The sequence below is a fragment of the Phenylobacterium sp. genome (assembly GCF_004799395.1).
Lineage (GTDB): Bacteria > Pseudomonadota > Alphaproteobacteria > Caulobacterales > Caulobacteraceae > Phenylobacterium.
In genome coordinates this window covers 1-54881 of record NZ_SSMZ01000020.1, presented here as the reverse complement: position 1 = coordinate 54881, position 54881 = coordinate 1, and the positions used below count along the sequence as shown (strand labels likewise).

At 68.2% G+C, this 54881-nt stretch carries 46 protein-coding genes, 1 rRNA gene and 1 riboswitch; of the genes, 23 read left to right on the top strand and 24 right to left on the bottom strand.

Annotated elements, in window-relative coordinates:
- Positions 1-810, bottom strand: a 16S ribosomal RNA gene (locus tag E8A12_RS01735); the annotation flags it as partial.
- A gap of 670 nt (positions 811-1480) precedes the next feature.
- Between E8A12_RS01735 and E8A12_RS01730 the strand changes: the two genes are divergently transcribed.
- Positions 1481-1927, top strand: a complete 447-nt coding sequence (locus E8A12_RS01730) for an Rrf2 family transcriptional regulator (protein ID WP_293366029.1) — start codon at positions 1481-1483, stop codon at positions 1925-1927.
- Here E8A12_RS01730 and E8A12_RS01725 read toward each other — a convergent pair.
- From E8A12_RS01725 to E8A12_RS01715, 3 genes are all read right to left on the bottom strand, one after another.
- Positions 1909-2337 (bottom strand): CBS domain-containing protein, encoded by a 429-nt coding sequence (locus E8A12_RS01725; RefSeq protein WP_293366028.1) that lies wholly within the window; start codon positions 2335-2337, stop codon positions 1909-1911. The genes E8A12_RS01730 and E8A12_RS01725 overlap by 19 nt on opposite strands.
- Before the next feature lie 93 nt (positions 2338-2430).
- Positions 2431-3987 carry an alkaline phosphatase family protein gene (locus E8A12_RS01720; protein WP_293366027.1) on the bottom strand — a complete coding sequence of 519 codons (1557 nt, stop codon included), beginning with the start codon at positions 3985-3987 and terminating at the stop codon, positions 2431-2433.
- 98 nt (positions 3988-4085) lie between these two features.
- Positions 4086-4799, bottom strand: coding sequence for a rhomboid family intramembrane serine protease (locus E8A12_RS01715; RefSeq protein WP_293366026.1), 714 nt, complete (start codon positions 4797-4799; stop codon positions 4086-4088).
- 119 nt (positions 4800-4918) lie between these two features.
- Here E8A12_RS01715 and E8A12_RS01710 point away from each other — a divergent pair, with 119 nt between their 5' ends.
- The 3 genes from E8A12_RS01710 to E8A12_RS01700 all read left to right on the top strand — a co-directional run bounded on the left by E8A12_RS01710 (position 4919) and on the right by E8A12_RS01700 (position 11194).
- Positions 4919-7882, top strand: a complete 2964-nt coding sequence (locus E8A12_RS01710) for an insulinase family protein (RefSeq protein ID WP_293366025.1) — start codon at positions 4919-4921, stop codon at positions 7880-7882.
- 77 nt (positions 7883-7959) lie between these two features.
- Complete coding sequence (locus tag E8A12_RS01705; RefSeq protein ID WP_293366024.1) at positions 7960-9021, top strand: 2OG-Fe(II) oxygenase; 1062 nt, start codon at positions 7960-7962, stop codon at positions 9019-9021.
- 55 nt (positions 9022-9076) lie between these two features.
- Entirely contained in the window at positions 9077-11194 is a 2118-nt protein-coding gene (locus E8A12_RS01700) for an HAD-IIIC family phosphatase (RefSeq protein ID WP_293366023.1), read from the top strand.
- A gap of 44 nt (positions 11195-11238) precedes the next feature.
- On the opposite strand, the gene E8A12_RS01695 is transcribed toward E8A12_RS01700, so the two are convergent.
- The 3 genes from E8A12_RS01695 to E8A12_RS01685 all read right to left on the bottom strand — a co-directional run bounded on the left by E8A12_RS01695 (position 11239) and on the right by E8A12_RS01685 (position 14327).
- Positions 11239-12897 carry a choline dehydrogenase gene (locus E8A12_RS01695; protein ID WP_293366022.1) on the bottom strand — a complete coding sequence of 553 codons (1659 nt, stop codon included), beginning with the start codon at positions 12895-12897 and terminating at the stop codon, positions 11239-11241.
- Between the two features lie 95 nt (positions 12898-12992).
- Entirely contained in the window at positions 12993-13775 is a 783-nt protein-coding gene (locus E8A12_RS01690; RefSeq protein ID WP_293366021.1) for an enoyl-CoA hydratase-related protein, read from the bottom strand.
- 24 nt (positions 13776-13799) lie between these two features.
- Positions 13800-14327: a gamma carbonic anhydrase family protein gene (locus E8A12_RS01685; RefSeq protein WP_293366020.1), complete on the bottom strand. Its 528-nt coding sequence runs from the start codon at positions 14325-14327 to the stop codon at positions 13800-13802.
- Between the two features lie 315 nt (positions 14328-14642).
- On the opposite strand from E8A12_RS01685, the gene E8A12_RS01680 reads away from it, so the two are divergent.
- The 4 genes from E8A12_RS01680 (at position 14643) to E8A12_RS01665 (ending at position 18003) form a co-directional block, all read left to right on the top strand.
- On the top strand, positions 14643-15407 hold the full coding sequence (locus tag E8A12_RS01680; RefSeq protein ID WP_293366019.1) for a PhoH family protein: 765 nt from the start codon (positions 14643-14645) through the stop codon (positions 15405-15407).
- A 139-nt stretch (positions 15408-15546) separates the two neighbouring features.
- A complete protein-coding gene (locus E8A12_RS01675) occupies positions 15547-15978 on the top strand; it encodes a hypothetical protein (RefSeq protein ID WP_293366018.1) in 432 nt (143 codons plus the stop codon).
- Between the two features lie 82 nt (positions 15979-16060).
- The gene (locus E8A12_RS01670; RefSeq protein WP_293366017.1) at positions 16061-16516 is read left to right on the top strand and encodes a MarR family transcriptional regulator; all 456 of its coding nucleotides are present in this window, start codon (positions 16061-16063) and stop codon (positions 16514-16516) included.
- Positions 16513-18003 (top strand): MFS transporter, encoded by a 1491-nt coding sequence (locus tag E8A12_RS01665; RefSeq protein ID WP_293366016.1) that lies wholly within the window; start codon positions 16513-16515, stop codon positions 18001-18003. The genes E8A12_RS01670 and E8A12_RS01665 overlap by 4 nt, the downstream gene beginning before the upstream one ends.
- Here the strand turns inward: E8A12_RS01665 and E8A12_RS01660 are convergent.
- Positions 18000-18239 carry a DUF2188 domain-containing protein gene (locus E8A12_RS01660; protein WP_293366015.1) on the bottom strand — a complete coding sequence of 80 codons (240 nt, stop codon included), beginning with the start codon at positions 18237-18239 and terminating at the stop codon, positions 18000-18002. The genes E8A12_RS01665 and E8A12_RS01660 overlap by 4 nt on opposite strands.
- 43 nt (positions 18240-18282) lie before the next feature.
- Positions 18283-20148 carry an alkyl sulfatase dimerization domain-containing protein gene (locus E8A12_RS01655; RefSeq protein WP_293366014.1) on the bottom strand — a complete coding sequence of 622 codons (1866 nt, stop codon included), beginning with the start codon at positions 20146-20148 and terminating at the stop codon, positions 18283-18285.
- 121 nt (positions 20149-20269) lie between these two features.
- Between E8A12_RS01655 and E8A12_RS01650 the strand changes: the two genes are divergently transcribed.
- On the top strand, positions 20270-22948 hold the full coding sequence (locus E8A12_RS01650) for a M1 family metallopeptidase (protein ID WP_293366013.1): 2679 nt from the start codon (positions 20270-20272) through the stop codon (positions 22946-22948).
- Here the strand turns inward: E8A12_RS01650 and E8A12_RS01645 are convergent, their stop codons facing one another.
- The 5 genes from E8A12_RS01645 to E8A12_RS01625 form a co-directional block, all read right to left on the bottom strand.
- Entirely contained in the window at positions 22949-23989 is a 1041-nt protein-coding gene (locus tag E8A12_RS01645; RefSeq protein ID WP_293366030.1) for a sulfate/molybdate ABC transporter ATP-binding protein, read from the bottom strand.
- A gap of 25 nt (positions 23990-24014) precedes the next feature.
- Entirely contained in the window at positions 24015-24884 is an 870-nt protein-coding gene (cysW, locus tag E8A12_RS01640; RefSeq protein ID WP_293366012.1) for a sulfate ABC transporter permease subunit CysW, read from the bottom strand.
- A complete protein-coding gene (cysT, locus tag E8A12_RS01635) occupies positions 24881-25699 on the bottom strand; it encodes a sulfate ABC transporter permease subunit CysT (RefSeq protein WP_363211356.1) in 819 nt (272 codons plus the stop codon). Before cysT ends, cysW begins: the two co-directional genes overlap by 4 nt.
- A gap of 47 nt (positions 25700-25746) precedes the next feature.
- The gene (locus tag E8A12_RS01630) at positions 25747-26736 is read right to left on the bottom strand and encodes a sulfate ABC transporter substrate-binding protein (RefSeq protein WP_293366010.1); all 990 of its coding nucleotides are present in this window, start codon (positions 26734-26736) and stop codon (positions 25747-25749) included.
- A gap of 307 nt (positions 26737-27043) precedes the next feature.
- The gene (locus tag E8A12_RS01625; RefSeq protein ID WP_293366009.1) at positions 27044-28048 is read right to left on the bottom strand and encodes a nitronate monooxygenase family protein; all 1005 of its coding nucleotides are present in this window, start codon (positions 28046-28048) and stop codon (positions 27044-27046) included.
- 117 nt (positions 28049-28165) lie between these two features.
- Between E8A12_RS01625 and E8A12_RS01620 the strand changes: the two genes are divergently transcribed.
- The 3 genes from E8A12_RS01620 to E8A12_RS01610 all read left to right on the top strand — a co-directional run bounded on the left by E8A12_RS01620 (position 28166) and on the right by E8A12_RS01610 (position 33119).
- On the top strand, positions 28166-29581 hold the full coding sequence (locus tag E8A12_RS01620) for a methylmalonyl-CoA mutase family protein (protein ID WP_293366008.1): 1416 nt from the start codon (positions 28166-28168) through the stop codon (positions 29579-29581).
- On the top strand, positions 29578-31734 hold the full coding sequence (scpA, locus tag E8A12_RS01615; protein WP_293366007.1) for a methylmalonyl-CoA mutase: 2157 nt from the start codon (positions 29578-29580) through the stop codon (positions 31732-31734). The genes E8A12_RS01620 and scpA overlap by 4 nt, the downstream gene beginning before the upstream one ends.
- A gap of 92 nt (positions 31735-31826) precedes the next feature.
- Positions 31827-33119 carry an MFS transporter gene (locus tag E8A12_RS01610; RefSeq protein ID WP_293366006.1) on the top strand — a complete coding sequence of 431 codons (1293 nt, stop codon included), beginning with the start codon at positions 31827-31829 and terminating at the stop codon, positions 33117-33119.
- Between the two features lie 72 nt (positions 33120-33191).
- Here E8A12_RS01610 and E8A12_RS01605 read toward each other — a convergent pair whose 3' ends face one another.
- The 3 genes from E8A12_RS01605 to E8A12_RS01595 form a co-directional block, all read right to left on the bottom strand.
- Positions 33192-35231, bottom strand: a complete 2040-nt coding sequence (locus tag E8A12_RS01605) for a redoxin domain-containing protein (protein WP_293366005.1) — start codon at positions 35229-35231, stop codon at positions 33192-33194.
- 169 nt (positions 35232-35400) lie between these two features.
- The gene (locus E8A12_RS01600; protein WP_293366004.1) at positions 35401-36210 is read right to left on the bottom strand and encodes a transglutaminase family protein; all 810 of its coding nucleotides are present in this window, start codon (positions 36208-36210) and stop codon (positions 35401-35403) included.
- 17 nt (positions 36211-36227) lie between these two features.
- Positions 36228-37148 carry a transglutaminase family protein gene (locus E8A12_RS01595; RefSeq protein WP_293366003.1) on the bottom strand — a complete coding sequence of 307 codons (921 nt, stop codon included), beginning with the start codon at positions 37146-37148 and terminating at the stop codon, positions 36228-36230.
- Between E8A12_RS01595 and E8A12_RS01590 the strand changes: the two genes are divergently transcribed.
- The 3 genes from E8A12_RS01590 to E8A12_RS01580 all read left to right on the top strand — a co-directional run bounded on the left by E8A12_RS01590 (position 37142) and on the right by E8A12_RS01580 (position 39219).
- Positions 37142-37951 (top strand): N-formylglutamate amidohydrolase, encoded by an 810-nt coding sequence (locus E8A12_RS01590; protein ID WP_293366002.1) that lies wholly within the window; start codon positions 37142-37144, stop codon positions 37949-37951. The two genes, E8A12_RS01595 and E8A12_RS01590, sit on opposite strands and share 7 nt — an antisense overlap.
- Positions 37952-38019: 68 nt before the next feature.
- The gene (locus E8A12_RS01585; protein WP_293366001.1) at positions 38020-38448 is read left to right on the top strand and encodes a VOC family protein; all 429 of its coding nucleotides are present in this window, start codon (positions 38020-38022) and stop codon (positions 38446-38448) included.
- Between the two features lie 78 nt (positions 38449-38526).
- Complete coding sequence (locus tag E8A12_RS01580; protein ID WP_293366000.1) at positions 38527-39219, top strand: superoxide dismutase; 693 nt, start codon at positions 38527-38529, stop codon at positions 39217-39219.
- On the opposite strand, the gene E8A12_RS01575 is transcribed toward E8A12_RS01580, so the two are convergent.
- From E8A12_RS01575 to E8A12_RS01550, 6 genes are all read right to left on the bottom strand, one after another.
- On the bottom strand, positions 39216-40001 hold the full coding sequence (locus E8A12_RS01575) for an ABC transporter ATP-binding protein (RefSeq protein ID WP_293365999.1): 786 nt from the start codon (positions 39999-40001) through the stop codon (positions 39216-39218). The genes E8A12_RS01580 and E8A12_RS01575 overlap by 4 nt on opposite strands.
- The gene (locus E8A12_RS01570; protein WP_293365998.1) at positions 39998-40990 is read right to left on the bottom strand and encodes an iron ABC transporter permease; all 993 of its coding nucleotides are present in this window, start codon (positions 40988-40990) and stop codon (positions 39998-40000) included. Before E8A12_RS01570 ends, E8A12_RS01575 begins: the two co-directional genes overlap by 4 nt.
- Positions 40987-41853: an ABC transporter substrate-binding protein gene (locus tag E8A12_RS01565; RefSeq protein ID WP_293365997.1), complete on the bottom strand. Its 867-nt coding sequence runs from the start codon at positions 41851-41853 to the stop codon at positions 40987-40989. The genes E8A12_RS01570 and E8A12_RS01565 overlap by 4 nt, the downstream gene beginning before the upstream one ends.
- Positions 41854-41855: 2 nt before the next feature.
- On the bottom strand, positions 41856-43856 hold the full coding sequence (locus tag E8A12_RS01560) for a TonB-dependent receptor (RefSeq protein ID WP_293365996.1): 2001 nt from the start codon (positions 43854-43856) through the stop codon (positions 41856-41858).
- A gap of 186 nt (positions 43857-44042) precedes the next feature.
- Positions 44043-44282: riboswitch (cobalamin riboswitch) on the bottom strand.
- A gap of 92 nt (positions 44283-44374) precedes the next feature.
- Positions 44375-45328 carry a sugar phosphate isomerase/epimerase gene (locus E8A12_RS01555; RefSeq protein ID WP_293365995.1) on the bottom strand — a complete coding sequence of 318 codons (954 nt, stop codon included), beginning with the start codon at positions 45326-45328 and terminating at the stop codon, positions 44375-44377.
- 139 nt (positions 45329-45467) lie between these two features.
- Positions 45468-47576, bottom strand: a complete 2109-nt coding sequence (locus E8A12_RS01550) for an ATP-binding protein (protein WP_293365994.1) — start codon at positions 47574-47576, stop codon at positions 45468-45470.
- A 243-nt stretch (positions 47577-47819) separates the two neighbouring features.
- Here E8A12_RS01550 and E8A12_RS01545 point away from each other — a divergent pair, with 243 nt between their 5' ends.
- From E8A12_RS01545 to E8A12_RS01510, 8 genes are all read left to right on the top strand, one after another.
- The gene (locus tag E8A12_RS01545) at positions 47820-49376 is read left to right on the top strand and encodes an amidase (protein ID WP_293365993.1); all 1557 of its coding nucleotides are present in this window, start codon (positions 47820-47822) and stop codon (positions 49374-49376) included.
- Positions 49377-49589: 213 nt separating this feature from the next.
- Complete coding sequence (locus E8A12_RS01540) at positions 49590-49724, top strand: hypothetical protein (protein ID WP_293365992.1); 135 nt, start codon at positions 49590-49592, stop codon at positions 49722-49724.
- Positions 49712-49912 (top strand): hypothetical protein, encoded by a 201-nt coding sequence (locus E8A12_RS01535; RefSeq protein ID WP_293365991.1) that lies wholly within the window; start codon positions 49712-49714, stop codon positions 49910-49912. Before E8A12_RS01540 ends, E8A12_RS01535 begins: the two co-directional genes overlap by 13 nt.
- 431 nt (positions 49913-50343) lie before the next feature.
- Complete coding sequence (locus E8A12_RS01530; protein WP_293365990.1) at positions 50344-50709, top strand: GntR family transcriptional regulator; 366 nt, start codon at positions 50344-50346, stop codon at positions 50707-50709.
- Positions 50710-50713: 4 nt separating this feature from the next.
- A complete protein-coding gene (locus E8A12_RS01525) occupies positions 50714-51574 on the top strand; it encodes an ABC transporter ATP-binding protein (RefSeq protein WP_293365989.1) in 861 nt (286 codons plus the stop codon).
- Entirely contained in the window at positions 51574-52485 is a 912-nt protein-coding gene (locus tag E8A12_RS01520; protein ID WP_293365988.1) for a hypothetical protein, read from the top strand. The genes E8A12_RS01525 and E8A12_RS01520 overlap by 1 nt, the downstream gene beginning before the upstream one ends.
- Before the next feature lie 40 nt (positions 52486-52525).
- A complete protein-coding gene (locus tag E8A12_RS01515) occupies positions 52526-53281 on the top strand; it encodes a hypothetical protein (protein ID WP_293365987.1) in 756 nt (251 codons plus the stop codon).
- Complete coding sequence (locus E8A12_RS01510) at positions 53278-54300, top strand: hypothetical protein (protein WP_293365986.1); 1023 nt, start codon at positions 53278-53280, stop codon at positions 54298-54300. The genes E8A12_RS01515 and E8A12_RS01510 overlap by 4 nt, the downstream gene beginning before the upstream one ends.
- Here the strand turns inward: E8A12_RS01510 and E8A12_RS01505 are convergent, their stop codons facing one another.
- Positions 54301-54777 carry an FKBP-type peptidyl-prolyl cis-trans isomerase gene (locus E8A12_RS01505; protein WP_293365985.1) on the bottom strand — a complete coding sequence of 159 codons (477 nt, stop codon included), beginning with the start codon at positions 54775-54777 and terminating at the stop codon, positions 54301-54303.
- Positions 54778-54881: the final 104 nt, after the last annotated feature.

The window sequence follows — 54881 nt, the reverse complement described above, 5'->3', positions numbered from 1 at the left end:
ATGCGTTAGCTGCGTCACCGACATGCATGCATGCCGACAACTAGCACTCATCGTTTACAGCGTGGACTACCAGGGTATCTAATCCTGTTTGCTCCCCACGCTTTCGCGCCTCAGCGTCAGTATCGGGCCAGTGAGTCGCCTTCGCCACTGGTGTTCTTCCGAATATCTACGAATTTCACCTCTACACTCGGAGTTCCACTCACCTCTCCCGAACTCAAGATATCCAGTATTAAAGGCTGTTCCAGGGTTGAGCCCTGGGCTTTCACCTCTAACTTAAATATCCGCCTACGCGCCCTTTACGCCCAGTAATTCCGAGCAACGCTAGCCCCCTTCGTATTACCGCGGCTGCTGGCACGAAGTTAGCCGGGGCTTCTTCTCCGGGTACCGTCATTATCTTCCCCGGTGAAAGAATTTTACAATCCTAAGACCTTCATCATTCACGCGGCATGGCTGCGTCAGGCTTTCGCCCATTGCGCAAGATTCCCTACTGCTGCCTCCCGTAGGAGTTTGGGCCGTGTCTCAGTCCCAATGTGGCTGATCATCCTCTCAGACCAGCTATGGATCGTAGCCTTGGTAGGCCTTTACCCTACCAACTAGCTAATCCAACGCGGGCTACTCCAATGGCGATAAATCTTTCCCCCGAAGGGCACATACGGTATTAGCTGAAGTTTCCCTCAGTTGTTCCGTACCAAAGGGCATATTCCCACGCGTTACTCACCCGTCCGCCGCTCACCCGAAGGTGCGCTCGACTTGCATGTATTAGGCCTGCCGCCAGCGTTCGCTCTGAGCCAGGATCAAACTCTCAGGTTGAGTTGAGCACTGACCTAGCGTCCTCAGTATCCGAAGATACTGACTGGCATAGTCATCTTTAGTTCTTGACGAGTTCCCATTCACATCGATGCCCCGAGGCCGAAGCCCAAGGGAATTGATATTCATGGTGTGTCTTCAAGAGACCGCAGATTTCGTCAGTGTCGAGGTTACCTGGTTAGGGTAACCGCCAGGACACCGCCGCCTGCGTTTCTCTTTCCAATTCAACGATGTCAAAGACCCGACTGGCTTTCGCCCGCCCCACTGTTTAGCGCCGGTGGCCGGCGGAGGCGGCTATCTAGTGGCCGACCTCTTTGGTGTCAATCAGTCCTTTCGGACTTTTCCGCAAACCTCTGAAAGTCCCGAAGGTCTCCCAGAAAAAAGCGCAAAAACCACACCGGGCCGCCGAGGGGCAACCCTCATACAGTCGGTAGCGATTCGATTGAGGCTCGGGAAAATACCCATCTAGAGGGGAATTGCAAGGGGAATTTCTCCCCCTTCGAACCACTCCGGTTAGGCCCCGCCCGAGCGGGAGGCGGTATCTAGGGGTCGCCCCCCTGACTGTCAATCGCCGTCTTTGAGCGGAATGAATTTCATGGGTCCGTCACACGGCCCCGCCCCTTGCCGCCCCGTGCGCGGGGCCTATGAAGGACGCCGAACGGAGCCATCGGGAATGTTGTCGCAAAAGGCGAAGTACGCGCTGCGGGCGCTCGTGGAGCTGGCCCGCGCCGACGGCGCGCAACTGACCGCGGGCGAGCTGGCGCTACGAGCCGACGCTCCGCGCAAATTCCTGGAGGCGATTCTTCTGGAGCTGTCGCGCCAGCACCTGGTCACCAGCCGGCGCGGCAAGTTCGGCGGCTACCTCCTGGCGCGCGCACCGGCGGAGATCAGCTTCGCCGAGGTGATCCGCGTGGTGGACGGCCCCTTGGCGCTGGCCCCCTGCGTGAGCCCGCGACTCGGCCTGCGTAAGTGCGACGATTGCCCGGACCTGGCGGCCTGCGCGCTGCGCGAGGCGCTGGCGCGGGCCCGCGACGCCACCGCCGAGGTCCTTGAGGCCTATAGTCTGGAGGCCGCCGTGGCCGCCAGCAGCGGTCCGATCGTTCAGCTGGCGGCGATATAGGCCTTTAGCCCGTCGGCCTCGGCCTCGACCTCGCTGATCTTCGACTTTACCAGGTCGCCGATCGAGACGATGCCGACGAGCCGCTCCTTTTCGCAGACCGGCAGGTGCCGGATCCGCCGGTCGGTCATGCGGCCGAGCAGCGAATCGACCGTCTCGCCCGGCTGGGCGAAGAGGACGTCCTTCGTCATGACGCCGGAGACCGGCCGTCCAAGCGCAGCCGCGCCGCCGTTGGCAAGTGCGCGCACCACGTCACGCTCCGAGACGATGCCGACGACCTGTTCGGCGTCGAGCACCACCAGCGCGCCGACCTTTCTGGAATTCAGCAGCGCCGCCACCGCCGCGATGGTCTCTGTGGGGGCGATGGTGAAGACGCTATCGCCCTTCGAGCGCAGGATTTGGGAGACAAGCATCGGACGTTCCTCGCTTTCTCTTCTTGTTGTTGAGAACAGCGTCGCGCCGAATAGCGTTCCACACAATGCACGCCCGCGTGAGGCCTCGGCGGTCTAGGCCTTGGGCGTGCAGTCCACCGCCGGCGCCGGCGCCGGTGGTGCAAGGTTCGTGTTCAGCGAGGGCGAGGTCCGGAAATCGAACATGTCCTCCAGCGTCCATGCATGGGCGTCGCGCGCCGTAAGGTGCTGGGTCGCGCCGTCGGACCCGGTCAGGAATCGCTTCTCGATCAAGGCCAGCATCGAGGTGTGATCGGCGATCCGGTGCGACACATAAGCCTTCTTGGCGAAGGGCGAGATCACCATCAGCGGCGCGCGGAACCCAAGCTGGTCGAAGTTGGGACAGGCGGCCGGATAGGGCTTGGCCGGATCGTACTGCGGGCAGATCCCCAGAATCTCGTCATAGGTCGTGCCGATCTTGCGTTCCCGCGCGCAGACCACGCCGCCACCCTTTTTCGCGGCCGCCGGCACGAGCGGGCCGTCGGCGCAGTCGCCCGGGTTCAGCCCGTCCGGGGTGCGCTTGCCGCCCTGCGGCGCCGGCGGCGGCTTGACGTGGTCATAGAAGCCGCCGGCCTCGTCGTAGGTGATCAGCACCGCGCTATCCTTCCAGTAGGGCCCGCGGCGCAGGTCATTGAGCAGCTCCGACACCCAGGCCTGGCCGCGCTGGATGTCGCTGGAGGGATGCTCGTCGCTGTTGGAATTGTGCTGGAAGTAGCCCTTGCGCGCGTTGACCCAGACCACCGACGGCAGGTCCTTGGCGCCCGGGGCGCCCTTCAGCCGATCCAGGAGATCGGCGTGCGTGATGAAGTGCGGGTCGCCGAGACGCAGGTAGGCCAGCCCCTCCGGCACATCCTGGAAGGACTCGGCCCAGTCCACGTGGGCGGCGCTCAGCAGGTCGTAGATCGTGCCCTGCGGCGGCCGGTAGCCACCGGCCGGCGGGGAGACCTCCTCGTCGGTGATGTGGCCGAAGAAACTGCCGGTCAGGTGGAAGGCGTGGTTCGGGTCGCTGGCGCCGAGGAGGGAGCCGAAATAGCGGTCGCTGATCGCGAACTTCTCCGCCACGTCATAGTAAAAGGGAATGTCGGCCTGGGTGTAGAACGCCATGGCGCGGCCGCCGTCGGCGGGGCCCGTCCGGTGGGTGTCCGGCGCCATGATGTCGTTCTGCATCACGAAGCCGTCGTTCCTGGGGTCGGTGAGCGACCGCTCCGGATGGGCGAAGTTGGCGTCGCGGTGGCTGCCCTGCCACTCGTGGTCCAGATCGGGCGCGATGCAGCGGTTGGCCGCGTGGAAAGCGTGGACCTTCCGCCCGTCGGCATGGGCGTTCCAGTCGTCGCAGGTCAGCGCCCCATCCGCCGACTGCCGGCACTTCAACCCGTCGACGCAGGCATGGTCCGTGGCCGCGCACGGCCGGCCCTGGCGATAGGGCGAGCCCGGCGCATAGGGCAGCACCCCGAAATAGTGATCGAAGGAGCGGTTCTCCTGGAAGATGACAATGATGTGCTTGAGGTTGGAAAGGCCGCTATCCGGCTTTCCCGCAGCAGCGGCCGGGCCGGCGACGGCGAGCCACGCCATGGCCATCGACGCCGCCAATGCCGAAGCCAGAAACCGCTTCATCGTCCCTCCCCTGGCCCGGACCGGCCTGCCCGTGACGGAGCGGGACAGAGCCCGCAGGCCGGGTCAAGGGGATGCACCGGAAATGCGAACCCTTGACGTCAGGCCTTCGGCGCCAGCCGTGCGAACGGGCCGATCAGCAGCACGCCTACAGCGAAGCCGGCGATGTGGGCCTCCCAGGCGACGCCCGCATTGCCTGCCCCCGGCAGGAACCAGCCGCCGACCAGGGCGATGATCAGGTTGATCGCCAGCCACGCGCCGCCCATGGCCAGCACTGGCTTGGAGAACATCGGCCCGACGCGGCCCTCCCCGCCGATCAGCCGCGCCGCGGCGCCCATCAGGCCCGAGACCGCGCCCGAGGCGCCCACGATCAGCACATGGCCGCCTGGGTGCAGCGCCGCATAGCCCAGATTGGCCAGCACCCCGGTCAGCACATAGAAGCCGAAGAACAGCAGCGCCCCCTCCAGCTTCGGCCCGAACAGCCGCGCCAGCGGAGCTGAGAAGGCCAGCGCGAAGGCGCCGTTCATCATCGCGTGCGCCCAGCCGCCATGCAGGAAGATCGAGGTGATCACCGTCTCCCAGCGTCCCGGCGCCAGATTGACCGGCGCGAAGGCGTAGGCCGCCAGGATGGCGTCGACCGGGAAAAGGGTCTGCACCGCATAGCCACCGACGATCAGGACCACGACCGCCACGGCCTGCCAGGGTGCGTTGAACACCGGCTCGCGTCCGCGTTCTTCCTGCGCTGGCTGCGGTTCAGGTCCCGGCGGCCATTGCGGAGGTTGCGGCGGCGTCTCTTCGAAACGTGATTCAGTCATCGGCCTCATTTAGGCGGTTTGTCGCAGTTGCGACACTGCCCCCTTCTTGCCTTGCCGCCGCCACTTCGCTTGGCGATGGTGCAGCCTCTGCCATTTCCGGACGCCTTCAGGACATTTCTATGATCCGTTCCCTGCGCGCGGGCGCCGCCCTCGCCGCCATTCTGTCCCTCACCGCGCCCAGCTTCGCCCAGGCGATAGGCCTGCCGCATCTGCCGAAGATCAGCCTGCCCGGCTCCAGCGGCGGCCCTGCGATGGAAAAGCTGCCGCCGGGCGAGTGGCCGCAAGCCCACTCCGACGTGCGCCCCGACCCTGACATCCGCTTCGGTTCGCTGCCCAACGGCATGCGCTATGCAATCAAGCGCCAGGCCATCCCGCCCGGCCAGGCGGCGTTGCGGCTGCGCTTCGACGCGGGCTCCCTGATGGAGACCGACTCCCAGCAGGGCCTGGCCCACTTCCTCGAACACATGGCCTTCAACGGCTCGAAGAACGTGCCCGAAGGCGAGATGGTCAAGATCCTCGAACGGCACGGCCTGGCCTTCGGCGCCGACACCAACGCCCAGACTGAGTTCGACCAGACCGTCTACAAGCTCGACCTGCCCAAGACCGACGACGACACGGTCGACACCTCGCTGATGTTGTTGCGCGAGGCCGCCTCGAACCTGACCATCGCTCCCGACTCCCTCAACCGCGAACGCGGCGTCGTCCTGTCTGAGGAGCGCGCCAGCGACAGCCCCGCCTATCAGGTGTTCAAGCAGCGCCTCGGCTTCCTGCTGCCCGGCGAGCGCATGCCGACGCGTCTGCCGATCGGCAAGGTCGATGTCATTCAGCAGGCGCCGGCCAGCCTGATCGCCGACTTCTATCACCACTACTACCGCCCGGAACGCGCCGTGCTGGTCGCCGTGGGCGACTTCGATCCCGCGGCCATGGAGGCCAAGATCAAAGCCCGGTTCGGCGATTGGAAGGCCGTGGGCCCCGCCGGCCTCGAGCCCGACCTCGGAAAGGTGATCGATCGCAAGACCGAGGCCAAGGTGATCGTCCAGCCGGGCTCACCGCTCAGCCTCCAGGTGGCCTGGGTGCGCGCGCCAGACCTGCGCGCCGATCGTCTGGCCAAGCGCCGCAGCGACCTGATTGAGCAACTCGGCTTCTCGGTGCTGAACCGCCGGCTGTCGGCGCTGGCGCGTTCGCCGCAGCCGCCGTTCCTGGGCGCCGTGGCATTCAAGGCCGACCAGGGCCACTCGGCCGAGGTCACAATGCTGAACCTGGTGTCGTCACCCGACGGTTGGCGCACGGCGCTTGCGGCCGTCGACCAGGAGGAACGCCGCGCCGTGCGTTTTGGCGTGCGCCAGGACGAGCTCGACCGCGAGATCGCCGAGGAGCGCGCCAGCGCCCAGGCGGCGCTGTCCGGCGTGGCCACTCGCCGCCCCTCGCAGATCGCCGACGAGATCGTGGGTTCGCTGTCCGACCAGGAAGTGGTCACCAGCCCGGCCGACGACCTGGCGTTCCTCGAAGCCACCGTGAAGGGGCTGAAGGCCGACACCGTCTCCGAGGCGCTGAAAAGCGCCTTCGCCGGCCAGGGTCCCCTGGTGTTCATGGCCTCGCCCAAGTCCATTCCGGGCGGGGAGCCCGCCATCCTGGCGGAATACGCCTCGGCCCAGAAGATGGCCGTGGCCGCGCCGAGCGCGCCGCACGAGGCGACCTGGCCCTACGCCAGCTTTGGCGAACCCGGCAAGGTCGCCGAGACCAAGGATGTCACCGACCTCGACACCGTCTTCGTCCGTTTCGAGAACGGCGTGCGCCTGACCGTGAAACCGACCAAGTTCCGCGACGACGAGGTGCTGGTCCGCGTCAACGTCGGCGACGGCCTGCAGGACCTGCCCAAGGACCGCCAGAGCCTCGCCTGGTTCGGCAACGCCTTCATCGAGGGCGGCCTGAAGCAGATCGACAGCGAGGACACCGAACGCGTCCTGGCCTCCAAGGTCTACGCCGCCCGCTTCGGCGTCGGCGAGGACGCCTTCGTGCTGTCCGGCTCGACGCGGACCGACGACTTGGCCACCCAGATGCAGTTGCTCACCGCCTACGTGGCCGATCCCGGCTGGCGCAGCGAGGCGTTCAAGCGTCAGCAGACCGCCGGCAAGACCGTCCATGACCAGATGGAGGGCACCGACGGCGGAGTGATGGGCCGCGAGCTCTCCGGCCTGCTTCACGCCGGCGACCGCCGCTTCACCTTCCCCAGCCGCGACGACATCGCCAAGGCCCAGCTTGCTGACCTGCAGGCCCAGATCGCCCCGCACATGGCCAACGATCCCATCGAGGTGGTGATCGTCGGCGACGTGACGGTGGACAAGGCCATCGAGGCGGTCGCCCGCACCTTCGGCTCCCTCCCCGCACGCCGCGCGGCCGAGCCGGTGCCCGCCGCCCAGAAGGCGGTCGGCTTCCCGGCCGCCACGGCCAAGCCGGTGCTGCTCACCCACAAGGGCCGCGCCGACCAGTCGATCGGCTACGTAGCCTGGCCCACCAACGACCTCTGGGCCAACCCGCAACAGGCGCTGGAAAACGATGTGCTGGGCGAGGTCATGGACCTGCGGCTGATCGACGAACTGCGCGAGGCGCAAGGCGTCACCTATTCGCCCTCGGTCAGCTACACCCACAGCCTGACCTGGACCGGCTGGGGCTATCTGGCCGCCAGCGTCGAGGTGCCCCCTTCCAAGCTCGACGGCTTCTTCCGCGACGTCGGGAAGATCGCCGACGACCTGCGCACCAAGGACGTCACGCCTGACGAACTGGAACGCGCCAAGAAGCCGCGGATCGACAAGATCGAAAAGTCGCAGGTCACCAACCAGTACTGGCTTTCGGAGCTTTCCGGCGCCCAGGCCGATCCGCGGCGGCTCGACTTCATCCGCCACATCATCCCCGGCACCGAGAAGATCACCGCCGCCGACGTGAAGCACGCCGCCCAGCTGGTGCTGAGGGACGACAAGGCCTACCGGCTTGAGGTCGAACCCGAGGGCAAGGACAAGGTCGCCCAAACCCAGGCAGGCCCGTACCGCTCGGTTCAACCCTCAATGCCGGTCTCGCTCCCGTGACGATTCGCAGGGAATGAGAAATTCGTAAGCCCTGATTCACCCTGACGCTGGATGCTCCGGGGATGGGAGCCAGCGCCTTGCCGTTTTCGATTGGAGACCGTGCGCCCGTCGTGCTGGGCGCCGCGGCGTCAGGCCGCTTCTTCTCTTTGGACGCCCAGGCGGGCCGTCCGGTGGTCGTCGTCGCCCTTGGCGTCCTGCAGCCTGAGGCCGCCGCGCGCCTGCTGGACCACCTGCGCGCCTCTGCAACGCTCTTCCAGGCCGCCGGTGTCGACGTGGTCCCGCTGGCGCCGGCATCCCCCGACTTCACCGGCCGCTTCGCGGCCGATCCCCAGGTCCGCGACGACCTCCTCTATGTGACCAACGGCGCCGGCGTCGAGTTGGCCGACGTCGGAGGGGCCGCCGCCGGCGTGCTCATCGATCGCAGCGGCCGGGTGGTGGATATCGTCGCGCTCAGTGAGACCAGTGACATCGCCGCCTGGCTGGGCGCCGTCGCCCGGCGCATCCACGCCGAGCCCTCGCAGATCCGCGCCTCGACCGCCCCGGTGCTGATCATCCCCAACATCGCGCCGCCGGAGCTTTGCCGCGCGCTGATCGACCACTTCGAGGCCTCACCGCACGAAGCCGGCGTTATGGCTTCCTTCAAGGACGGCGCCGCCTACGCCAAGCTCGACGAGGACAAGAAGAAGCGCCGCGACACCGAGCTGGCGCCCGGCACGGCCCTGTACGGCGAAGTGATCGAGCTCCTGGCCAAGCGGGTGATCCCGGAGATCAAGCGCGCCTTCCAGACCGACATGGCCTTCGCCGATCGCGTCCTGATCGCCCGCTATGACGACACCGGCGGCTATTTCAAGCGCCACCGTGACAACGCCGCCCCGCACACCGCCTTCCGGGAGTTCGCCCTCTCGCTCAACCTGAACACCGATGAGTACGAGGGTGGCGAGATCCTGTTCCCGGAATTTGACGACCACCGCTACAACCCGCCGGCCGGCGGAGCCGTGGTCTTTTCAGCCTCGCTGCTGCACGAGGCCGCGCCGGTGACCAGGGGCAGCCGCTATGTCCTGCTCTCCTTCCTGGGCAGCGCCGCGGCGCAGGCCAAGCTCGACGCCTGGATCGAGAGCCAGAAAGCTATCGCGTCTTAACCATCAAGCAGGTCTCGGGCCCTAGCGTCACCGCACGTTCCCGGAGCCCCGCCCGATGCTGATTCGCCGGTCGACCTACGTCCACCTGACTCCACTCGGCGAAGACCGCGTGCTGATCGTCCACGCCATGAGCCACCTGCGCCTGGTGGTGGACGCCGAGGTGGCGGGCATCGTCGCCTGGTTCGAGACCCCCCGGGACATGCCCGGCGACTTGGCGGAACTGCGGGCCACACTGACCATCGATGTCGACACCCTGGCCGGTTGCCTGGCCAGCCTGATGGAGCGCGGCGTGCTCACCGACCAGGACGCCGCCGGCGAAGCCGCCGCGGTGGCCGAAAAGCTCACCGAACTGCACGGCCGCGATCCGGGCGAGGCGCTGGACCAGCTGCGCCGCCGTGCCGGCGAAGGCGCCAATCCCTACTGGTCGGTGACCGCCGCCCTCGGCGCCGGCGACCTCGGCGGCGCCAAGACCCATCGCTGGGACGTGCTGCTGTTCGGCGACTGCGACCTGCAGATGGAGGCCGACTTCCTGCGCCGCGAGGCCGCCACCCGTGACGTCGACCTGCGGGTCGCCGCGAGCTTCCCGGACGATCTTCGCCTCGCCGCCGAGCGGCCGCACCAGGCCATTTTCATCGGCGCCCTGCGCTCGCGGCATCTGGTGGCCAAAGGTTCGGTGGCCGACCACGGCGGTGATCCGGCCGCGCTATATCTCGCCGAGGCCCGCCAGGTGATCGAGGGCCTGCGCGCGGTCAGCGACGCGCCCATCCTGATCGACGGCCTGCCCGAACCCACCGTCCAGCCCCTTGGCCTCGCCGACCGCGGTCCCGGCGGCCACCGCGCGCGCTTCCGCGCCATCAACCAGGGTCTGGAGGCGCTGGCCGACCAATATGGCGGGGTCTACGTCGTCGACGTGGCCGCCGCGCTGGCTGCGGAGGGCACCGGTCGCCTGTTGGACGACGGCCTCGTCGGCTTCACCCACTTCGGCTCGCCGGGCTGGATGCTGCAACGGCCGTCGGTCGAGCTGCAGGCCGTCCACGGCATCTTCCCCGACACCGCCCGGCTGGAGGCCCTGGTCGGCCCCGACCTCTATCGCCGCGAGGCCCTCGTCGCGCGCGCTCACATGGACCTCCTGGCCGTGGTCATGGGCCTGGGCCGCAAGAAGTGTGTGATCCTCGACCTCGACGGCACGCTCTGGCCGGGGGTCCTGGCCGAGACCGGCGCGCCGTTCGCCTGGACGCCGGAGATCAGCGGCCACAACTCCTACATCGGCCTCTATTTCGGCTTCCACGAGGCCCTGAAGGCCCTGAAACGCCGCGGCATTCTTCTGGCCTGCGTCAGCAAGAACGACGAGGCCCTGGTCCGCGAACTCTGGAAATACCCCGACCACTATCCGCTGGATCGCCTGCTCACCCCCGACGACTTCGTCACCTGGCGGGTGAATTGGGAGGACAAACCCTCCAACATCGCCTCGATCGCCGAGGAACTGGGCTTCGCGCTCGACGCCTTCGTGTTCATCGACGACCACCCCGTGGAGCGTGAGCGCGTGCGCCTGGCCCTGCCGCAGGTCGACGTTCTGGGCGAGGACCCCTTCGCGCTGCGCCGCATCCTGCTCGCCGACCCGCGCTTCCAGGTTCTGAAGCTGACCGAGGAGAGCGCCGCGCGCACGGACCTGGTGAAAGCCCAACTGGGCCGCGATCGCCAGCGCGCCGACGCCAGCGACGGCGAGGGCTTCTTGACCTCGCTGGGCGTGGTCACGACCTTCGAGCGCCCCGCGGATGGGGCCACCCTGACCCGCGTCGCCGAGCTCTTCCAGCGCACGACCCAGTTCAACACCACCGGGCGCACGTTTTCGGAAGCGGAACTGGCCCGCCACACCGAAGCCGGAAACGTCTTCATCGCCCACTGCGAAGACAAGTTCGGCGACTACGGCCTGGTGGCCGCCGCTGTCGTCGAGGGCTCGGAGATCGCCGCCTTCGCCATGAGCTGCCGAGTGATCGGCCTGAAGGTCGAGCACCAATTCCTGGGCTTCATCCTCGACGCCCTGGCCGACCGCTGCTCAGAGGTCCTGGGCCAGATCCTCGAGACCCCGCGCAACGGCCCCGTCCGCCACCTCTACGCCGACAACGGCTTCAGCCAGGACGGCCAGACCTGGCGCAAGGCGCTCGCCCACTAGCACCCCCGACCGTCCCGGCGTTCGCCGGGACAATCGGGCTGAGGTTACGCTGCAGCCTTCCCGTCCCCATAGACCGGCGCGTCTTGCGCCGGCAGGAAGGCCCGCCCCCGGATCGCGTCGGCGATCTTCTCGGCGATCATGATGGTCGGCGCATTGGTATTGCCGCCAACCAGGGTCGGCATGACCGAGGCGTCCACCACGCGAAGCCCTGAGATCCCCTGCACGCGGCAATCGGCGTCGACCACCGCCATCGGATCGCCCGCGGCGCCCATTCGGCAGGTGCCGACCGGATGATAAATCGTCTCGCCCGTCTTCTTGATCCAGGCGTCGATTTCCGCGTCGGTCTGCACCGCCGAGCCCGGCGCATATTCCTCGGTGATGTAGGGCGCCAGCGCCGATTGCGCCGCCACCTTGCGCATCATCTTCACCCCTTCGCGGAGCGCGCGGCGGTCTTCCTCGGCGGCCAGGTAGTTGGCGAAGATCGCCGGATCGGCCAGCGGGTCCGCCGACTTCAGGCCGATCCGTCCACGGCTCTCCGGCCGCAACTGGCAGACGTGGAAGGTGAAGCCATCCTTCGGCACCGAGACCTTGCCGTGGTCCTGCATGATCGCCAGCACCGTGTGGACCTGCAGGTCCGGCCGGTCGAGATCGGGGCGCGAGCGCAGGAAGGCGCCGCTCTCGAGCCCCTGCGTCCGCCCGAGCCCCTTGCCGAACAGCATGTAGTTCAGGCCGATGCCCAGGGTCTTCAGGAGGCCCTTGCGCATGGAATAGAGCGTGATCGGTTTGGGGCAGATCCAGCTAAGGCAGACGTCCAGGTGGTCCTGCAGATTGGCGCCGACGCCCTTCAGCGCCTTCACCACCTTGATCCCGTGCGAAGCCAGTTCCTCCGGATCGCCGATGCCTGAGAGCTGCAGGATATGCGGCGACTGCACCGCGCCAGCGCACAGCAGCACCTCGGCGTCGGCCCCGACGATCCGCCTGGCCTTGGTCTTCTCGTCATAGATCTCGACGCCGGTGGCCCGGCCGTCCTCGACGATGATGCGCGTCGTGCGTACCCCGGTCAGGCAGGTGAGGTTCGGCCGGTCCAGCACCGGGTGCAGGTAGCCCCGCGCCGCGCTCCATCGCACGCCGTCGCTGATGGTCAGCTGATAGGGCCCGAAACCCTCCTGCTGGAAGCCGTTGAAATCGTGAGTCAGCGGATGGCCCGCCTCGCCTCCCGCCTGGATCGTGGCCTGGTAGACCGGATTGACCGACGGCGCCCTGGTCACCTTCAGCGGGCCCTCGCCGCCATGCCAGGCGTCGGCGCCGCCCTCAAGCGCCTCGGACTTCTTGAAATAGGGCAGCACGTCGGCATAGCCCCACCCTGAAAGGCCCATCTGTCGCCACTGGTCGTAGTCGCGGGCGTGGCCGCGGATATAGATCATGCCGTTGATCGAGGACGAGCCGCCCCAGCCCTTGCCCCGCGGCCACCAGAGCTTGCGGTCGTTGAGGTTCGGCTCCGGCTCCGTCCAGAAGCCCCAGTTCGCAGGCCCCACCTTGCCGATCAGGCCGCCGACGCCGGCCGGCATCTTGATCATCAGCGACTTGTCCTGGCCGCCTGCCTCCAGCAACAGGACCGTCTTGTCCGCGTCCTCGGTCAGCCGGTTGGCCAATACGCAGCCCGCCGAGCCGGCGCCGATGATGATGTAGTCGTAGCGATCCATAGACTTCCCGCGCGCGTCCCTGAGTTTTGGTTCGTTGGCGGCGAACCTGACGCAGGCGTCATCTTGTGGCAAGGGCGACGGAAGACGCGGAGCGCCTAGCGCCCTTTCCACGCGGGCGCGCGCTTTTGCGAGAACGCCAGCGGCCCCTCCACGAAGTCCTCGCTCCCGACCAGCGCCTTGATGGCCGGATAGTCGCGCTGCCCCTTCATGGCCGCCTCCAGGCTGGGCTCGTCGAGGCCCTGGTACACCGCCTCCTTCGACGCCCGGATCGACATCGGCGACAGCTCCATGATCTGTCCAGCCCAGCGGCGCGCCGCAGCCATCAGCTCGCCCGGCGCGACCACCTCGTTGACGAAGCCCAGGTCGCGGCCTTCCGAGGCCAGCACACGGCGTCCGGTCAGAATCATGCCCATGGCCTGTTTGGTCCCGATGGCGCGCGGCAGCCGGTGCAGGCCGCCGGCCAGGGCCGCCAGCCCCACCCGAGGCTCCGGCAGGGCGAAGGCGGCGGTATCTGCGGCCACGATGATGTCGCAGGCCAGCGCGATCTCGAAGCCGCCGCCCATCGCCACCCCGTTCACCGCCGCGATCAGCGGCTTTGTCAGGTCGAAGCGCGTGGTCAGGCCGGCGAACCCCGACGGCGGGTTGCCCATCCGGCCGCCGCCGGCCTGATGCTTCAGGTCGTTGCCGGCCGAAAACGCCCGCTCGCCGGCCCCCGTGACGATAGCCACCCATTGCTCGGGGTCGGCGGCGAAGGCGTCGAACACCTCCGCAAGCTCGAAGTGCGCCGGCGAATGCAGCGCGTTCATCACCTCCGGGCGGTTGAGGGTGACGATCGTCAGCGGGCCTTCCCGCTCCACCTGCACGAATTCATAGGCCATGGCGTCCTCCTGCTTCTTGTTGCCTCACATCTCCCTAAGCTCTCGTCGGTAGCGCTTCCAGTTCTCCACGTAGTGGGCCGAGCCGGCGGCCAGCATCATCGCCTGCTGCGGACTGATTTCACGCGCCACCTTGCCGGGTGCGCCCATGACGAGCGAGTTGTCAGGAATCTCCTTGCCCTCGGTGATCAGGCAGTTGGCCCCGATCAGGCAGTTCTTCCCGATCCTGGCGCCGTTCAGGATGATCGACCCGATCCCCACCAGCGAATTGTCGCCGATCGTGCAGCCGTGCAGCATCACCATGTGCCCGACCGTCACATTGGCCCCGATGATCAGGGGCGAGCCGGTGTCGGTGTGCAGCACCGAGCCATCCTGCACATTGGAACCCTCGCCGACGGTGATCGGGTCGTTGTCACCACGCAGAGTTGCGTTCCACCAGACGGAGGCGTTCTTCTTGAGAATCACTCGGCCCATAACGGATGCGCTGGGCGCAATCCAGTATTCGTCATCGTTCGGTAATTCAGGTGTCACATTGCCCAAGTTGTAGACACTCATCAGCACACCCCGTTTCTTGCGACAATCCGCCTGTTTAAGACTCTGGAAACCAAGCTACCCTCATTCTAGTTGGGCGATTCGAGGGGGCGATAGCCCTCACGGAGCTCGCTGCGGGCCGAACCATCGGTCCCGTGTCTCGCGCTGGACGGAGTTGATGGCGCTGAGTGTGTTGTCTCCTCGGATCTTCGGATCCGGACCGGCATCCTGGGAAGAGCCCCCGGGCCTCGCACGCCGCCTGCTTCGATTCATCCCCGACCATCCAAGGGCGCTCCATTGCGGAGACGCCCTTTTTTCTTGCCCCGACGGAGGCTTTTGATGAGCAAGCGAGCCCTGAAGCGACAGCTGCGCGAAGGCGCGTTCGACGCCGGCCAATTCGAGGGCGACGATAAAATCCGCAGGCTCCCGGTCGACAGGGGTTGGTCTCCGCTGGCGCATCACAACGACGACCGAGAACAGAGCTACGTCAAGACCATCAAGGCCAAGTCCCCCGGCCAGCAGGAACTTATCGACGCCATCGACGCCAAGAACCTGGTGATGGCGCTTGGCCCGGCTGGCACCGGCAAGACCTACCTCGCCATCGCCAAGGCCGTCGAGGCCCTGGAGGCCGGCTCGGTCGGCCGCATCGTGCTGTCGCGCCCCGCCGTCGAAGCCGGCGAGAGCATCGGCTTCCTGCCCGGCGACGCCGAGGACAAGCTCGCCCCCTATCTGCGCCCGCTCTACGACGCGCTCTCCGACCGCCTGTCGATGAAGCGGGTCCGCGCCCTGATGGCCGAGGGCGCCATCGAGATCGCCCCGGTCGGCTTCATGCGCGGCCGCACGCTGAACAACGCCTTCGTGGTGATCGACGAGGCGCAGAACTGCACCTACACCCAGCTGAAGATGCTGCTGACCCGCCTGGGCTGGCACTCGACCATGGTGGTCACCGGCGACCCCGACCAGTCGGACCTGCTGCCGGAGTTCTCGGGTCTCAGGACCGTCGCCGAGAAGCTCTCCACCCTCCCCAACATCGCCGTTGTCCGCCTTGCCGATCGCGACATCGTCCGCCACCCGCTGGTGGCTGAAATGCTGGGGGTTCTGTAGGCGCCCGACGCACGAGATGGCGGGCGGTCGTTTCAGCGACCGTCCGTTCTCCGTCTCCCCGCGGCAGACAGGCGTGAACGCGAGTTAATTTGCCTGGAACCGGCGCCGGGGCGGATAGTCCCTCCAACGAGGGAGCCCCATGCAGCAGGTAAAAGCCCGCGCCGCCGTCGCACCGAACAGGATCATCGTGCGCATCGCTTGGGATGCGACCGCGCTCCTGTCGGTGATCCTACTGCTCGCGGCCCTGCCCAGCCACGTCGCCGCGGCCGCCAAGGACAGCGATGTCATGGGACGCTGGATCACCGACAAGAACCAGCCTGACATGGACTACCAGGTCTCCGCCGGACCGTTGGGCAAGCTGGTGGTCACTGTGCCCCCCAAGGCTGTCGGACGCGCCAAGGGCGAGACCGTAACCCTCGACCGCGTCGGCCCTGACGCGTTCGCCACGCCGAAGGGCGGCAAGATCCACGCGAGCTTCAAGGTCACTGGTCCGCGCCGCGCCGAATTCAAGATGATGATTAACCGGCCTGACGCGTTCAACCTCACCGACCAGCTTCTCGAGCGCCCCTAAGCGGGCCGATATGCTGCGCTTGATCGCCTCGGCGCAACTCCGTATAGATAGTTCGACGACCTAACTATATGGTGCAGCTAGCATGCCCGGCGCCGCGGCCGACCTTCCCGAAACCGATGACGTGCTCGGCCTCGCCGAACTGCTCCGCGGCCCGCTGCTGCGGGTCTCGCGCAAGCTGCGCCAGGCCGGGCTGAAATCGGGACTCTCGTCACAGGAGACCCTGATCCTCGGCTATCTGAAGAAGAATCCGGGCGCCGGCGTCTCCGAGCTCGCCGACTTCGAGCAGATCTCGCGCCCCACCATGTCCAGCCACATCAAGCGCCTGGAAGGCGCCGGCTGGATCGCCCGCGCGGGCCACGCCGACGACGGACGCCGTCAGGGGCTCACGGTGACGCCCGCGGGCCTGCGGCAGCACGCCGCCGCACAGCGCCACCGCAACGACTGGCTGGCCGCGCGCCTTTCCAGCCTGACGCCGGAGGAGCGCGCCCGCCTCGCCAAGGCCGCCGGCCCGCTCCTCAAGCTCACGAGCGAAGCGTGAGCACCCGCGCCGAAGAGGTCCTGGTCGACGACGTCCTCGACGAAGGCGGCGCCGACGCGGCGGCCGTCCTCAACGAGGGCCGCGACGCGACCCTGCGCGGCTGGGTGATCCCGGCGATCATCGGGATGGCCCTGATGATGCAGACGCTGAACGCCACCTCGATCAACAACGCCCTGCCCTCGATGGCCAAGGCCATGCATGTCGAGCCGCTCAGCCTGAACCTGGCGATCACCATGTACCTGCTGGCCTCGGCGGTGTTCCTGCCGATCTCCGGCTGGATGGCCGACCGGTTCGGGGCCAAGAAGATCTTCATGGTGGCGATGGTCTCCTACGCGCTGACCTCCGCGGCCTGCGGCTTCGCCAACAACCTGCCGGAACTGATCCTTGCCCGCCTCGCCCAAGGCTGCGCCGGCGCCATGATGGGGCCTGTCGGTCGTCTGGTGCTGCTGCGCACCACGCCCAAGAACGAACTCGTGGGAGCCATGTCCGTCGTCACCATGCCAGCGCTCCTGGGGCCCGTCGTCGGACCTGTGCTGGGCGGCGCGATCGTCACCTTCGCGAGCTGGCGTTATATTTTCTACCTGAACCTGCCGATCGCCTTGGCCGGCGTCGTCCTGGTCTACGTATTTATCCCGAACGTGAAGGAACAGAAGGTCTCGCCCATCGACTGGCCGGGCATCTTCCTCACCGGCTTCGGTCTGGCGGGCCTGATCTTCGGCTTCGAGAACCTCGGTCGCAGCGGCATGCCGCCCCTTGGCGTCGCGGGCCTGTTCGCCGGCGGCTTCGCCTGTCTGGGGCTCTATTGGGCGCACGCGCGCAACAACCCGCACGCCATCATTGACCTCGCCATCTTCCGGATCGCGACCTTCCGGGCGTCGGTGCTGGGCGGCGCCTTCTTCCGCCTGGTCCCGGGCGCCACGCCGTTCCTGCTGGCCATGCTGCTGCAGGTGGGCTTCGGCATGAGCGCCTTCGCCGCGGGCCTGATGACCTTCATCTCCGCCGTCGGGGCCTTGGTGATGAAGACCACCGCCCCGCCGATCCTGCGCCGTTTCGGCTTTCGCTCGGTGCTGATCGTCAACGGGTTCATCTGCGCGGCGACCTACATGATCTACGCTTTCTTCCGCATCGACACGCCGCACTGGATCATCATGGTGACGCTGGCCGTTGGCGGCTTCTTCCGCTCGCTGCAGTTCACCAGTCTGAACGGCATGGCCTACGCCGACCTGGAGCAGGCCCAGATGAGCCGCGGCACCACCACGGCCTCGATGGCCCAGCAATTCATGCAGTCGGTCAGCGTCGGCGTGGCCGCGACCCTGGTGCATTTCCTGATGGTCCGGCGCGGCGACACCCACCTGACCGGCGCCTCGGTCGCCCCGGCCTTCGCCATCATCGGCGCGGTCACCCTGGTGTCGCTCTACTGGTTCTACCGCCTGCCGGCCAACGCCGGCGACGAGATGAACAACCGCGGTCTCGCGAAGGCCGCCTAGCCCTCGACGTCCGTCCAGGGCCTGTCCTGGCCGTCGGACATCTCCTCACGCCACTGGCCGCCCGCGTCCTCGTAGACGATGCCGTGCGTGTCGCCGGCGACCCGCTGTTCGCCCGCCGCGCGCCGCGCCGCCTTCCGCGCCGCGTCGTGACTCGGAAAGGTCTCCGAATAGGCGCCATCGACCTGATAGGCCCAGCCGCCGTCGTGCTGCACGATGTGATAGGTGACGTGGCTCATCTCAGATCTCCAGCGAAGCTCCGCGCCCTACATGGCCCGTCCGTCATGGCGCGACAATCTCGAACCAGAAATCGAAGCGGTCCAGCAGCGGCAGGAGCTGGCCCAGGACCGTCGCGCCGTCGCCCGAGACCTTGCCGTCCGCCAGCGCGGCCTCCAGCGTCGTCTCGCCGATCACCAGGGCGATCAGAACGGGGCGGGTCAGCGACACTCCCGGACCGCCCTCGCCCGCCTCATGATGCAGCACCGCGTTCGAGAGGCTGACCGCGAAGTTCTCTCCCGTGTCGGTGAAGACCACCGTCAGAGCAAGATCGCCCGCCTCACCGGCGCTGACCCCGTTCAGTCGCACCGACAGGCTTTCCAAGAGGTCGTCGGCCGGCAGCGAGCGCAGTTGCCCGGCCGCCCCTTGCCGCGGCGTCTCCGACTTCGGCCGCGGGTTGCGCAGCTCCTGAGCCCCGGTCAGGTAGAAGGCCCGCCAGGGCCCGCTCTCGGCCTGATAGCCCATCTGCTCCAGCGCATCGGCCTGCAGCGCGCGGGCCTCCGCATTGGCTGGATCGGCGAACACAAGGTGGTTCACCAGCTCGGCCACCCAGCGGTACTCGCCGCGCCCATAGGCCGCCTGCGCCTTGGCCAGCAGCGCCTCCGCGCCGCCCGCGAGTTCGACGTAACGGGCGCCCGCCTCTGTCGGCGGCAGCCTGTGCAGATTGGCGGGATTGCCGTCAAACCAGCCCAGGTAGCGCTGGTAGACCGCCTTGGCGTTGTGATTGAGCGTCCCGTAGTAGCCGCGCGTGTGCCACTCCGCCGCCAGGGACGGCGGTAGGGCGAGTCCTTCGGCGATCTCCGTCGGCGTCAGGCCATGGTTGGCCATCCGCAGCACCTGATCGTGGATGTATTTGTAGAGGTCGCGCTGCTGGCGCAGGAACCGCGCCGCCTCGCCGGAACCCCAGCGGGGCCAGTGGTGGCTGGCGAACAGCACCTCGGTGTCGCCGGCGAACATCTCGACGGCCTCGTTGATGTAGTGGCTCCAAGCCCGCGCGTCGCGCACCTGCGCCCCGCGTGGCGTGTAGATGTTGTGCAGATGGCAGGTGCAGTTCTCCGCCATGCAAAGCGCGCCGAACTGGGGAAAGAAGAAGTTCATCTCCGCCGGCGCCTCGGTGTCCGGCGTCACCTGGAAGACGATCTCCACACCGTCGATGGTCAGCCGCTCGCCGGTTCGGCTGATGCTCACCGTTGGCGGGACCAGGCTCACTTGGCCCATGGACACGGTCTTGCCGAGGCCGGAGTCCACGTGGCCCTTGGCGTCCTTCATCAGGGTCGCGCCGTACATGTAGGTCGCGCGCCGGCCCATGGCGTTGCCGGCCATGACGTTCTCGCTGACCGCCGCCTTCAGGAAACCCTCCGGCGCCACGATCTGCATGCCCCCGGCGATATCCTCGTCGCTGAGCACGCCGCGGACGCCGCCGTAATGGTCGACGTGGCTGTGGGTGTAGATCACGCCAGTCACCGGCTTGTCGCCGCGGTGTTCGCGCATCAGCTTCAGCGCCGCCGCCGCCGGCTGGGCCGAGGTCAGCGGGTCGATGATGACGTACCCCCGCTCGCCCTCGATGAAGGTGATGTTGGAAATGTCGAAGCCGCGCACCTGATAGACGCCGCGGCCGACTTCGAAGAGCCCATGCAGGGCGTTGAGCTTCGCCTGCCGCCAGAGGCTCGGATTGACGGTGTCCGGCCGATCGCCGTTCAGGAAAGCAAAGGGCGCCATGCTCCAGGCGCCGGGGACGTCGGCGTTCGGAATGGTGCCGATGAAGCCCCGCTCGGCCTTCTCGAAGTCCGACCCGTCATCCGCCGGCAGGCTGGCCGCCAGCGCGGCGTGCGCCGCCATGGTGGCCGCCGTGGCGTCCTTGCGTTGGTCCATCTTGCGTGGTCCTCCCCGGCCCAGCCTTAGCATGCAAAGCCGGTTGCAAAAGCGCCTAGGCGAAGCGTCCCGCCCTGCCTAAGGTCGGCGCAAATTTTCGCCCTCATCGAGGACGTAGCTCATGAAATTCATCCTCGCTCTCGCCGCCGCGCTGATGGCCGCCAGCGCCCCGGCCTGGGCTGCGCCGACCCACGCGAGGCCTGCGACCGCCGCCAAGCCGAAGGCCTTCGCGCCGCATGTCGCCCTCCCGAAGGACGTGGCGCCTACGCGCTTCGACATCAGGATCACGCCCGACGCTGCGAACCTGCAGTTCTCCGGCCATGAAACCGTGGCGCTGACGGTCAGATCACCAACCGACCGCATCCAGCTCAACGCCGCCGACATCGCATTCAAGAAGGTGACCCTGTTTGATCTTCCAAGCCCCGCCGCCGCGGGTTCGGTCGCCTCGCAGCCGATGCACGCCCGGACACCAAGAACGAGCCTGGACAAGGAACAGCAGACTGCGACCTTCATTTTTGACCATCCGCTGGCTCCCGGTCGCTACACCTTGGCGCTCGATTACACCGGGGTGATCTATGAGCAGGCGTCGGGCCTCTTCGCCCTCGACTACACCGGCGAGGCCGGGAAGAAGCAGCGCGCCCTCTTCACCCAGTTCGAAAACTCCGACGCCCGGCGCTTCATCCCTTCTTGGGACGAGCCGGGCGTAAAGGCGGTCTATGCGCTCTCGGTCGTGGCTCCGGCGGCGCAGATGGCGGTCTCGAACATGCCCGAGATCGACTCCAAGCCATTGGCTGGCGGCCTCAGCGTCACCCGCTTCGCCGACACGCCGAAGATGAGCTCCTACTTGCTGTTCTTCGCGCTGGGCGACTTCGAACGCATCCACAAGCAGGTCGGCAAGACCGATGTCGGCGTGATCGTGCGCAAGGGCAAGGCCGCCCAGGCCCAGTTCGCCCTCGACGCCGCCGCCGAGATCCTGCCGTTCTACAACGACTATTTCGGCACGCCCTACCCGCTGCCCAAGCTCGATTTCATCGCCGGCCCCGGCCAGAGCCAGTTCTTCGCGGCCATGGAGAACTGGGGCGCGATCTACTACTTCGACTACGCGCTCTTGATCGATCCGAAGCTATCCACCGAGGCCGACAGGCAGAACGTCTACGTCGATATCGCCCACGAGATGGCCCACCAGTGGTTCGGCGACCTGGTGACCATGGCCTGGTGGGACGACCTCTGGCTGAACGAGGGCTTCGCCTCCTGGATGGAGAACAAGACCACCGACCACTTCCACCCGGAGTGGAAGATCTGGCTGCAGACCAAGGCCGGCGAACAGGGCGCCATGCGCACCGATGCGCGCAATGGCTCGCACCCGGTGATCACTCCGATCCACGACGTCTTCGCCGCCGCCAACGCCTTCGACAGCATCACCTATGAAAAGGGCCACTCGGTCATCCACATGCTGGAAGACTATGTCGGCCCCGACGTCTTCCGCGCGGGCGTCCGCAACTACATCGCCCGCCACGCCTATGCGAACACGGTCACCGATGACCTCTGGACCGAGATCGACAAGGTCTCGCCCAAGAAGATCACCGCCATCGCCCACGACTTCACCCTGCAGGCCGGCGTGCCGCTGATCACCATCGACCGTGGCGCCGATGGGGTGCGGCTCAGCCAAAGCCGGTTTGGCGTCGACGCAGTCTCCAAGACGCCGCGCAGCTGGCGCGCGCCGGTGACCGTCGGCGGCCTTGGCCAACCCTGGCGCACGGTGGTCAGCGCGACATCCTCGGCCATCAAGGCCGCGCCGGCGGCGGCCACTCCCCTCGTGAACGCCGGTCAGATCGGCTATTTCCGCAGCCGCTATTCGCCGCAGCTGGAGACCCGCATCGTCGCGGCCTTCCCGACGCTGGCGGCGGAGGACCAGTTGGGCCTCGTCTACGACAGCCGCGCGCTCGGCGAGGCCGGCTATGCGCCGCTCACCGACTTCCTGGTGGTCGCCAGGCAGGCGCAGGACGCCCAGGAGCCGGTCGTGCTGCAGGCGTTGATCAATCAGCTCGACGCGGTGGACGACAACTACAAGGGCCTGCCTGCGCAGGCCGCCTTCCGCGCCTTCGCCCGCGCCCGTTTGGCGCCCGCCTTCGCGCGGCTCGGCTGGGACGCAAAGCCCGGCGAGTCCGACAACACAGCGCTGGTCCGCCGCACGCTGCTCTCGACCCTGGGGAAGTTCGACGATCCGGCGGTGATCGTCGAGGCGCAACGGCGGTTTTCTGGCCTGCTCGCCAACCCCGACAGCCTGCGCGGCGCGGCGCGCCTGACGGTGCTGCGGATCGTCGCCTCCCACGCCGACGCGGCAACCTGGGACCAGCTGCACACGCTCGCCCAGAAATCTACCGAGAGCACCGACCGGAGCCGGCTCTACAGCTACCTTGGCGCCAGCCACGACCCGGCGCTGGCCGAAAAGGCGCTGGAGCTGTCGCTCACCAAGGAGCCGCCGCCCACCGACGCGCCGAACCTGATCAGCGGCGTTTCAGGCGTCTTCCCCGACAAGGCCTACGACTTCGCCATCGCCCACCGCGCGCAGGTCGACGCCATGGTCGAGCCCACCAGCCGCACCAACTTCTTCGCCGGCCTCGCGAGCGGATCGCTCAGCCCGGACATCGTCTCCAAGCTGAACGCTTTCGCCGAAACCGTACCCGCCTCGGCGCGGCCGTCGATCACCCGGACCATTGCGACGATCACCTACCGGCAGGACATCATCAAGAACCGCCTGCCCGAGGTGGACCGCTGGCTGGCGGCCCATCCGGGCTGATCAGGCAGCCGCGTAGATCTTCGGCCTGAGCGGCTTGATCCGCAGGGACAAACCCGGCGCAACTCCGCTCGGGACGCCGGGCCCGCGCGCCTCCAGCTCGAACAGGCGGCCCTCGATCAGGCACTCGATCCGCGCGTCGGGGCCCCGCTGGACGACAGCCTTCACCTCGCCCGCCAGACCTGCACCATCCAGGGGTGCGAACATCACTTCGTCGGGGCGGAAGAACACGTCCACGCGGCCCTGCGGCGCATCGGCCGGCGCCTTGCTCTCCCAGTCGGCGACGGTCAGGCGGCCGCCTTCGATCACACCCGGCAGGCGGCAGGCCGCGCCCAGGAAGTCGTAGACGAAGGGGTCGGCAGGCTTCTCATAGACCTCGTTGGGCGTGCCAAGCTGGATCAGCCGCCCGTCCTTGAGGATCGCCACCCGGTCGGCCAGGTCCAGCGCCTCCTCCTGGTCGTGGGTCACGAACACGGTCGTCACGCCCGCGCGGTCATGCAGCTCGCGCAGCCAGCGGCGAAGCTCGCGGCGCACCTGGGCGTCCAGCGCTCCGAACGGTTCGTCGAGCAGCAGCATCTTCGGCTCGATGGCCAGGGCCCGCGCCAGCGCCACCCGCTGCCGCTGGCCGCCGGACAGCTGCGCCGGAAAGCGCGCGCCCAGGTCCTCGAGCTGCACCAGCTTCAAGAGATCGGCCACCCGGTCCGCCGTCTCCGACTTGGACGGCCGCTCGCGGCGCGGGCGCACGGTCAGGCCGAAGGCGATGTTCTGGGCGACGGTCATGTGGCGGAAGAGCGCGTAGTGCTGAAAGACCATGCCCACCTTGCGGCTGCGCACGGGGAGGCTCAGGAAATCCTCGCCCGCGAAGCGCACTTCGCCGGCGTCGGGTCGCTCGAGCCCCGCCAGCACCCGTAGCAGCGTCGTCTTGCCCGACCCCGAGGGGCCGAGCAGCGCCAGGAATTCCTTGTCCCTGGCGTGCAGCGACACGTCATTCAGCGCCGGGAAACGGCCGAACGATTTCGATATGCCGCTGATCTCCAGCGACAGGGGCGACTTCCCACGTTTTTGGGCATCAGTGTCGGCGGTTGGCAGCGAGTTCTCCGGCATGTCGCCATTCGAGTCCGGTCTTGAGGACCAGGGTGATGAGCCCGAGGGAGGCCAGGAGGCTGGCCGCCGCGAAGGCGCCGACGAAGTCATAGTCATTGTAGAGCACCTCGACGTGAAGCGGGAGCGTGGTGGTGAGGCCTCGAATGTGGCCGGAGACGACGGAGACGGCGCCGAACTCGCCCATCGCCCGCGCATTGCACAGCAGCACGCCATAGAGCAGCGCCCAGCGGATGTTCGGCAGCGTGATCCGCCAGAAGGTGGTGAAGCCGCCGGCGCCGAGCGTCAGGGCCGCGGCCTCCTCGTCCGAGCCCTGGTCCTGCATCAGCGGGATCAGCTCGCGGGCGACGAAGGGGAAGGTCACCAGGATGGTCGCCAGCACCAGGCCCGTGGTGGCGAAGATGATCTTGATGTCATGGTCGATCAGCCAGGTCCCGAACCAGCCCTGCGCCCCGAACAGCAGCACCCAGACCAGGCCCGAGACCACTGGCGACATGGAGAACGGCAGGTCGATCAGTGTCAGCAGGGCCGCCTTTCCGCGGAACTCGAACTTGGCGATGCACCACGCCGCCGCGATCCCGAAGGCGGCGTTCAGCGGCACGGCGATTGCGGCCACCAGCAGGGTCAGCTGGATGGCCGAGATAGCGTCCGGATCGCGGATCGAGGCCAGATACTTGCCGATCCCCTTGGCGAAGGCGTCGTGGAACACCACGAACAGCGGCAACAGGACCAGCACAGCCATGACCACGGCCGACGCCAGCACCAGCAGGATCGCCAGTCCCGGCAGGCGCACGCTGGAGACCGGACGCGCGCCCACAACTGGATTTGCGAGGGTCATGCCTTGCCCCGCCGCGCCAGGAACAGCTGCAGCCCGTTGATCGCCACCAGCGACCCGAAGGAGATCGCCACCATCGCCAGGCCCACGGCCGCAGCGCCGGCGTAGTCATACTGCTCCAGCTTGATGACGATCAGCAGCGGAGCAATTTCCGTCTTGCCGGGCAAATTCCCGGCGATGAACACCACCGAGCCGTACTCGCCGACCGCTCGGGCGAAGGCCAGGCTGACGCCGGAGACCAGCGAGGGGCCGAGCGCCGGCAGGATCACGCGGACCGCGCGCTGCAGGGCGTTGGCGCCCAGTGTCGTGGCCGCCTCCTCCACTTCCTTGTCCAGGTCCTGCAACACCGGCTGCAGCGAGCGGACCACGAAAGGCAGGCCGATGAACACGAGGGCGATGAAGATGCCGAGGGGCGAATAGGCGGTCTTGATCCCAACCTTCGCCGCCAGCGACCCCAGCGGCCCCGTGGGCGCATAGATGGCGGTGAGCGCGATGCCCGCGACCGCGGTCGGCAGGGCGAAGGGCAGGTCGACCAGGGCGTCCAGGATGCGCCGGCCGGGGAACTCATAGCGGGTGAGCGTCCAGGCCAGCAGCACGCCCAGCGGCGCGTTCAGCAGCGCAGCCAGGGCGGAAAGCCCGAAGCTCAGGCGCAAGGCCGCCGCCACGCGCGGCGCGGCCAGAGCGTGGACCACCCCGTTCAGTCCCAGCTCCCAGGGCCGGATCGCCAGCGCCACCAGCGGCAGCACGACGATCGCCCCCAGATAGGCGAGCGTGATCCCAAGCGACAGCCCGAACCCCGGCAGCACGGAATGGACCACCCATGGCCTGCGCGCCTTAACCGGCGCGGCGGGGATCGCGTGGGCGGTCACGCGGGCTTGTAGATCTGGTCGAACAGGCCGCCATCGGCGAAGTGGGTGGCCGAGGCCTTCTTCCAGCCGCCGAACGCCTGGTCGATGGTGGCGAGCGGGATCTGCTTGAATGAGGCTGCGTATTTGGCCACCGCCTTCGGATCGCGCGGCCGGTAGTGATGCTTGCCAATGATGTCCTGGGCCAGGGGGCTGTAGAGGAAGTTCAGGTAGCCCGTGGCGACCACGCGGGTGTTGTGGCGGTCGACGTTCTTGTCCAGCAGGGCGACCGGCGGCTCGGCCAGGATCGAGCTCGACGGATAGACGATGTCGTAGTTCGGCCCGAACTCGTCGATGGTCAGGAACGCCTCGTTCTCCCAGGACAGGAGCACGTCGCCGATGTTGCGCTGGGCGAAGGTGGTGGTGGCGTCCCGCGCCCCGGCGCCCAGCACCGGCACGTTCTTGTAGAGGCGGGTGATGTAGTCCTTGGCGCCGGCCGCCCCGCCCTGCTTCTGGCCGTAGGCGTAGGCCGCCAGATAGGCCCAGCGCGCGCCGCCCGAGATCTTTGGGTTGGACACGATCACGCCGACACCCGGCTTCACCAGGTCGGCCCAGTCGCGGATCCCCTTCGGATTGCCCTTGCGCACCAGGAAGATGATCGTCGAGGTGTAGGGGGTCGAATTGTTCGGCAGCCGCGACTGCCAGTTGGGCGGCAAGAGCTTGGCTCGTTGGGCGATCTCGTCGATGTCGCCCGCGAGCGCCAGGGTCACCACGTCGGCCTGCAGGCCGTCGATCACCGCACGGGCCTGCTTGCCGGAGCCCCCATGGCTTTGCTTGATGTCCAGCACCTGGCCGGTCTTGCCCTTCCAGTAGCTGGCGAAGGCGGCATTGATTTCCTTGTAGAGCTCCCGCGTGGGATCGTAGCTGACGTTCAGCAAAGTGATGGGCTTGTCGTCCGCGAACGCCCGTCCCGCCAGGAACGGCGCCGTCGCCGCGGCGCCCGCCATCATGGCTCTTCGGGAAAGAGGCGGCCTCGTCATGGTCTCAAGTCCTCAAGGAATGGGGGCTCAGGGACGCTTGCCGGAACGCTGACAGCCGGGTTTCACCTCGCCCGATAACCCGCGAGCTGAAGCGACGTTTCATAGCGAACGGCGCAATCTGCGGTTTGCGCACTTCACAATCCCGTGGCGCAGCCGCGCGCATGCTCGATCCCTCGCCCAAAGCGGGGATCAAGCTAGTCGGCCTATTCCTACTTCACGAGTGGGATTAAGCTGACCCAGGCCACAGAAAATCTGATGCTCACAAAGGCGCGGAGACCTACTCCGCCGCCATCAGCACCCGGCCCCCAGTGAACGAGGTCTTTTCCGCAAGCGCCGCCTTGGCCTCCTCGTATTCGCCGGCCAGGCGCTCCACCAGTTCGGCGGCGGTCGGGATCGACTTCACTGAGCCGATGCCCTGGCCGCAACCCCAGATGTCGCGCCAGGCCTTGGCCTTCTGGTTGCCGCCGGAGCCGAAATTCATCGCCGAGGCGTCCGACACCGGCAGGTTGGCCGGGTCCAGGCCCGCCGCCAGGATCGACGGCGTCAGGTAGTTGCCGTGAACGCCCGTGAAGAGGTTGGTGTAGGTGATGTCCTCGCCGCTGCTCTCGACGATCATCTGCTGGTAGGCGGGGTTGGCGTTGGCCTCCTGGGTGGCGATGAAGGCCGAGCCCACATAGGCCAGGTCCGCGCCCATCGCCTGGGCGCCCAGGATCGAGCGGCCGTGGGCGATCGCGCCCGAAAGCGCGATCGGCCCGTCGAACCATTCGCGCAGGCCCTGGATCAGGGCGAAGGGCGACAAATGCCCCGCGTGGCCGCCGGCGCCCGCCGCGACCGGGATCAGGCCATCGGCGCCTTTCTCGATAGCTTTTCTGGCGAAGCGGTCGTTGATCACGTCGTGCAGCACGACGCCGCCGTAGGAATGCACCGCGTCGTTCACCGGCGTCTGGGCGCCCAGCGAGGTGATGACGATCGGCGCCTTCCACTTGGTGGAGAGCTCGACATCCTGTTCCAGCCGGTCGTTGGACTTGTGGACGATATGGTTGACCGCGAAGGGGGCAGACGGCGCCTCCGGATGGTCGCGGTCCCAGGCCGCCAGCTCTTCGGTGATCCGATGCAGCCACTCGTCCAGCAGCGAGACCGGTCGCGCGTTCAGCGCCGGGAACGAGCCGACGATGCCGGCCTTGCACTGGGCGATCACCAGGTCCGGGTTGGAGATGATGAACAGCGGGCTGCCGATCACCGGAAGCCGAAGGCGGTCGCGCAGGACGGAAGGCAGGGCCATGGATCTCTCTCACGTCATATATTTACACCGTATATCTATACTAGCAGAGCCCGTTCCAAGCGCCAACCGCCCCAGCGCGATCTTGACGCCGGGGGCCGGGCAGGACCAATTCCCGCCATGGCCGACGCCGCTCCCCTAGCCCTCGCCGGCGACTTCCCGCCCGTCACCGACGCCGATTGGCGCGCCTTGGTCGACAAGACCCTGGGAGAGGCGCCCTTCAGTTCGCTCGAAAAGACCACGGTCGAGGGCCTGGCGATCGAACCGCTCTACACGCCGGCGCCGGCGTCGGCCGCGCCGGCGCGCGCGGTCTGCGCCGACCGCGCCTGGGAGCTGGCCACCCTCACCGCCCATCCCGATCCGGTCCGCGCCAACTGCGAGCTCCTCGCCGATCTGCGCGGCGGCGCCGCGGCTGCGGTCATTCGCATCGATGCGACCGGCAATGCGGGCCTGGCGATCGGTTCCGAAGACGCCCTGGCCCGCGCCCTCGACGGCGTGATCCTGGAGTTCGCGCCCGTGGCCCTCGACGCCGGCTTCCTGGGGCCTGTAGCCGCGGACTGGCTGAGCGCCGCCGCCAAGGCCTCGCCGACAGCCCTGGTCCGCTTTCACCTCGATCCTCTGAGCGCTTTCGCCGAGACCGGCGCCAGTCCTGGGCCGATCGAGGCCCACCTGATCGCGGCCGCCAACACCGCCGCGCGCCTGGCCCAAACCTATCCGCTGGCGCAACTCTTCCTGGCATCCGGCCGCACCGTGCATGAGGCGGGCGGCGGCGAAGCCGGCGAGGTCGCCTTCGCCGCCGCCGCCGCGGTCGCCTACGCCAAGGCCCTGGTCCGGGCCGGCATGCCCATGGCCGACGCCTTCGGGCGGATCACCCTGGGCCTGAGCGCCGACGCCGACTACTTCGTGACCATCGCCAAGCTGCGCGCCGCGCGCGCGGTCTGGGCGCAGATCGCCCTGGCTTGCGGGGCCGACTCGACGGCGCGTATCGAGGCTCGGTCTTCCCGCCGTATGCTGACGGCCCAGGACGCCTGGACCAACATGATCCGGCTCACCGCCGCGGGCTTCGGTGCGGCGGTCGGCGGCGCCGACAGCGTGATCCTGGGCAACTTCACCGACGCGCTGGGCCTGCCCACCGAGTTCGCCCGCCGCCAGAGCCGCAATTCCCAGCTGGTGCTGATGGAAGAGGCCCACATCGGTCGCGTCGCCGACCCCGCCGCCGGCTCCGGCTACATCGAGGCGCTGACCGATGAGATCGCGCGCGCCGCCTGGACGGATTTCCAGGCCATCGAGGCCGCCGGCGGGATCGTCCCGGCACTGACCTCCGGCCAGATCGCCGCCGCCGTCGAGTCCGCCAAGGCCGCCCGGCCGGAGCCCAAGATCATCGGCGTCACCGCCTTCCCCCCGGCAAAGGAGACGCCGGTGGAGGTCGAGATCGCCGCCGCCCGGCCGGCCGACGCGCCGTCGTCCCGGTTGCCGGGTCCCGACAGCGTCTGCCCGCCGCTCCCGCCCATACGGCTTTCGGAGGCGTTCGAATGACCCGCTTCCCCGATTTTGCAGCCTTGCCCTTCGGCGCTCCGCCCCTTCAAGGGCTGCAGACCGGCGATCCCTGGCGGACGCCCGAAGGCATTGCGGTGCGGCCCGCCTATGGCCCCGCCGACACCGCCGGCCTCGACACCCTGGGCGGCTATCCGGGCCTCGCGCCGTTCCTGCGCGGCCCTTACCCGACCATGTACCTGACCAACCCGTGGACCATCCGCCAGTACGCGGGCTTCTCCACGGCCGAGGACTCCAACGCCTTCTATCGCCGCAACCTGGCCGCCGGACAGATGGGTCTCTCCATCGCCTTCGACCTGGCCACCCACCGCGGCTACGACAGCGACCACCCGCGGGTGAAGGGCGACGTCGGCATGGCCGGCGTGGCCATCGATTCCATTCTCGACATGCGCACCCTGTTCGACGGCATCCCGCTCGACAAGATGAGCGTCTCGATGACCATGAACGGCGCGGTGCTGCCGATCCTGGCGCTCTACATCGTGGCCGGCGAGGAACAGGGCGTGCCGCACAAGGCGCTCTCCGGCACCATCCAGAACGACATCCTCAAGGAGTTCCTGACCCGGAACACCTACATCTATCCGCCCGGCCCCTCGATGCGGATCGTCTCGGATATCTTCGCCTACACCTCCAAGGAGATGCCGCGCTTCAACTCGATCTCGATCAGCGGCTACCACATGCAGGAAGCCGGCGCGACGCTCGACCTGGAGCTCGCCTATACCCTGGCCGACGGCATCGAATATATCCGCGCGGGCGTCGCCGCCGGCATGACGGTGGACCAGTTCGCGCCGCGCCTGTCGTTCTTCTGGAACGCCGGCATGAACACCTTCATGGAGATCGCCAAGCAGCGCGCCGCGCGCCTGCTCTGGGCCAGGCTGGTGAAGGACGAGTTCGATCCGAAGGACGCGCGCAGCCTGTCCCTGCGCGCCCACACCCAGACCTCCGGCTGGTCGCTGGCCGCCCACGACGTCTTCAACAACGTCGCCCGCACCACCGTCGAGGCCATGGCCGCGGTCGGCGGCCAGACCCAGAGCCTGCACACCAACTCGCTCGACGAAGCCCTGGCTTTGCCGACGGATTTCTCCGCCCGCATCAGCCGCAACACCCAGCTCTTCCTGCAGGCCGAGAGCGGCCAGACCCGGGTGATCGACCCCTGGGGCGGCAGCTATTACATCGAACGCCTGACCGCCGACCTGGCCGCGCGCGCGCTAACCCACATCGCCGAGGTCGAGGCGCTGGGCGGCATGGCCAAGGCCATCGAGAATGGCCTGCCCAAACGCCGTATCGAGGAGGCCAGCGCCCGCACGCAAGCGCGCATCGACGCCGGCATCCAGAGCGTGGTCGGGGTCAACCGCTACCGCCCCGACACGCCCGACGAGATCCCGGTCCTGAAGGTCGACAACACCGCCGTGCGAGAGCAACAGCTCGCCAAGCTGACGCGGCTGAAGGCCGAGCGCGACCCGGCCGCCGTGAAACGCGCGCTCACCGCGCTCACCACTGGCGCGGCGGGCGGCGGCAACCTGCTGGAGCTCTCCGTCGACGCCGCACGCGCCCGCGCCACCCTGGGCGAGATCTCCGACGCCCTGGAGAAGGTCTTCAACCGCCACAAGGCCCACGCCGACGCGGTCAAGGACGTCTATCTGCGCGAGAGCGGCGTCACCACCAGCGCCCGCCGCGCCCAGGAAATGGCCGCGGCCTTCACCCAGGCCGACGGCAGGAAACCGCGAATCCTGGTCGCCAAGATGGGCCAGGACGGCCACGACCGCGGCCAGAAGGTGATCGCCTCCGGCTTCGCCGACCTCGGCTTCGACGTGGAGATCGGCGACCTCTTCCAGACGCCCGCCGAGACCGCCGCCCAGGCCGTCGCCGACGGCGTCCACGCGGTGGGCGCGAGCTCACTGGCCGCAGGTCACCTGACCCTCGTGCCGGAGCTGAAAGGCGAGCTCGCAAAGCTCGGCCGTGCGGACATCATGGTGGTGGTCGGCGGCGTGATCCCGCCGGAAGACTTCGCGGCGCTCCGCGACATGGGCGTCGCCGCCATCTTCACCCCCGGCGTCACCGTCCCCGACGCCGCCATCTCGGTGATCGAGCGCCTCAACGAACAGCTCGGCTACGCCCAGGAACAGGCTGCGGAATAGGCGCTGCGCGCCATCCACGCCTGAACATTTCTGGTCGACCTCGACCGCGCGCGCCGGCTGTGCCCTCCTGGCTGCGAACCGGGAGCTGAACCTTGATCGCATCGGACGCTGAGCTCGAGCGCTCGACCCTGAGCAAGGTCGCCTGGCGGCTGCTGCCGCTGATCATGCTGGGCTACCTGGCCTCCTACATGGACCGGGTGAACATCAGCTTCGCCGCGCCGCAGATGAACGCGCAGCTGGGCTTCACCGCCTCGGTCTACGGCTTCGGAGGCGGGCTGTTCTTCATCAGCTACGCGATCCTGGAAGTCCCCTCCAACCTGGCGCTCGCCCGCGTCGGGGCCCGTCGCTGGCTGGCCCGGATCATGATCACCTGGGGCGTCGTCGCCATGAGCATGGCGCTGGTCCGTACGCCCCTGCAGTTCTACGCCGTGCGCTTCCTACTGGGCGCGGCCGAAGCGGGCTTCTTCCCGGGCGTGATCTATTACCTCGGCCTCTGGTTCCCGCAGACCCACCGCGGCCGGGCCATCTCCCGGTTCTATGTCGCCGCGCCCCTGGCCTCGGTCGTCATGGGCGCGGTGGCGGGCAGCCTGCTGGGCCTGGATGGGCGCCTGGCCCTGCGCGGCTGGCAATGGCTGCTGATCGCCGAAGGCACGCCGGCGGTGATCCTCGCCTTCGTCTTCCTGCGCTGGCTGCCCGACCGGCCGGCCAACGCCGCCTGGTTGTCGCCCGCGGAAAAGACCTGGCTGGAGACGCGGCTGCGGGCGGACGACGAGGCGATCAGCGCGCCGGAGCACAGCCAGTTCAGGGCGCTGTTCCGACCCAAGGTGCTGGCTATCACCCTGGTCAACTTCCTCTACCTGGGCCCCTACTACGCCTTCGCCCTCTCCGCCCCGACCGTTCTCAAAGCGGGCACGGGCCTCGACGCGGCCCATGTGGGCTACCTGGTGGCGGCCGGCGGTCTGGTCGGCGCCATCGGCATGGCCTTCATCGGCTGGAGCTCGGACCGGCGCGGCGAGCGCTATCTGCATCTGGCCATCCCGCTGGTGATGGTCGCGGCGGCCTTTGGGGTCATCGCCTGGTCGCCGGGTCCGGTGGCCGTCATGGCGGCCTATCTGACCCTGATGGCGTCCTACTTCGCGGTGAGCGGGGCCTTCTGGCTGGCGCCGGGCGAGATCGTCCACCCGCGCGCCGTGGCTGTGACCGTGGCCGCGATCAACGGCGCCGGCCAGGTCGGATCCTTCCTCTTTCCCTGGCTCTGGGGCCTGGCGAAGGACGCCACCGGGGGCTATCACGCCGGGCTCTCCACCCTCCCCCTCGCCTTCCTGGCCGGCGCGGGGATCGTGATGGGTTTGCGTCACGTCCGGGCGCGCAGCCAGGCGGTGTAAGCTCCCCAGACGAAAAACGCCGGGGCGCGAACCCCGGCGTTTGCCGTCTCTGCTGACTTGAGCCTTTGCCCGTTACCGGCTGGTCGGGCTGTCGCTGTTGAAGGCGGAGGCCGCCGTGGCGGCTTCCGACGGCTTGGCCGTCGGCGCGGCCCCGCCTGAACGGCGCCCGCCCATCATGCCCTGCGCGGCGGCCAGCTCGCTGGCGTCCAGATAGCCGTCGTGGTTCTTGTCCAGAACATCGAAGTACTTCAGCAGCTGCCGGCCGATGGACCCCTTCAGCTCGGCCTTCTCCAGCTTACCGTCCAGGTTGTCGTCCATCATGCCGAGCAGGCGGGTCTTGGCGAGCTCTTCCTCGTAGTCGACCCGATGCTCCGCCGTCTCGTTCACCCAGCGGTAGTTGACAGAGGTGAACAGCATCTCCTGGAAGGACTGCTCGCCCCACGAGACGTTGATCTTCGGGTCGGGGTTCGAGGGGTTCCGCGCCGAGTTGTCATAGACGTAGTGCGAGATCAGCTTCGAGCCCGCCGGCACCTTGATCGGCTCGGCGAAGGTGTAGCTGCGCTGCCAGTTGAAGTCGTAGCGCGGCAGGGCCAGCAATTCCTTCATCTTGCCGTCGGGGTACTGGATCCACAGGTCCGCCGAATAGGCGCGGTAGTGGGCGTGCGGGAAGGCCGAATAGAGCAGCGCGTCGTGCGGGAACTGCACATAGGCCACTTCCTTGTGCCGCGCCTCGCCCGCCGGGATCTCGATGGTCGGGTCCATGATGACCACGTTGTGCATGATCAGCTCGGGCGGCTTGTCGTAGAAGTAGAGCGCGACTTGGCTCTTATCGACCACTTCCTTGCCATAGGGGGTGTAGTGCATCTGGAAGCCGATGGCGCCGCCCGGCGGCAGATAGACCCCGGCGTTGGCTGGCTCCATCGAGGACTCCGCGCCCACCGCATAGCCCGCGCCGAGGGAGGCGGACCACTTGGTTTCCGACGACTTTCCGTCGGCCGGCATCGTTTCCATCCAGCCGGTCAAGAGGTGGTGCACGCCCTGGCGCGAGCCCGGCTTCACGGTCGAGGCGCGAACCCACTTGCCTTCGGTGAGCGTGCCCGCCACGGCCGGGCGCTGGTAGTCGACCACGCCAGAGGCGGGGATCTTGAAGGCCGGCACGTCGATGATCAGGTCCGGCTTGCCCAGCGGCCACTCCTGGGCCACGTGCTTCACTGCGCCCAGCGGATCGGCGCCATCGCCGCGCGGCGCGCCCGCCTCGATCCAGTGGACCAGGGTCTTGGTCTCATCGGCCGTCAGCCGCTTGTCGTCGGAGAATTTCCCGATGTGCGGATCAGCGTGATAGGGCGGCATCCGGTCGGTGCGGATCACCTCGCGGATCATCGGGGCGAAGCCCTTGACCATGGCGTAGTTGGTCATGGCGAAGGGGCCGATGCCGCCCTCTTCGTGGCAGGCCACGCACTTGGCTTCCAGGATCGGCGCCACGTCCTTGGCGTAGGAGACCTTCACCTCGCCGCGTTCCGGGAAGGCGATCGGCGCGCCGGCGCCGGGTGCGGCGGCGGCCATGGCGACCTGCTGGCCGGCGACCAGGGCGTCGAGCGCCTTGGACGACCCGGGCATGGTGCCGTGGTAGACCACCTTCCAGCTCTTCGGATCGACGACGATGACTTCCGCCGAGCGGGTGACGCCCAGGCTCTCGCCGACCAGCTGGTAGCTGTCCATCAGGATCGGGGTGTCGTAGCCGGCCTTGTCGGCCTCGGCCAGGATCGCCTCGCGGGTGTCCTTCAGGTTGGAATTGATCATCATGAACTCGACGCCCTTGGCGGCGTAGGCGGCCTTCAGGCTCTTCAGCGCCGGGGCCTCTCCGCGCATCATCGCATCGCCGTTCGATTGGCTGACGATGACGATCGCCTTGGCGTCGGCCAGGCGATAGAGCTCGTGGGCCTCCATGTTGGCGTCCACCAGCATGAAGTTGTCGACCTTGGTCGCCATCGGCGCCGTGGCCGCCACGCCGGACCCGTGCGCCAGCGCGCTCGAGGACTGGTCGCTTGAGCATCCCACCAGGGCCGCCGTGCCGGCCAGCAGGCCTAGGATGCCGAATTTCGCGCGGTTCATCGTGTCGTTCCCCAAAAATCTTCGGCCAATGCCGAATGCGCCTCCGTGGCGGGTCCACGCGGCGCATGCCGTATATCCGCCAACCAGGTTACACGAATATTGCCGCGCTTGTATGCGGCCCCGTGTCTGCAGCCTAGTCGCCGCGGCTATCGGCTTTGGATGCAAGGCCTCACGACGACGGCAATTCATCGGCGATCACCTTGAACCCCGCGAGCGTGTTCGGTCCGAAGCTGGTGGTGATCGCGGCGTCCGTGGCGTCGCGGCCGCGGGCCATCAGGATGCGGCCCACCCGCGGGGTGTTGTGGCGCGCGTCCACGGTATGCCAGCGGCCGCCCAGGAAGACTTCCGTCCAGGCGCTGAAGTCCATCTCCCCATTCGACGGCCACTGGATGTCGCCCAGATAGCCCGTGCAGTACCGCGCCGGGATGTTCATGCAGCGGCAGAGCGTGATGGCCAGGTGCGCATAGTCGCGACAGACCCCATAACCCTCCTCATGCGCCTCGAACGCGGTCTTGGTCGGGCGGGCGTGCTCATAGCCGAACCTGATCCGGCTGTGGGCGTAGTCGAGGATGGCCTGCAGCCGCGCCCAGCCGGGCGCGATATCGCCGAACAGCCGCCAAGCCAGGTCCGACAGGTGTTCGGTCTCGCAATAGCGGCTGGCCAACAGGAACACGATCACCTCGTTCGGCAGCTCCTGCACCGGGTGCTGCATGGCCTCGGGCGCGGTCTGGTCCGGCAATCCGGTATCCCGGATCACGAAATCGGCGCTGAGAACCGTGCGGCCGGCGGGGACCACGAGGCGGCTGCAGAGGTTGCCGAACGCGTCATGATACTGCGTCACCGGGACATGCGGATCGGTCCGGATGAAGTCCGGGGTTTCCAGGTCCTGATAGCGTGAGGAATGAACGTTCAGCAGCAGCAGCATCGGCGTCGGCTGCGGACACTCATAGGTGATCTCGTAGCCGGCTCGGATTCGCATGGGGTTCCTTGGGCTGGTTAGCGTCCCTGCGCAACACGCCTGAGCGGCGCCGGTTGCGTTTCGGCGTCGGCTTGCACCGAAACCTCCACTTCAACGTCCATTCCCAGGTAGTCGGCGGGCAGGCCAGCCCAGGTTCCATGCAGCGGCACCGCCTGGCGCGGATCGCGGGCGATGGCCACGCGCACCAGGTCGGCGTTGCCGACGATGCCGTTGGTCGGATCGAACTCCACCCAGCCGCAGGAGGGCAGGAAGACGCGGACCCAGGCGTGAGTGTGGCCGCCGCCGGCGCGCCCGGCCTTGGCGGACGCCGAATAGACGTAGCCAGACACGAATCGCGCCGCGAGGCCCAGGCTGCGCACCGCCTCGATCATCAGCATGGCGAAGTCGCGGCAGCTGCCGGCGCCCAGCGCGAGCGTTTCCAGCGGCGCCTGGGGCGCGCCGGTCAGCCGGGCGCCATAGGCGAACTCGCTGTGGATCGCATGGGTCATGTCGGTGAGCAGGGTGCGCAGGCTGGTTGGCCCCGCACGGCGAATGAACCGCCGCGCCCAGGCCTCCAGCTCGCCGGTCGGGTCGGCGTGGCGCCGCTCGATCGACCGCGCCAGGTCCGGCAGGTCTTCGGGACTGTAGGCGAAGGGCAGTGTCTGGGCGTAGCTCTCGCCCTCGAAATCGAAGGCCGGCTGCGGGGTATGCTCGAGCGTCATGCGGCTCTCGACGGAGAGGCGCTCGGAGCGGCCGGTGAAGCGGGCGATCGACACGCAGTTGCCGAATACGTCATGGACGTTGCGCAGCACCGTCGGCTGCGGCCAGACCGTGAGTTCCGCCGAGACCAGCCGCTGGTCATAGCTCTCCATCGGCCGCAGCATCATGCGATGCTCGCCGAGCGCCACCGGATTGCGGTAGCGGTAGGCCGTCAGGTGGCGGATGGAGACCAATGGCATTGGTGAACGGTGCGGGCGATTCCGTTAACGGGTCTACAGCACTGCTTGCGCCCGATGAACGCAGGGTAAGCATTGCGCTAAATGCAGGCGTCGACTCGCCTTTCCTGCTCCTGGGCGACCATGCGGGGCGCGACATTCCGCGCGCCCTCGGCGATCTCGGCCTGCCGCCGGCTGAACTCGACCGCCACATCGCCTGGGACATCGGCGTCGCGGGCCTCGGCGGCCGGCTCTCCGAGGCCCTGGACGCGCCCTTCATCCGCCAGCGGTTCTCGCGCCTTGTGATCGACTGCAATCGCGACCCGGCGCGAGCCGACGCCATTCCCGAGGTCAGCGACGGCGCCGAGATCCCCGGCAACCGGGCCCTATCGGCCGCCGCCCGCGAGGCCCGCGTCGCGGCGATCGCGCGGCCCTACCACGCCGCCATCGCCGCCGAGCTCGAACGGCGCGCCCAGCGCGGCCTGACGACCACACTGATCTCGCTGCACTCCTTCACGCCGCGGATGAACGGATTCGAGCGGCCCTGGCGGTTCGGGGTCCTGCACGCCGGCGACAGCCGCTATTCCCTCGCCGTGCTGGCCCGACTGCGCGGCGAACTGGGCGAGGCGCTGGTCGGCGACAACCAGCCCTACCGGATGGACGAGGTCGATTTCACCGTCCCGCTGCATGCGGGCGGCCGCGGCCTCGACTACCTGGAGCTGGAGGTGCGCCAGGACCTGCTAGAAAACCCTGCCGGACAGGCCGAGGTGGCCGCCATCGTGGCGCGCCTCCTGCCCGCGGCGCTCGCAGACATCGGCGGAGCCTAGCCGGACGGGACCATCGCGCGCAGGATGATGGAACTGCGGCCCCAGGGCCCCAACGGAGGAGACTTCAGATGAGCGACACCGCCACAGCGCCGGCGCCCCAGACGACCACGGCGCCTTCGGTCCGCTTCGGCTTCGCGAAGTTTGTCGTGCGCGACCTCAGGGCGATGCGCAGCTTCTACGAGCGCGCGTTCGGCCTCGTCGTCGCCCAAACCATCGACTTGCCGGAGATCATGGAGCTAGTCATGCGCCGCGCCGGCGAGGAGACAGGCTTCAGCCTCATCCTCTACTGGAACAAGGATGGCCGCGAGATCAGCGTCGGCACAGCCCATGGCCCGCTTGGCCTCTACGTCCGCGACGTCGACGCCGCCTACGCCCATGCGGTCAGCGAGGGTGCGACGCCGCATCGCGAGCCCTGGGACACCGGCGACATGCGCGTAGGCTTTGTCCTCGACCCGGAGGGACACGAGCTGGAGCTGATCTCCATGGTGAAGCGTTAGGTCCCGCCGATCCGCGCTCGGCGAGGAACAGGGCCGCCGGCCCGTCCGTTGGAGGAGATTAACCCGAGGGTCCCCGCCATGTTCACGCTGCCCAAGCTGCCCTATGACTATTCCGCGCTCGAGCCGACGCTGTCGGCCGACACGATGCACACCCATCACGACAAGCACCACAAGACCTACGTCGAGAAGACCAACGAGCTGGCGGGCAAGGCCGGCCTCGATGGCCGTCCGCTGGAAGAGGTCGTGCGTGAAGCCTCGAAGTCGAGCGACAAGAAGCTCTTCCACAACGCCGCTCAGGCCTGGAACCACGCCTTCTTCTGGGTCTGCATGACGCCAAAGTCAGCCGCGCCCTCCGGCGCGCTGAAGGCCGGCATCGAAAAGGCCTTCGGCTCCATCGACGGCTTCAAGGACGCCTTTGTCGAGGAAGGGTTCGACCACTTCGGCTCGGGCTGGGTATGGCTGGCGGCCGGTTCTGAAGGCCTCAAGGTGATCTCCACCCACGACGCCGACGACACCCTGATCAAGGACGGACTCTTCCCGCTGTTGGTCTGCGATCTTTGGGAGCACGCCTACTATCTGGACTACAAGAACGACCGGAAAGCCTTCCTGAAAGCTTGGCTGGACAAGGTCGCCAACTACGCCTTCGCCGAAAAGCAGCTCGCAGCGTCGGACGGCCAGGGCGACGGCTTCCGCTATCCGAGCCCGGGCGCCAATGACGATGGCTCGGACCGCCGCGAAGTTCCCGGCGAGGCGCCCCGACCGCCAGCCTAGCGGTTGGCGACCAGGGGCCCGAGGTAGTCGACGTAGGCAGCTGGCCCCTGTCCGGCGATGCGCGCCTCGACCTCGAAAACTTCACGCAGCAAGCCGGCGGTCAGCACCGCCGGCGTCGGGCCGAAGGCCGCCAGCCGGCCGGCCTTCAACGCCATCACGTGGGTCGAGAACCGCAGGGCCAGGGTCAGGTCGTGCAGCGCGGCGATCACCAGCTTGCCCTGGCCGGCCAGGCCCTTGAGGCGCTGCATGGCGTCGAGCGCATGCCGGGGGTCGAGGCCGGAGATCGGCTCATCGGCGATCAGCGCCTGCGGGTCGCCGATCAGGGCGCGGGCCAGCATGGCGCGCGACAACTCCCCTCCCGAGAGGGTTGTCGCCGGCTGCTGGCGGTGGTCGGCGAGATCACAGGCCTCCAGCGCCTCGGTGAGCCGGGGCTCCCATCCGCCGGGCAGGCCGCCAAAGGCCGGGAGCTGCGGTGTGAGCCCCAGCGCCACCAGCCGCTCCACGGCGATCGGCCATTCCGCACGCGGGTTCTGCGGCAGGTAGGCGCGGCGCCGGGCGAGATCGCGCCGGTCCAGGCGCGGCAGCAAGGTCCCGTCGAGGGTCACCATCCCTTCGTCGGGCGCCAACAGGCCGGCCAGGACTGACAGCAGCGTCGACTTGCCCGCGCCGTTCGCCCCGACCACAGCCACGAAAGCGCCGCTCTCCACGTCGCAGCACACGTTGTCGACGATCGCCCGGCCGCTGCGGACCACCTTGAGGTTCGTCGCACAAAGTCTTGTCATGGCGCGAGTTTCTGCAGGCGAAGCAGCAGCCAGAAGAAGAATGGGGCGCCGATCAGGCTGGTGATCACGCCGAGCCGCAGTTCGGTGTTGGTGTGGATCACCCGCGTGCCGATATCCGCCAGCAGCAGCAGGGCCGCGCCGAGCAGAACAGAGGGCAACATCGTGCGGCTCGGCTGATGTCCGACGAAAGGCCGCACCAGGTGCGGCGCCACCAGGCCGATGAACCCCACCGAGCCCACCACCGAGGTCGCCGCCCCCACCGCCAGGCCGACGCCCAGCAGGATCAGCACCCGAGTGCGGTCGACGCGAATTCCCAGGCTCTGAGCCTGGACCTCGCCCAGGGTCAGGGCGTCGATGGCCCGGCCCATGGTCGACAGGATCGCCATCCCCGCGAGGATGAAGGGACCGGCCAACAGGACGTGGTCCCAGCTCTTCTCGGAGAAGGAGCCCAGCATCCAGATGCTCATCTCATAGGCCGCGTAGGGACTGGGCGCGAAATTCAGCGCCATGGCCAGGAACGCCGCCATGAGGCTCGACACCGCCGCTCCGGCCAGGATCAAAGTCAGCGAACTCGTGCGCCCGAAGGCGAAGGTGAGAGCACCCGCGCCCATCGCTCCCACCAATCCGAGCAAAGGCGTGGCGAGCGCGAAGACGTTCGCCAGACCGAAGTAGATGGCGATCACCGCCCCCAGCGCCGCGCCGTTGGTGACCCCGAGCAGGCCGGGCTCCGCCAGCGGGTTGCGCAGCAGACCCTGCAGCACCGCCCCTGACAGGCCCAGGGCCGCCCCGACGACGATCGCCAGCACCGTGCGCGGGAGCCGAAGCTCGGTGACCACGACGCCCGCCAGGCTGGCGTGCGGCGAGACGATCCCGGCCCAGAGTTCGGCGGGACTGATGTTCACCCGGCCCAGGAACAGTGAGGCTATCGCCGCAGCCAGCAGCACCACCGTCGTCAGGCTGGGCAGGAGGAAGCCCGGCAAGGCCTTCATCGCGCGCCTCCGCCTGCCGGCAAGGCTGCGAGAGCCCGGCGCAGGTCGCGCGCAGAGTCCGCAGACTGCGGCACGCCACAGGTATGGGTGATGTCGTTGTAGGCGATCCGGCGGCCCGCATAGAGCTCGCGCACCGCCCGGTGCTGGCCCTCGTCGTTCAGCAGCGACGGCTGGCCCAGCGTGGCCCCGCCATAGAGCAGCGCGTCAGGCGCGGCGGCTAGCAGTTCCTCGACCCCGAAGCTCGATTCCGCAACGCCTGGCTGGGCCGCGATGTTCACGGCGCCGGCGGCGGTGATGATGGCGTTGGTCAAGCTGCCCTTGCCCGGGACCGCCGAGCCGCCGCTCCAGGCCACGACACGCAGCCGCCGGGGCGGTGGATGCGCGGCCAGCTCGGCCAGTGTCGCATCCATCCTGGCGATCAGGTCCTCCGCCCGCGGCGCCTTGCCCACGGCGGCGCCCACCTGGCGGACGATGTCGCGGATGTCGGCGAAGCTGTCGGCGTTCTTCACCTCGACCACCGGAACGCCCATCCGCCGGGCGATCCGCTTGATCATCGGACTGGCCAGGCCGCTGTCGAGGATCAGGTCGGGCTTCACATTGACGATATCCTCGGCCGCCCGGTGGTTCAGCGGCAGGCCGTCGGCGGCGCCTGGGAACAGAGCCCGGGCCGCCTCCGGCGCCAGGAAGCTCACCGAGGCGATGCGCGATTTGGGCGCCAGTTCCAGCAGCAGCAGGTCGGTGCAGACGTTCAGCGACATGATCCGTTGTGGGACACCGCGCTCCGCCGCCGACGCGACCGGCCCGGCCGCGCCGATCAGGGCGACGGCCAGTCCAACCAAGGCGGTGCGGAGCGCGGATTTCATGTCTAGAACCTCAGCCGGACGCCGCCATAGGCCGCCCGGCCCGGCGCGGCGAAGCTGAACACCTCCTGGTAGCTCCGGTCGAACAGGTTCTCGACCCGGGCGAACAGCTCGACCCTCTGGTTGAGCTTCCAGGACCCGTTCAGGTTCACCAGGGTGTAGGCCTTCAGCTGCGCCAGCAATGGCGTGAACGATGGGTCAGTGAACGCCAGGTCGTTCTGCTTGCCGTTGTAGCGCACGGTGAGCGTCGCCGCGTACGGAAGCCCGCCCGGCGCCCAGGTCAGATTGGCGCTGGCGATATCCTTGGCGCGGCGCACCGCCTGACCGTCGAAGGTCGTGAACACGCCGGCCTGGATCACCGACTGCGTCTGCGGCGCGTCCAGATAGGTGTAGGCCGCGTCCAGCCGCCAGTCGGGGCTGAGCTGGGCATCGGCGAACAGCTCGACGCCACGCTGGGTATCGGTCCCCGGCAGATTCACCGGCATGGCCACGCCGGTGGCGAAGCTGGTGGTGATCTGGTCGGTCAGCCGGTCGTCGAAATAGGTGGCGCCGACATGGGCGTGGCCGCCGAGGAAGGTCTGATCGACGCCCAACTCCCAACCTTCCGACGTCTCCGGCTGCAGGTTCGGGTTGCCGATGAACCGCCCCGCGGAAAAGTCGAAAAGCTCGCTGAAGCTGGGATCCTTCACGCCGGATCCCGCCGCCGCGTGCACCCGCGGACCGGCGTCGAACCGGTAGCTCGCCTGCACCCGATAGGTGGTGTCGTCGGCGAAGCGGTTGTTCCAGTCGTGCCGCACGGAGGCGCTGAACGAGGCTCGGTCATCCACCGTCAGGTCGTAGGCGCCCACCAGGCCGGTGTCGTCCAGGTGCTCCTTGCCGAGGAAGCCGCCGAACGGCGAGACCGTGGTCTGCGAGGTGTTCTGCTCGGCGTCGAAGGCAAGGGTGACCCGCTGCTTCACGCGGTCGTCGCCGAACCGGTAGGCGCTCTCGTAGGACTCGCGGAACCGCTCGCCGTGATCGCCGCCGGACTTGACGATCGGCTGGCCCGCCGCCGGGGCGAAGGCGTTGGCCACATCGAACTCGCTGCGCCGGGTGTCGGCGACCTGGGCCGAGACCGCATTGGTCCAGCGCCCGTCCAGCGAGGCCAGCTCAGCGCGCACCAGGCCATAGAGGGCCTCGTTCACATAGTGGGCGCCAGGACTGTCGACAGTCAGGCCGAAGGTCTTGCTGGCGCTGTCCTCGTCGCTGTCGGCGGTGTCGGCGTCGGTGTAGCTGTAGCGGCCGACGGCGGTGATCTTAAGATCGGACGTCGCCGCCCAGATCAGCTTTGCCGAGGCGCCCGCGCTATCCGACCCCACGTCGCGATGACCGCCGACGGCCACCGGATAGCCGTCGGTGTGCAGACCGCTGGCCGAGACCGCATAGTCGAGGTCGCCGTTGACGCCCGCGACCCGTGCGCCTTCCGCATAGGTCCCCATCGACCCGCCCTCGGCGCGCAACCGGATTCCGGGAGCTTCGGCGCCGGTGAGCGTCGTGTAGCTGATCACCCCGCCGATGGCGTCGGAGCCGTAGAGCGACGATTGCTGGCCGCGCAGCACTTCGATCCGGGCCGCTTCGTCGGCGATGATCGTGCCGAAATCGTACTCGTCGAAGAACGGGTCGGACGCCTTGATTCCGTCGATCAGCACCAGGGTGTGGTTGCCCTCAGACCCGCGCAGCCGGACCTGGGTCATGCCGCCCACCGCGCCGGTGCGGCTGACCGCGACGCCAGGCACGTCGCGCAACACATCGGAGACGACCACGGTCTGCCGATCCTGCAGGGCCTGGTCGTCGATGACGGTGACCGAGGCGGCGACAAGATCGCTGGGCGTGGCGTCGCCCGAGCGCGAGGCGGTCACCACCAAGGGATCGACGATGGCCGCGGCCGGATCGTCAGCAGCGACCGCGTGAAGCGGGGCCGCGATTGCAAGCGCCAGGAGATTGGCGCCGAGGAAGTATCTGGGCATGGAAGCCCTCCGTTTGCCTGCGTCTGAACGACAGGCGGAGAGCCTCCTTCGGGCGGACCCCTCAGGCCGACGGCCCGGCGGCGCTGACGCGTTGAGGCGCCGGCCGGACCGGTCGAAACGGCTCCCCACCGCTTCTGCTCGTCGCTCAGACGGAAGACCGCGCCCCGGATTCACACTGATCCGAAAGCTCGAGCGACGCGCACCGACCGGTTTCCTGGCTCGCGGGTCATCGCGACAGACGTCGACCTTCCCGGGCCTTTCGGCCCAGTGGCTGGCGGGAAATCTCCCGCCGAAGACGTCTGCACTCACCGCTTACAGTTGCAGGGACAGCCGCAGATCAGGGGCGCCCTTCTCAAAGCGAGAAAGTGAGCCCCCTACTGCGTTCCCGATTAAGCCCCGAAGGGCATCGGCGCGCAGGATAGGCGCCCGCAGATGGGCCGCGGACGATCTCGGCCGGAACTTGGCCGTGACGAGGGGCGTCTTAGGCCCCGTCGCGACGGTTTGTCCATGCCCTGGCGTCAGGCCACGACGGCGTTCAGGTAGTCGAAGCAGATCTTCGCCGAGTCGATGCGTGGGTGCTCGAAGGGCGGCTCCTGCTCGACGAAGAAGCCGCGCACGCCCTCCGCATAGGCCGCCGGCAGCAGCTTCTTCCAGTCGATGATCCCGGACCCCACCTCGGTCGGGTCCTGACGGAAGGCGAAGTTGGTCTTGGTCGTGACCTTCACGTCCTTGATGTGCATCTGCTTGAAGCGCCCGGCGTGAGCCTTCAGGAGCGCGAAGGGGTCGTGGCCGCCGGCCACCACCCAGCCCACGTCCATCTCGAACGACACAAGCGCCGGGTCCGTGCCCTTCAGCAGGATCTCCAGCCCGGTCGTCCCGCCCACCGGCGCGAACTCCACATTGTGATTGTGATAGCCGGCCGTCAGGCCCGCCGCCCTGAGGGCCTTGCCCTTGGCGTTGAGCAGGTCAGCCGTGCCCTTCCAGTCGTCCACCGTCAGGCTGCGCACCATCCGCTCGCGGGAGTCCGCCGTGGACTCGCCCTCGATGTGGACCGATGTGATCCGCGCCGGGACCTCGAACATCGGCAGCACCACATGTGTGAAGCCCAGCACCTTGGCGTCGGCGATCACCTCATCGATGTTGGCCCAGCTCGGCTGGCCGCTCGCGGCCGTCGCCGGAATATGCGCGCTCGTGCATTTCAGCCCCGCCTTGTCGAGGGCGGCGCGCATCTCCTGGGGGGTTCGCCCGGCGTAGCCGGCGGTCTCGACGGTCCGATAGCCGATCCCCGCCACCTGCCCCAACATGCCGTCGAGGTCCTTCGCCAGGTCCGGGCCCAAGGTGTAGAGTTGCAGCCCCACGGGCAGCCCATTGCCGCGGAAGAACGGCTCCTTGGGACTGGCGGCCGTCGCCCGCGCGGCGAGGCCGGACGCCCCCGCCGCGAGCCCTGCGCCGATGAGACCCCTACGCGACATGCCGATCATTCCGGGCTCCTGGATTGAGGTCTGAGAACCGCATCTTTTCCGCGGCGCCCATCGATGGCCACCTTGTTCACGCGACGCGCCGCCGAATTGACACTGGTGTCACAGGCGCCTGCGTCGCGGCAAGCGTGCGTCAGGCCGCCGCGCTCTCACCGGGGCGCGCAGAGAGCACGCTCTCGATGGCGCCCAGCAGGGTGGCCATGGCGATCGGCTTGGCCACGAAGCCGTTCATGCCGGCCGCCAGGTATTCGTCCACCTGATGGCGCATGACATTCGCCGACAGGGCCAGGATCGGCGTCGGCCGTCGGCCTTCAGCCCGCTCCAGGGCGCGGATCGCCTGGGCGGCGTCAACGCCGTTCATCACCGGCATCTGGACATCCATGAGCACCAGGTCGAAGCCGCCGTGGCGGAACATCTCGACAGCTTCGGACCCATCCGTCGCCAACCGCAGATCGAGGCCGAGCGGGCCGAGCATGGCCTCCAGCAACAGTCGGTTGGTCCGATTATCCTCGGCGGCGAGCACCCGCAGCCCGCGGCGTTCCGAATCGGGCGCCGGCGGTGGCGGCTCGTCCTGGGGCTCCCGGCCGAGCCACGTCAGCGGCACCTCGACCGTGAAGGTCGAGCCCCGGCCCTCGACGCTGGCCACCGAGATCGACCCGCCCATCAAGTCCACCAGTTGCCGCGAAATCGCCAGCCCAAGCCCCGTGCCGCCGAATTTCCGGGTGACCGAGGGATCGACCTGCGAGAACCGCTGGAACAGCCGCGCGAGTTCCGGGCCAGGAACGCCCACCCCGGTGTCGGCGACGCGGAACGAGACACCCCTGGCCGTGCGGCGCGCCGTCAGGCTGACCTCGCCGGCTTCGGTGAACTTCACCGCATTGGAGGCCAGGTTGCCCAACACCTGGCGGATCTTGCCGCCGTCGCCACGCCACAACCCCAGCGCTTCGGGATCGATCTCGACCCGGAAGTCCACGCCTTTGCGCGACGCCGCGTCGGCGAAGGGCCGGGTCGCCGCGGCGGCCACGGCGGCCATGTCGAAGGGGCCGACGTTCAGCTCCATGCTGCCGGCCTCGATCTTCGAGAGATCCAGGACGTCGTTCAGCAGCCCCAGGAGGGTTTCGCCCGAATTGCGGATCACCTGGACCTTCTCGCGCGCCGCGTCGGGCAGTCCCTCAAGCGCCAGCACCTGGGCCATGCCGAGGATGCCGTTCAAGGGGGTGCGGATCTCGTGGCTCATGTTGGCCAGGAACTGCGACTTGGCGACGTTGGCGCTCTCCGCGCGATCACGCGCGTCTTCCAGCTCGTGCAGGGCCGCCTCGTGGGCCAGCTCGTAGGCGTCCAGTTCGCGGATCACCCGCCACACCTGACGGCCCAGCACGGCGGTGATGATCAGGAACACCGTCAGACCCAGGCTGAGCGCCGGCAGCTGGGTCTTCAGCGCCGCGAGGCCCGGATGGGTCGGCGTCCAGGTGACCGCGCCGATGCTGCGACCCCGGATTCCCATGAGCCGCACCGACGCGCCGACCGGCGAGCTCGCCGTGATCTTCGGGTCGGCCACGTGCATGCGGCGCAGCGAATAGAGCACCCGCGGATCGAGTTCCTGGGCGGCGAGCAGGATCGTCGCCGGGCTGGTTTGCCGCGGCCCGCTGCCCATGGAAGGCACCACGGTGGAGGCGCCGACCAGCCAGCGCCGGCCGCCGGAGACCATGAGACCCTTGGTCGTCTCTGCGAGCGTCGGATCGGTGGGTTCGACCTTCGGCCGATAGGAACCGCGCGAGGCTTCGATGGCCCGCAGTTCGTGGATCAGCGGCAGGGCGTCGGCGACGAACTGCGCCTGGCCGGCCGGATCGACACGGCGCTTTCCCACCCAGGCGTAGAAGGGCCTGTCGTGGTCGTCGATGGCCACGGTGAGATCGAAGGCGCGGTTGTTGGCGAAATAGCCGCCGATCTCGGCGTCGGCCCAGGCTGGATCCATGCCGCGTTTGAGGTTGCGCTGCGCCTGGTCCCACACCGTCACCGTCGTCATATCGGACACCAGTCGCGTGCTGATCCGGTCGATGGCGTTGGCGATCAGGAAACGGTCCTCGCGGACCTTCAGGTCGTCGGTCAGGCGCGAGCCGGAAATCAACAGGGTGGTCACGCCGACCACCACCACCGCCAGCAGCGCGAGCGTGAGGACCAGCAGGCGGCGGATCGCGGCCTGACTCTTTCGGGCGGTCTTGCAATCACCGGCGTCGGTCATGCGCGCGACTCAAAACGGCGACGGACAACGGATGGTTAACACCGCCCTAATCTCCGCCGGCGGGCGTGGAATTTCTCGCCGCGGCTCCGGACTCCGTGCGCCAGTCGGGCCAAGAGCGCGGCCTCGCCGCATTCAGGGGCCGTTCGGGTGCGCCCTCTTCACCCGGGCGAACCCTGGAGATTCATGGCTCGCGCGCTCGATGGATCGCTGTAGCTTGAACGCTTGGGGACCGGAACGTGGGCGATGGACAATGACGACGAACGATCAGGCGCGGGCGGGGTCGACCGCCGGACCGTTCTCAAGATGACCGGCGGCGTGGTCGCGGGCGCAGCCGCGGGCGGGGCCTCGACGGCAGCCGCCCGTCCCTCCGAAGTCGTCATGTGGGACGCCGCCGAACTGGCCAGGGTGATCCAGGCGCGGCAGGTCTCCTGCACGGAGGTCATGCGCGCCTACCTCGACCACATCGACGCGATCAATCCGCGCGTCAACGCCATCGTCGCCCTGCAGGACCGCGATGGCCTGCTGCATCAGGCCCAGGCCCACGACGACCAGTTGACCCGGCGCGAGGCGACCGGCCCGCTGCACGGCTTCCCGCTCGCCGTAAAGGACCTGCAGCCGGTCAAGGGCATCCGCTACACCCAAGGCTCGCCGATCTTCCGCGACTTCGTGGCGACCTCCGACAGCATCGTCGTCGAGCGGATGCGCAAGGCGGGGGTGATCTACGTCGGCAAGACCAACACTCCGGAATTCGGCCTCGGTTCGCACACCTTCAACCCGGTCTACGGGGTCACCCGCAACGCCTGGGACCAGACCAGGTCGGCAGGCGGCAGCAGCGGCGGCGCGGCGGTGGCCCTGGCGCTGCATATGCTCCCGGTGGCCGACGGCAGCGACTACGGCGGCAGCCTGCGCAACCCGGCCGGCTGGAACAACGTCGTGGGGTTCCGGACCAGCGCCGGCCGGGTGCCGGTCCAGGCCAGGGACGACTGGCTGCCGTCCATGGGGGTCACCGGACCGATGGCCCGGACCGTGGCGGATGTCGCCCTGCTGCTCTCCGTCCAGGCCGGCTACGATCCGCGGGCGCCCTTGTCGATGGAGACCGGCGGCGCGCAGTTCCGGGGCCCGCTGGAGGCCGACATGAAGGGCAAGCGGATCGCCTGGGCCGGCGATTTCGGCGGCTTTGCGCCCACCGAGCCCGCCGTGCTGGACACCTGCCGCGCGGCGCTGAAGACCTTCGAGACGATGGGCTGCGTCGTCGAGCCGGCGTTTCCTGCCTATCCCCTGGAGAAGCTCTGGCGATCCTTCATTCGTCTGCGCGGCTGGCAGCAGGGCGGCGCGCTGCTCCCCTATTACAAGGACCCCGCCACGCGCCCGATGCTGAAGCCGGAGGCCGTCTACGAGGTCGAGACCGGGCTGAAGCTGTCGGCCGTCGACGTCGCGGCCGACTCTGCCGTCCGGACCGAATGGAGCCAGGCGGTCCGCCGTTTCTTCGAGCGCTACGATTATCTGGTCGCCCCGACCGCGCAGCTCTTCCCGTTCAAGGCCGAGGAAGCCTGGCCGCGCGAGATCGCCGGCCACCAAATGCAGACCTATCACGAGTGGATGAAGGCGGTTTGCCTCGTCACCATGTCAGGTTGCCCGTCGCTGGCCGTCCCGGCGGGGTTCGGGCCGGAGGGACTTCCCATCGGCGTCCAGATCGTCGCGCCGTGGCACCAGGAGCTGGCCTGCCTCAAGCTGGGCGCGGCCTACGAAGCCGCCAGCGGCGGATGGGTGAAGCCCCTGGCGCCCCTCCTGGGCGCCTGAGCGCCCCTATCAATCACGCGCGAGCGGGGCCATATGGGGATCAGCGCCGTCGCGCGGTCGCCGCCACCGAAGCGGTTGAGCCCTCGCGACGCGGCGTCCGTCTTCGAGACAATCCATGCCGATGCTGTTCGTGGCCGCCGCGCTCTGCGCGCTGGTGGCCGGCGTTTCACCCTTCATCTACGCGCTCGCCAAGGTCCGCACTGGACGCGGGTCGTGAGCGGCTCGCCCGAGCCGTCCAAGACGCCGGCGTTCCCGCCGACGCCGTTCCTTTCGCCGCGCAACGTGCCCTTCTGGTTCAGCGTCCTGCTGGTCGCCGCGGTCGGCGCTCTGGTCTGGTGGACCCACTGATCGACGCGCCGGGTCCTGCGCCTAAGGACCTGGAGCGCGAAAACCTCTACCTGCGCCAGCGCGTCGCGCAACTCACCGATGACGTCTCCAGCCTCGCCGCCGAGGCCGACCGCCTGCGCCAGACGCTGGAGCGCATGCGTGGGCGCGTCGCCGCACGGCGGCCTGACCCACTCAGCGGCGGCCAATAGGCCCCGCCGATCGTTCCAATCATCACGCTGGCCCGTGAGACTCTAAGGCTCCGTCAGCCAACCCCGTGCGCGGACCTCAATCACTAAGTTGCGGTCACCGGCGCGCGCAGCCCGTTGACCAGCTTGAGCCGCCCGTTGCACGCATCGCGCTCATCGCCCAGGACAGCAGCAGCCGCGACCCGCCAGCCGCGATGCACCTGCAGTCCATCGGCCTGACCGAACCGGGCGATGGCCTCGTGCAGCGGCAGCTCCAGCCTCGCCGCCGCCTGCGCCAGCCCACCCTGATCGCCCGCAGTCCCGCCGCCTCAGATTCCGCTTGTCTAACTTTGGTGTTCTATCTAAGTATAACACTATAGCAGGTTGAAGCGGTCATGGTGGCCGTGGCCCGTACCCCGGGCGGCGGCCCTCCCAAGGGCCCTTCGAGACGGACAATGGACCCAGATTGGAATGACAGTCAGCCGATCTACCGCCAGATCCGGGAACGGGTCGTGGCGATGATCCTCGATGGCCTGTTGAAGGAGGGCGACGCCCTGCCGTCGGTCCGCAACGTGGCGACCGAGTCTCGGGTCAATCCCCTCACCGTGCTCAAGGCCTATCAGGGGCTCGAAGCCGAGAGCCTGGTCGAGAAACGCCGCGGGCTGGGCATGTTCGTCGCCCCGGGCGCCCGCGACCAGCTGCTCAGCGCCGAACGGGCGAAGTTCCTGATCGACCGCTGGCCCGAGATCCACGCCACCATCCAGCGCCTCGGCCTCGCCGACGACCTGCTGGGCGGCGCCAAGCTACGGAAGGGGGACTGACGCCGTGGTCACCATCAACGCCCACGGCCTGCGCAAGGCCTATGGTTCGAACGTCGCACTCGCGGGCGTCGACCTCAGGGTCGAGGAAGGCCGCATCGTTGGCCTGATCGGCCCCAATGGCGCCGGCAAGAGCACGGCGCTTCAGGCCATGCTCGGCCTGGTCCCCTACGAAGGCGACCTGAAGGTCCTGGGGCGCGACCCTTGGACCAACCGCGACGCCCTGATGGCCGAAGTCTGCTTCATCGCCGACGTGGCGATCCTGCCACGCTGGATGAAGGTCCGCGACGCGGTCGACTATGTGGCCGGCGTCCATCCGCGCTTCGACCGGGCCAAGGCCGAGGGTTTTCTTGCGCGCACGACCATCAAGCGCACCAGCAAGGTGCGCGAGCTCTCCAAGGGCATGGTCGCCCAACTCCACCTGGCCCTGGTCATGGCCATCGACGCCAAGCTGCTGGTGCTGGACGAGCCGACGCTGGGCCTCGACCTGCTCTACCGCAAGTCGTTCTACGACAGCCTGCTCAACGACTATTTCGACCACAGCCGCACGATCATCGTCTCCACCCATCAGGTGGAGGAGATCCAGCACATCCTCACCGACGTTGTGTTCATCGACCGCGGGCGGATCGCGCTCAACGTCAGCATGGAAGACTTCGAAGCCCGCTATTGCGAGGTCATGGTCGCTCCCGACCATCTCGACGCGGCCCGCGCCATGAAGCCGATCCAGGAGCGACAGCTCTTCGGCCGCTCCATCCTGCTGTTCGACAACGCCGACCGCACGCGCCTGGCCGCCTTGGGCGAGGTGCGCACCCCCAGCCTCGCCGATCTGTTCGTCGCCATGATGAGCGACACGCAGGGAGCCGCCTGATGACCGACGCCGCCTCACAACCCCTGTCCAAGGTCCGGCCGCTCTACTGGTCGGTGCGCCGCGAGCTGTGGGAGACCCGTTCGGTCTACATCGCCCCCCCCGCCGCCGCCGCCGTGGTGTGGTGCGGTTACCTGATCAGCGCGATCGGCATGCCCGCGCGTCGTATCGAGACGCTGAAGCTCGACCCCGCGCATCAGTCGATCGTCATGGGCGAGCCCTTCGTCGCCGCCCACGCCGCCATCACCCTGACCGTGATGATCGTGGCCGCCTTCTACTGCCTGGGCGCCCTCTTCAACGAACGCCGCGACCGCAGCATCCTGTTCTGGAAATCCCTTCCCGTCTCCGACCTCAAGACGGTGCTTTCCAAGGCGGCGATCCCAACGCTGGTCCTTCCGGCGGTGGGCATCGTCGTGACCATGGTCGCACAAGCGGTCATCTTCCTGCTTTCGACCCTGATCCTGGTCACCGCTGGCGTCAGCGCTGCGACACCCTGGACCGTCGGCTCCGTCGCGGGCGAAGGCGTGGTCCTGCTCTACACCTGGGTCACCCTCACCCTTTGGGTGGCGCCGATCTACGGCTGGCTGCTGCTGGTCTCCGTCTGGGCCAAGCGAGCGCCCTTCCTTTGGGCGGTGCTGCCGGTGCTGGCGCTGGCGCTGCTGGAGAAACTGGCCTTCAGCACCACGCACCTGATGGGCCTGGTGGTCAACCGCATCACCGGCAGCTACGACGCGGCCTTCGTCACCGCCCCGGCTGCGGAGCTCAGGGCCCACGGCGGCATGCCGCAGCTCGGCCTCGACAAGCTGGATCCCGGCAAGTTCGTCACCACCCCGGGCCTCTGGATTGGCCTGATCGTCTTCGCCGCCTCTCTGGCCGCCTGCGTCTGGTTTCGACGACGTCGCGAACCGATCTGACCGCCTAGACCTACCGAACCCCTCCATTCGGAGACTTCCGATGATCCTGCACCTCGCTCCCGGGGCGCCCGTCGTGCTGCGCGTTTTGGCGGAGACGGCGCTGGCCCTGCACGTCAGCGGCGCCACCGTCGGTCTCGCCTCAGGCACGGTGGCCCTCATCGCCCCCAAGGGCCGGCGCCTGCACCAGGTGGCGGGCACGACCTTCTTCCTGGCCATGCTCACCATGTCGGGCGTGGCCGCGGTCACCGCACCGCTGTTCTCCGATCGGGTCTCGGCGATGATGGGGGTCTTCGTCTTCTACCTGACCGCCACCGCCTGGGCGGCGGTCCAGCGGCCGGCGGGCCAGGTCGGGCGCTTCGAGAGCGGCGCCGCCCTGGCAGCCGTCGCGGTGGTCGCGGGCGACTTGGCTATCGGCGTGGTCGGGGGTCGCATGCCCAAGGGGGTCCTCGACGGCGAGCCGTCGCAGGTCGGCTACGTCTTCGCCGTCGTCGCGACCCTGGCCCTGATCGGCGACCTGCGCATGATCCGGCAAGGCGGGGTCTTCGGGCGCCAGCGGATCGCCCGGCACCTGTGGCGCATGTGCGCGGCGCTGGCCATCGCCTGGGGCTCCTTCGCCGGGCAGCCCAGGGCCCAGCCGGAGGCCCTGCGTGGATCCCTGTGGCTGATCACCCCGGCCCTGCTGGTCGTCGCCGCCATGATCTTCTGGCTGATCCGCGTCCGGCTCCAAAGCCCCCGCAAGTCCCCGAAAACCCGGGCGGCGATGTCCGCCGCCCCTATGCACGGAGTCCTCTCATGAGAATCTCTGTCCTGCTCTGCGCCGCCATCGCCACCGCTTCCGCCGCAGGCGCCGCCCAATCCGCAGACCTGACCCCGGCGCCCTATCGCGCCCCGCGCAACGCCCAGGGCGAGCCGGACCTGCAGGGCGTATGGAACAACACCGCGCTCACCTTCCTGCAGCGGCCGCCGATCTTCAAAGCCTTGGCGGCGACCGACAAGGAGGAGGCGATGATGATCGCTGGCTTCAAGCAGTTCGCCGGCGACATCATCAGCAGCGCGCCCATCGACCCGAAGCTCGGCCCGCCGCCCGTCGTGAAGGAAGCGCCGCAGTCCGACTTCCTCGAGATGGACCTGCACCTTGGCCGCGTCGGGGGCGAGAGGCGTTCCTCGTGGATCGTGGATCCCGTCAATGGCCGCCTGCCATTCACCGACGCCGGGAAAAAGGCCGACAAGGCGGCCGAGGATGACAGCTTCGAGGGCCCCGAGACCCGCCCGACCTCGGAGCGCTGCCTGACCGCCGTGGGCTCGCCCGAAGGGCCGCCGATGATGAACACCGGCTTCAACGGCAACTACCAGATCGTCCAGGCCCCCGGTTTCGTCGCCATCCATATCGAGATGAACCACGACGTGCGGATCATCCGCATGCTCGACCGCGCCCACCTGCCCGACGCCATCCATCCCTGGCTCGGCGACAGCGTCGGCTGGTGGGAGGGCGACACCCTGGTGGTCGAGACCACGAACCTCAGCCCCAAGGCTCCGGTGTCCAGCCTCGGCGGCGGCTTCGTCTTCTCAAGTCACGCCAAGCTGACCGAGCGGTTTACGCGCACCGCCCAGGACAGGATCCTCTACGAATTCGCGGTCGACGACCCGGTCAACTTCACCCAGGTCTGGAGGGCGCAGCTGCCGATGCGCGCCGCCAAGGGCCCGATCTACGAATACGCCTGCCACGAGGGGAACTACTCGCTCCCGAACGCACTCTCGGGCGCCCGGGCCGAGGAACGGATGAAGTCTCCGGTGGCCCCGCCCCCCGCGCCCTGATCAGTCCTGCGAGAGCATGCCCAGGAGCTTTATGCGGAACACGAGCACGCTGTTGGGCGGGATCGGCCCCGAGCCCTCCGCGCCGTAGCCGAGTTCCGGCGGCACATAGAGCATCCACTCGTCGCCGACATGCATCATCGGCAGGGCTTCCATCCAGGCGGGCACCAGGTTTTCGAGCGGCATGAGCAGGGGCTTGTTGCGCGCGAACGAGGAGTCGAACACAGCGCCGGTGGTCAGCGTGCCCTCGTAGTGCACCTTGATCACGTCGCCCGGCTTGGGCGACGGGCCGGGCGGACCGGACTGCACGACCTTGTACTGCAGGCCGTCCGCCAGGGACTTCACGCCCGGCGCATGAGCGTTGTTGGCCATGAAGGCCGCAGGGCTGGGCTGGGCGCTCGCGACGGGCGGCGCCGCCGGCTGAGCTGACGCGGCTCCGCTGGCGAAGGCAAGGACGGCGGCGATCAGAAGATGTCTCATGAAATATCCCGGCGAGAGGTGGGCCGCATCCATACACATAGCCGCCCGCCTCCCGCCAGCCACCCCGCGGAAGCGTCCGGGGGGCGACGCCGGGGACCGAGCGC

What these genes read in the sequence shown, in the direction of transcription:
- E8A12_RS01670 (WP_293366017.1), top strand. Translation starts at nt 16,061, where the DNA reads ATGCCCGGCGCCGCGGCCGACCTTCCCGAAACCGATGACGTGCTCGGC.
- E8A12_RS01720 (WP_293366027.1), bottom strand. Translation starts at nt 3,987, where the DNA reads ATGAAGCGGTTTCTGGCTTCGGCATTGGCGGCGTCGATGGCCATGGCG.
- E8A12_RS01565 (WP_293365997.1), bottom strand. Translation starts at nt 41,853, where the DNA reads ATGAAATCCGCGCTCCGCACCGCCTTGGTTGGACTGGCCGTCGCCCTG.
- E8A12_RS01560 (WP_293365996.1), bottom strand. Translation starts at nt 43,856, where the DNA reads ATGCCCAGATACTTCCTCGGCGCCAATCTCCTGGCGCTTGCAATCGCG.
- E8A12_RS01520 (WP_293365988.1), top strand. Translation starts at nt 51,574, where the DNA reads ATGACCGACGCCGCCTCACAACCCCTGTCCAAGGTCCGGCCGCTCTAC.
- E8A12_RS01655 (WP_293366014.1), bottom strand. Translation starts at nt 20,148, where the DNA reads ATGGACCAACGCAAGGACGCCACGGCGGCCACCATGGCGGCGCACGCC.
- E8A12_RS01515 (WP_293365987.1), top strand. Translation starts at nt 52,526, where the DNA reads ATGATCCTGCACCTCGCTCCCGGGGCGCCCGTCGTGCTGCGCGTTTTG.
- E8A12_RS01595 (WP_293366003.1), bottom strand. Translation starts at nt 37,148, where the DNA reads ATGCCATTGGTCTCCATCCGCCACCTGACGGCCTACCGCTACCGCAAT.
- E8A12_RS01630 (WP_293366010.1), bottom strand. Translation starts at nt 26,736, where the DNA reads ATGATGGCGGGCGCCGCGGCGACGGCGCCGTTCCTGGCGGGACGGGCG.
- E8A12_RS01545 (WP_293365993.1), top strand. Translation starts at nt 47,820, where the DNA reads ATGGACAATGACGACGAACGATCAGGCGCGGGCGGGGTCGACCGCCGG.
- E8A12_RS01660 (WP_293366015.1), bottom strand. Translation starts at nt 18,239, where the DNA reads ATGAGCCACGTCACCTATCACATCGTGCAGCACGACGGCGGCTGGGCC.
- E8A12_RS01715 (WP_293366026.1), bottom strand. Translation starts at nt 4,799, where the DNA reads ATGACTGAATCACGTTTCGAAGAGACGCCGCCGCAACCTCCGCAATGG.
- E8A12_RS01680 (WP_293366019.1), top strand. Translation starts at nt 14,643, where the DNA reads ATGAGCAAGCGAGCCCTGAAGCGACAGCTGCGCGAAGGCGCGTTCGAC.
- E8A12_RS01685 (WP_293366020.1), bottom strand. Translation starts at nt 14,327, where the DNA reads ATGAGTGTCTACAACTTGGGCAATGTGACACCTGAATTACCGAACGAT.
- E8A12_RS01530 (WP_293365990.1), top strand. Translation starts at nt 50,344, where the DNA reads ATGGACCCAGATTGGAATGACAGTCAGCCGATCTACCGCCAGATCCGG.
- E8A12_RS01510 (WP_293365986.1), top strand. Translation starts at nt 53,278, where the DNA reads ATGAGAATCTCTGTCCTGCTCTGCGCCGCCATCGCCACCGCTTCCGCC.
- E8A12_RS01570 (WP_293365998.1), bottom strand. Translation starts at nt 40,990, where the DNA reads ATGAAGGCCTTGCCGGGCTTCCTCCTGCCCAGCCTGACGACGGTGGTG.
- E8A12_RS01550 (WP_293365994.1), bottom strand. Translation starts at nt 47,576, where the DNA reads ATGACCGACGCCGGTGATTGCAAGACCGCCCGAAAGAGTCAGGCCGCG.
- E8A12_RS01710 (WP_293366025.1), top strand. Translation starts at nt 4,919, where the DNA reads ATGATCCGTTCCCTGCGCGCGGGCGCCGCCCTCGCCGCCATTCTGTCC.
- E8A12_RS01600 (WP_293366004.1), bottom strand. Translation starts at nt 36,210, where the DNA reads ATGCGAATCCGAGCCGGCTACGAGATCACCTATGAGTGTCCGCAGCCG.
- E8A12_RS01605 (WP_293366005.1), bottom strand. Translation starts at nt 35,231, where the DNA reads ATGAACCGCGCGAAATTCGGCATCCTAGGCCTGCTGGCCGGCACGGCG.
- E8A12_RS01505 (WP_293365985.1), bottom strand. Translation starts at nt 54,777, where the DNA reads ATGAGACATCTTCTGATCGCCGCCGTCCTTGCCTTCGCCAGCGGAGCC.
- E8A12_RS01695 (WP_293366022.1), bottom strand. Translation starts at nt 12,897, where the DNA reads ATGGATCGCTACGACTACATCATCATCGGCGCCGGCTCGGCGGGCTGC.
- scpA (WP_293366007.1), top strand. Translation starts at nt 29,578, where the DNA reads ATGACCCGCTTCCCCGATTTTGCAGCCTTGCCCTTCGGCGCTCCGCCC.
- E8A12_RS01700 (WP_293366023.1), top strand. Translation starts at nt 9,077, where the DNA reads ATGCTGATTCGCCGGTCGACCTACGTCCACCTGACTCCACTCGGCGAA.
- E8A12_RS01675 (WP_293366018.1), top strand. Translation starts at nt 15,547, where the DNA reads ATGCAGCAGGTAAAAGCCCGCGCCGCCGTCGCACCGAACAGGATCATC.
- E8A12_RS01690 (WP_293366021.1), bottom strand. Translation starts at nt 13,775, where the DNA reads ATGGCCTATGAATTCGTGCAGGTGGAGCGGGAAGGCCCGCTGACGATC.
- E8A12_RS01590 (WP_293366002.1), top strand. Translation starts at nt 37,142, where the DNA reads ATGGCATTGGTGAACGGTGCGGGCGATTCCGTTAACGGGTCTACAGCA.
- cysW (WP_293366012.1), bottom strand. Translation starts at nt 24,884, where the DNA reads ATGACCCTCGCAAATCCAGTTGTGGGCGCGCGTCCGGTCTCCAGCGTG.
- E8A12_RS01625 (WP_293366009.1), bottom strand. Translation starts at nt 28,048, where the DNA reads ATGGCCCTGCCTTCCGTCCTGCGCGACCGCCTTCGGCTTCCGGTGATC.
- E8A12_RS01580 (WP_293366000.1), top strand. Translation starts at nt 38,527, where the DNA reads ATGTTCACGCTGCCCAAGCTGCCCTATGACTATTCCGCGCTCGAGCCG.
- E8A12_RS01555 (WP_293365995.1), bottom strand. Translation starts at nt 45,328, where the DNA reads ATGTCGCGTAGGGGTCTCATCGGCGCAGGGCTCGCGGCGGGGGCGTCC.
- E8A12_RS01725 (WP_293366028.1), bottom strand. Translation starts at nt 2,337, where the DNA reads ATGCTTGTCTCCCAAATCCTGCGCTCGAAGGGCGATAGCGTCTTCACC.
- E8A12_RS01620 (WP_293366008.1), top strand. Translation starts at nt 28,166, where the DNA reads ATGGCCGACGCCGCTCCCCTAGCCCTCGCCGGCGACTTCCCGCCCGTC.
- E8A12_RS01575 (WP_293365999.1), bottom strand. Translation starts at nt 40,001, where the DNA reads ATGACAAGACTTTGTGCGACGAACCTCAAGGTGGTCCGCAGCGGCCGG.
- E8A12_RS01650 (WP_293366013.1), top strand. Translation starts at nt 20,270, where the DNA reads ATGAAATTCATCCTCGCTCTCGCCGCCGCGCTGATGGCCGCCAGCGCC.
- E8A12_RS01585 (WP_293366001.1), top strand. Translation starts at nt 38,020, where the DNA reads ATGAGCGACACCGCCACAGCGCCGGCGCCCCAGACGACCACGGCGCCT.
- E8A12_RS01730 (WP_293366029.1), top strand. Translation starts at nt 1,481, where the DNA reads ATGTTGTCGCAAAAGGCGAAGTACGCGCTGCGGGCGCTCGTGGAGCTG.